Here is a 55,655-nt window from a genome sequence, read left to right on the forward strand (position 1 = left end):
AAGCCCATCCCCGCCGGTGACCCGGATTGCGGAGCCTATTCAGCTACTCGGATCTCAAGGTTGCCAAAGCGCGTGTCTCCGGCCAAAATCACCGCACGCCGCACAACGACACTGCCGTTGCGGGATTCGGCTTTTGCCGAGCCGGTCGCGTTTTTCATGGCATCGCTCTTGGTGCCGACCCGGGCCGAGTTCGTGGAGGCGATGATCGTCCCCGAATTGTCTGCAATGCTGACTTCTTGAAGCTCTCCGGCCTTTGCCATGTCCACCAAGATCCGCTGAAGCTTTTCCGGTGATTGCGAGAGGACTGATGGTTCCAGAGCTTCGCTCATGGCGTCGGTCATGCGCTCCAACTCCGAGAACTTGGCCTGCCGGACGCGCATGTTTGCCCCAAAGTCAACGGCGGCCAAAAGGGCCACCACCAGGACGGCCATGGCAACACCCCGCAACCGGGGGTCGAGGGGTTTGATCCCATCGCTGGTCTCGCTTGGCGCTGCACCGTCATCCGGCATAACTCTATTGTAGCGGAGTCTGGGCGAACCCCGCATTGGGCAGGCATTCCAGATCCCAGTTGGACCGTTCGCCCCTTCGAAGCCGGAGCGATCCCGCGAGCCCGATCATGGCGGCGTTGTCGGTGCAAAGCGGGGGTGGGGCCAAAAAAAGCCTAAATCCCCGCCGGGCACATTCCCTTTGTAGCCGTTCCCGCAGGGACTCATTAGCGCTGACCCCACCGACAAGGCTCAGGGCCCCGATCCCGGTGGCTTCGCAGGCGGCAATTGCTTTGTCGGCCAAGACGTCCACAACTGCTTGCTGTAGGCTGGCGGCGGCATCGGCGACGTTCAGCCGATCGCCTTCCGTTTGGACAAGGCGGAGCATGGCGGTTTTCAATCCGCTGAAGCTGAATGCAGCAGGGTCGTCTTTCAACGCCCGGGGCAAACGGTACCGGCCAGAGTCACCGGCTTTGGCCGCTTCCTGAATTGCCCTTCCGCCCGGATAGCCTAGTCCCAGGAGCCGTGCCCCTTTATCAAACGCCTCTCCGGCGGCGTCGTCCCTGGTTTCGCCGATGATCTGGAACTCGCCTGGAGCTCGGACCAAGACCAATTCCGTATGCCCGCCGCTTGCGATCAGCGAAATATGGGGGAAGGCAATCTTCAAATCCGGGTCGCCCAATGGGGACATCATGTGCCCCTCCAGGTGGTGAACCCCCAGCAAGGGGCAACCCAACCGGTGGGCCATCGCCTTTGCCGCGGAAACGCCCACGCTGAGCGCCCCGACCAGGCCGGGGCGGTTGGTGACGCAGACCGCCGTGAGAGGTGGCCTCCCTGCCGCTTCCATGGCCTCTTCATAAACGGGGATCAGGTTTTCGATGTGGGCCCTTGCCGCCGCTTCCGGCACCACCCCGCCCCACTTGATATGCATCTCGGTCTGGCTGGCTACGACGTTTGATAGGATCTGCCGGCCGTCCAGCACCGCAAACGAGGTTTCGTCGCAACTGGTTTCGATGGCGATCAAGGGCCCCGGCCAGAATTCCAGGCTCACCGATCCCATTCTTGCAATCCGTAAAGCCACATGATCACCGCATCCTCTTTGTTGTCAGGGTAATAGTTGCGGCGGCGGCCACAATCGGCGAATCCGAGCTTTTCATACAGCGCCTGTGCGGCTGCATTGCTGGCCCGCACTTCCAAAGTGGCGCAAGATGCCCCTTTCGCTTTGGCGGTGAGCAAGAGTTCCACGATGAGCTTTTCGGCGAATCCCTGCCTGCGGTGGGGTTCTGCCACCGCCACCGTGATGATGTGCGCTTCATCGACGATGATCCACTGGCCCGCGAACCCAACAACTTCAGACCCGAGTTCGCCGACGATAAAGACTCCCCGCTCGTGGGCGATTTCGTTGCGGAACGAGGATTCTGACCACGGGCAAGACTGCGAGGCCTTCTCGATTGCGACCACGGCCGCAATGTGCCGTTCCTCTAACGGTGAGATGCGCAGGTTTGCCACGGTTAGCCGCCGAGATAGGCTTCTTTGACTTTGGGGTTGGTCAGCAGAGCCTTGCCGGTGTCACTAAGGACGATGTTGCCGGTTTCTAGCACATACGCCCGATCGGCGACTTCCAGGGCCCGGACCGCGTTTTGCTCAACGAGCAGGATCGTGACCCCTTCTTGGTGCAGGTCTTTGACGACATTGAAAATCTCTTTGACCAGGTTAGGCGCCAGCCCCATGCTCGGTTCGTCAAGCAGCAACAGTCTCGGCCGGCACATTAGGGCCCGGCACATAGCCAGCATCTGCTGCTCCCCGCCCGAAAGCGTCCCGGCATTTTGTTTGAGCCGCTCGCGAACCCGAGGGAAGCGATCCAGGAATCGGTCCATATCTTTCTGAACCTCGGAATCCCGCCGCGTGAACGCCCCGAGCTGGAGGTTCTCATGGACGGTCATATTGGTAAAGATCCGCCGACCTTCGGGGCTTTGGCTGATCCCCATTTGCACGATCTTGTCCGGGCTCACGCCGCAAAGGTCAGTCCCTTCAAAATCAACCCGGCCCGAGCGTGCCCGGACCAATCCGGAAACCGTCCGGAGGAGCGTGCTCTTCCCGGCGCCGTTGGATCCGATGATCGAAACAACCTCGCCCTGGTTGACTTCCAAGGAAACATCGTTCAAGGCTTGGATGGCCCCGTAAAAGACGTTCAGGCCCTCGATCTTCAGCATTGGCTCTATTCTAGCCGATGGCCGGGTACCGCATTTGGAGCCCGTCGGACCCACCGGTTTCGCAACCAGTGCAACGCAATTGGGGCGATCTGGGGTAAGGGTTGGCAATGCTGGTGCAAATCGCTCCGGTTCTGGGGGTTTTTTTGGCGCAACTGGGAAGCGCAAACGCCGTACAAGCCAATCCGTGGAACTTCGTCTCGCTCCGTGCGGATGATTTCGCCGTTAGCGAAACGGCGACGGGAAGGGAATTCCGCGCCACGGTTCATGGCATGCCATTCATCGAGGCGGTGCCGAGTTGGATCGGGCGCGCTGAAGGCGGATCTTCGCTGGCGTTTTTTGTTCGGCCGGCAACTCCCGGAGCCCAGGAATTCTGTTTGGGGACGTGGGGACAGGGCGAAGCAGCAACTTGCTCCCGGTCGAGCGTCAACGACCAGGAGGACACATTCGGCAAAGTCAGCACCGATACATGGATCCTCAAGCAGCCCACCACGGATTTCGAAGTCCGCGTGGTTGCCACTAACGGGCCAAACGGACAATCGCCGCGATTCAGCCGCCTGAATTTCGTCCTCAGCGGATCCTCTGTGCCCCCAGCTGATTCTTTGACTCACCGGTGGGGCACCTTGCTGGATGTTCCTATGCGGGCGCAAATGAATTACGAAAAGGGGAACGTCCTTTGCAGCCCGACCTCGATTTCCATGATTTTGGCCTATTGGTCCAAGCGTATGGAAACGCCACAGATCGATGCCGATGTTCCAGAAGTCCAAGCCGGGGTGTTCGATCCGGGCTGGAACGGCACCGGAAACTGGCCGTTCAACGTAGCCTTTGCGGCTTCCCGTTTGGGGATGACCGGGTACGTCACCCGACTTCGGTCAATCGAGGACATCGAAGCATTCGTGGCCGAAGGGATCCCTGTGGCTTGTTCGGTCAGTTATGGCCACCTGAAAGGCAAAGGGAAGCAGGACAACGACGGTCACTTGGTCGTTGTTGTGGGTTTCCAAGATGACGGCACCCCCATTTTCAACGACCCGGGCCGCAACGTCGTCCGCATGACCTATCTCCGTGATGATTTCGCCCGTGCGTGGGCGGAAAGCAAAAACACGGTTTACATCGTCCATCCCAAAGGGTGGCCGACACCAAGCAATGGCCCTTGGCCGCAAAACTGACCCATGAAACCCTGGAAGATCGCTTTATTCATCTTGATTCCCCTCATCATCGTCGTGGCTTTTGGGGCCATGGCAGTGAGTGGCTCAAAACTCGCCCAAAAGAAGGTCTTGGACGACTTGGTCAAATCCAGTGTCCAAAAGGTGAGCCGCGGGGATGTCGCCATCAAAGTCGTTGAAACGGGGTCGCTTGAAGCGTTGTCCACCGTTGAGGTCAAAAGCCAGGTCGGTGGCCGCGTGGCCCGGCTGCTGGTCGATGAAGGAGACTATGTCGAAAAGGGGCAGCTCGTTGCCGTCATTGATCCCCAACAAACTGAATTGCAAGTCCAACAAAGCCGGGCCCAACTCGACGGCGCAAACAGCAGCGTCCGGCAAATCGATGTGCAAATTGCCCAACGCCGCGTGACCGCCAAGACCAACTTGGAGAAGGCCAAAATCCGGGTGAAGCAACTGGAATTGGAGCTAAATGCCCAGCCGACCCTCACCAATGCTTCTATCCGCTCCGCCCAAACCGCCCTCGAATCGGCGCAAAAATCTTACGACCTTTTGGTCAAAGTCACCCAGCCCAACCAACGGACAAGTTCGGAGACCGCTCGCCAAGATGCGCAAAACAATGTCAACCAGGCCCAGCTTGAAGCAGACCGCCAACAGGGTCTTTATGCCAAGGGGTATGTCAGCAAGCGCGAAGTCGAACAGGCCGACTTGAGCCTGGAACTGGCCAAAACAAAACTCCGGCAAGCCGGGGAGGCCCTGCAACGGTTGGACAATGAGCAACGTTTGGAACGGGAACGAGCCCAAAAGCAGATCGACCAGGCCCAAGCCGATTTGGACCGGGCCAAGGCCAACTCGTTCGTCGACCAGACAAAGAAGCAGGATTACCAAACAGCCGTCCAGAATTTGAGGGATGCCGAGGCGGCCCTGAAGGATGTCGATGCCCTCGTGGAGCAGCGCCGCGGATCCAAAGCGTCGGTCGCCCAAATCGAGAGCTCGCTCAACGAGAACCTGCGGCTACTTGGGGAAACCGAAGTCCGGGCCCCCATCTCCGGGGTTGTTACCAAGCGGTACGTCCAGATGGGCGAACTTGTCAACGCACTCAGCACATTTTCCGCCGGCTCGCCGATCGTCAAGATCGAAGACCGGTCAAAGATGATCGTCAAGCTTGAGATCAACGAAATCGACGTTGCCCGGCTATTGACCGATATGGAGGCCGAAATCACCGTTGATGCGCTCCCCGATAGCACTTTCACGGGACGTGTCACCAAGATCTCTCCGGCCCAAATCGAAAACGCCGCCGGAGTCGGAGGGGATCCAGTTGTCAAGTATGCGGTGGAAGTCACCTTGGACAGGGTGGAGCCGAAACTCAAAAGCGGCATGTCGGCCAAGTGCGACATCACCCCGAGCCAACGAAAGGATGTCTTGCGGCTCCCGTTGGCTTTTGTCGGGATGGAGAACGGGCAATCTTACGTCATGCTCTACGATCCAAAAGAAGTCCCCAAAGCCGACCCCAAAAAGCCTCTGGAAAAGCCACAGCTTAAGGGAATCAGGAAGGATATCGAAGTTGGCCTGAAGGACCAAGCTTTCATCGAGATCAGGGGTGGCCTCAAGGAAGGCGACCAGGTGGTGCGGCCGCCGTTCGGTGGCCCGGCCCGCAAAGGCATGATGCAATTTGGCCCCGGTGATGACGAAGAGAACAAAGAGGGTGAAAACAAAGATGGCCAATCCTCCAGTTCCTCCAGTTCGAAATCAGAAAGCGGCAAAGCCGGAAAGGAATAGGCATTGAACGTTTTCGAGTCATTCCGCATCGCTTGGGACATGCTCCGGTTGCACAAGCTTCGGGCATTCCTGACGATGCTCGGCGTGATCATCGGGGTCATGAGCGTCACCCTCATCTCGATGGTCTCCAACGGCTTCCAATACTACATCTCGTACGAATTCAAGAAGCTGGGAGCCGACACCATCATCATCTTTTACGATGGCGGGCGGGATCGGGTCGAACGGAACTCCCAGATCGAGGGGATGGGATATTCGGATCTTGAATTGCTAATGAACCAGGCGACAACCCTGGATATCGGCTCGGCCATTCTGCAAATCGGCCCAAAAAAGATCTCTTATAAAGACAAGTCTGTCTCCGACCCGGACATCTCCGGTGTTGACCAGAATTTTCCCGACTTGAACAAAATCGGGATCTTGACCGGTCGGCATATCGACCGGAAAGACCTGGAAACCAGGGCTAACGTCTGCGTGATTGGAACCGACATCCGAGATCGCCTTTTTGGGAAAGAGCCGGCGGAAGGCAAATTGATCACATTCCCCGGCATCACCTTGGAAGTAATTGGGGTGATGGACGTGGTGGAAATCATGGGCCAGAGCAACAAAAAGGACATCTTGGTGCCTCTGACGACCGCCCAAGACAAATGGATCGGTGGCGACAAGGTCACCTATTTGACGACAAGGCCAAAGGCTGGCGTTTCTGTCGATACTGCCATGGATGATGCTTGGCGGGTTTTGATGCAAAAATCCGGGAACAAGAGGGTCTACCGCATCGACAGCCGCGAGTCGATCATGAACATCTTCGGCAATATTCTGGGCGGTGCCGGTGCCGTCCTTGCCGGGATTGCCGCCCTGTCTCTGCTTGTCGGCGGGATCGGGATCATGAACATCATGCTCGTCTCAGTCACCGAACGAACGCGCGAAGTCGGTCTGCGCAAGGCTGTGGGGGCAACGCGGTCCAGCGTGATGACCCAGTTCTTGGTCGAATCCGTGCTTCTTTCGGTTGTCGGCGGGTTCATTGGAATGGGGATCGCCTTCCTATTCGGGCAAGGGATCACCGCCTTGACGTCCGCCACCAACTTTCCGAGCAAAGGTGGGTTGCAAATGATCTTCCCGTTGAGTTCTGCGCTCGTTTCGACAGGGATTTCTGCCGTGATCGGCGTGATCTTCGGCCTATATCCGGCCGCCCGGGCTTCCAGTCTCAGCCCGATCGAAGCTCTGCGAACCGAGTGACACGGCGCATCGCCAGCGAACACAAAAGCAAGCCCCACCATCGTCAAGATGGTGGGGCTTTCAATTATCGGGGTGACCGGCTCTTAACGGCTGCGAGCGATCTTGGAGATGAGCCGGAGCATTTCGAGGTAAAGCCAAACGATCGTCAGCATCACCGCAAACGCCCCGAACCACTCCATGTATTTGGGGGCCCGGGCTTCGACGCCCCGCTCAATCATGTCGAAGTCGGTAGCAAAATTGGCCGCCGCCAACACGATCATGAGGAGACTGAAACCGATGCCGATCGGCCCGGCCGAAAACACCGGCAGCGCCTCATAGATGCCGGGCATGACAAAACTGATGAGGAACGTGCCCAGATAGAACAGCATCGCGCCGGCTGTTGCCCCCCAGACAATCGTCCGGAAGGTGTCCGTGACCTTGATTACCCGGGTGACGTAAAGGGTCAACATCGTCCCGAACACGGCAAACGTGGCGGCCATCGCCATTGGAACGATGCCTTTGTATTGCGTGTCGGCGAACTGGATCGAATACAGCAGCGAGATGAACCCGAGCGCGTACCCTTCCAAAACGGAATAGGCGAGGCTGATCGGCATTGCCCATTCCCGTTTGAACATGCCGACAATTGCGGCCACGATTGCCAAAACGATGGCGGCCATGGCCAGAACCGGGTTCGGGAAGAGGTACCCGACAATCCCCATCGCAAAGACGATCGACAACAGCAGACCCGTCTTGGCGACGGTGCCGTTGACCGTCATGACGCCGGTTTGGGTTCCGGCTAGGGAACCAGAATAGGAACCGGAACCGACGAAATACTCTTCTTTCATCGCCGGGTTGTTTGTTTTGTACCAAGGCTTGCTCATGGTGTTCCGTCCAGCTTCAGTTTACTAGACATTTGGTTCAACGCACCGGAAGTGAAAAATGTCTCAATCCCGGGTCGTTTGGAGGGCATTTAAAACCGCCATTTTTTGTTCTGCGGTGAGGGGGATCATGGGCATCCGCACCGATTCGCAAGCAAACCCAGCCGAAGCCAGAGCCGCCTTGATCGGTGACGGGCTGGGGGCGGAGAAGACCGCCTTGATAAACGGGGTCAGCCGGTGGTGGATGGCCGACGCGCCAGCGGGGTCGCCCGGGAACCGTTCGATCATCTCCTTCAATTGGGATCCCACGCAGTGGGCGGCGACGCTGACAAGGCCGTGCCCGCCCAGGCTGAGGATGGGCAAAGTCAAGGCGTCGTCTCCGGAATAGACCCGGAACCCGCTTGGTGCGAGTCGGCAAACATCGCTGATTTGACCGAGGTTGCCGCTTGCCTCTTTGACCGCCACGATGTTGGGGATTTCCGCCAAACGCATTAGCGTTTCGGTCTCCAAATTCACCGCGCTCCGGGGTTGGATGTTGTAAAGCATCACCGGAAGGTCGGTTTCCCGCGCAATCGCTGAAAAATGCGCCTCCAATCCCGCTTGCGAGGGGCGATTGTAATAAGGGTTGACCAACATGATGCCGTGCGCACCGATCGCGTCGCAGAGCTTGGTCAAGTGGATGGAGTGGGCGGTGTCGTTTGTCCCGCAACCTGCGATGACGGCTGCCCGGTCGCCCACCGCTTCCAAAACCGCCTCTAGAAGTTGGATTTTTTCGTCGTCGGCCGTGGTCGGGGACTCCCCGGTCGTGCCGGAAACGACCAACCCGTCGTTTTTCTGGACATCGACTAGGTAACCGGCAATTCGTTTAGCCTCAACCAAGTCGATGCGCCCGTCGGGCCCAAAAGGGGTCACCATCGCTGTCAAGAGGCGGCCCCAATCGCGAGGTGCAAAGAATGCGCCCATTAGAACACCAGCATACCGGCGGCTGGACGTCCTACCCAGTTTTGTCCGATTTGGCCCATTCGGTGCCGGGGAGGCTGGCCATCCGTCTAAGCATTGCAAGCGAGGTAAAAACAGTGGCAATGACAAGGGGTTTGGTGTCGGCAGTGTGTGCAATGGCGGTGGCAACGGCAGGAACAACATCCGGCCCATTGGCAGCAGCCAACCCGACCATGACTTTAAAAGTGGCCGGGAAGGGCGATGTCGTGATCGAGCTTTACCAGGCTGAAGCCCCCAAAACCGTCGCCCACATCGTGCAACTGGCTAAGAGCGGGTTCTATGACGGTCAAAAGTTTTATGCCGTCCTCAAAGAGCCCAGGCCGTTCCTCGTCCGGTTCGGAGACCCGAACACAAAGTCAAAGCCGATGAACGACCCTTCGATTGGACAAGGGGGGAGCGGGGCCCGAATCGAATATGAGAAATCTGGCAAGTCCCACGTGAAAGGGGCGGTCGGCTTGGCCACGCGCGCCGATGACCCCAAGGCCGGCGACAGCCAGTTCTACATCATGCTCGACAACAAGCCGTTTTTGGACAATAGCTACACCGTGTTTGGCCAAGTGACGCGTGGGATGGAGATCGTCTCGTCCATCGAGGTCGGCGATCAGGTAACGTCGGTCTCGATTTCTGGTGACTGAGGCCGCGGCGACACAATCCGAATCCGCAGGCCGGGCGGCCATTTGGAGCTACGCCCGGCCGATTTTGTTGCGCATCCTCTATGGCTTGGTCAGCCTGGTTTTCATCACTCTCATTACTTTTGTTGCTGATGAGATCGCCCCGGGCGACGCGGCGACGATCCGCGCAGGGGATAAGGCGACGGCCGTACAGATCACCCAACTGCGGCACGAAATGGGCCTGGACAGGCCCTGGCCAATCCGTTATGTGGAGTTTTTGGGCAATGCCGCCCGGTTGGAATTCGGCAATTCCACCCAAGGCACCCAACAACCGATCAAAGACACGTTGGCCCGGGCTATGCCGATCACGCTTAAGATCGCAACCCTCTCCATTTGCGTCGCTTCCATCCTTGGCGTATTGTTGGGCATGCTGGCAGCCATCCGCGAAAACAAAGTGGCTGATCGCGTGGTGCTGAGCCTCAGCACGCTTGGCGTCACCATTCCCAATTACGTCTTATTGCCCCTTTTGGTGCTGATCACCTCGCCCAAATTCTTTGATTTGCTGCCGACGAGCTACCAGATCCCTGAAAAGCAGGTGGCACCCGAGATTTTTTATCTGCTGATCCCCATGCTGGTGCTGTCCCTGCGGCCCATGGCCACGTTGACCCGGTTGATGCGGGCAAGCATGGTGGACACACTCAAACAAGAGTTCGTCCGCTTGGCCGTCGCCAAGGGGGTTTCGAAGAGGAGGCTTTATTGGAAGCACTGCTTCCGCAATGCCTTGATCCCGGTTTTGACCACGATGGGGACCTCATTCGGGTACCTGCTCACCGGATCATTCGTCGTGGAAAGCGCTTACCTGATCCCAGGCATCGGGAAAACCGCCATCGAAGCCATCACCCAGCGTGACACCCCGATGATATTGGCTTCGACCCTTGTCACCGGGTTCTTGTTCATCGCGGTGAACCTCATTGTCGACATCTTCCTCCCCCTCATCGACCCACGAATCCGGGAGAGCCAAATATGAACAAATTCAAGGGGTTGAGCCCTCTTTTTTGGCTTGGCGTCACCTACCTGGTCTTCTTGGTCGTTTTGGCCGTGTTCGGCCCGACTTTCCGACACCAGTACGACGTTTCGTCGGCGCCGCCTTTCCTCAAGCCGAACAGCACCTATTGGTTGGGAACCGACGAAATCGGCCGGGACATTTTCGCCCGTCTCGCTTATGGTGCGCGGACGTCGCTAACTATCGGCATCGTTGTCCAAGCCATTGCGGTTGCGGTGGGGATCGTAGTGGGCATCGTTAGCGTTTATGCACCTAAGTGGATCAGCATCCCCGTCCAACGGTTCACGGATGGAATGTTCGCCTTTCCCGACCTCCTGCTGGCCATCATGATCGTGGGTGTCTTCCAAATGGGGGTTGGGCCGGTCATTATCGGCCTTGCCTTCACCGCTTGGCCCCCGATGGCCAGGTTGGTTAAAAACCAAGTCGCAACCCTCAAAGACCGGGAGTATGTCGTGGCAGCCAAGGCCATGGGGGCCAATACCCCCTATCTCGTTGTCAAACACATCCTGCCCCACCTTTGGGGGATCATCTTTGCGGTGATGATGGTGGATGTGGCGGCCACTATCCTGGCGGAAAGCACCCTCAGCTTTTTGGGAATTGGCATCCAGCCCCCGGAACCCAGCTGGGGCCAAATGATCCAGGTCGGCAACACCAACAAAAACTCCGAGCCCTTAATGCTCCTTTGGCCTTGCATCGCCTTGTCACTCACCATCTTCGCGTTGAATTTTGTCGGCGACGGGTTGCGAACCATCGTCGACCCCAAGAAGAACCAGGCGATCTGAAGGGTTGGGAATCAACCGCCAACCCTGGTCTGTGGGTTACCGGATCGTCTCCTCAAGCCATTTGCCGAGGGCTTCGTAAAGCGCCGGTGAAATGGGGCCCGCAATCCCGGGGTCGTTGGCGGATTTCAGTTCTTTGAGGTTGTGGCTGGCGTTGGGGATGATGAAGAGCGTCGCTTTCGGAAATGCCTTTGCCAATGGCTTGGCATCCAACTCCGCACTGATCTGAACATCCTTCTCGCCGTTTGCAATAAAGACCGGCTGGTCGAACATCTTGGCTTCGGCGATCGGGTCGATGGAGAAGTACCCGTGGAGGAGGACGGCCGAACTCGGGTTGAAGAGGGAAGCAAGCCGAGGGTCGATGCCGCTGGGAATGGATGTCCCCGTTTTAAGGGCGTCGATAGCCCGGTCGCAATCGTTGAGCAGGGTTGTCTTTTCCTTCCCATCTGGCAACTGGCCGATGTTCTTGTGCAGTTGCTCGGCCAAGATCACATCCATTTTCCGGCCAGGGGCACCCAGCAGAACCATCCCCTGAACTCCAAGCCGCTTGCCGAGGTCGGTGGCGAACAGCGCCCCCTCGCTGTGCCCGACAAGGTAGATGCGCTTTGGGTCAACCCCCTTTTGGGCGCGCAAGAACCCGACAGCCGATTCAATGTCCTTCAAGTGGTTTTCCAGCGAGAAGAACTCCGCAATTGCAGCCATGTCCTTTGGCCACTTTTCAGCATAGCGGTGCACCGGCCGTTTGTCGAACCTCAAAGTCGCATACCCTCGCCGGTTCAGATCGACGGAGAGATCCTTGAGCACATTGGTCATAAAGTTGGGGGGCTGGTTGCCGTCGCGGTCGGTAGGCCCGCTGCCCGGGAGCAACAAAAAGGCGGGAAGATCCCTTTCGGTTTTCGGGATCGAAAGCGTCCCATTGAGCGTCAGTCCTTGGCCAGGGAAGGACACCTCCGTTTCGGCGAAAGCAGATTGGTAGGTGAAAAGTGCCAACGCAACTAATTCGATCATCATCTAAATTATGACATCCCGAACACCGCTGCGGTTGCATGGACTGGCAGCAAATCGGCCGGACGGGCCCGGGGGATCAGCAATATTTTTGGGGAGCCGGTATAATAGGGGGACGTCGAATCTGGGCCGAGCCCAGAACGGGGGAACCGAAACCCACAGGGGGTGAAGGGCATAGGGATATGCCCAGGTCGTTCTTGAACCTAACCCGGCAGCTAACCTCGTAGGCGCAATCAAGAAAGTCATGAATAAACAAATCCGAACCCGCATGTTCGTCGTTCTGGAGGGCACTCCATGTCTTTTGTAAGCCAAATCATGCGCAAAGCCAGCATCGTCGAAAGGAGTGATTCTCCTGTCGATGAAAAGGTCGATCGGTTTAAAGAACTGGTTGACGAAGCCGGCACCATCCGTGACCGCATGGAGGCTTCTTTCACCCGGCTTTCGGCCAACGAGATGGAAACGCTGGGCCCGGGCCGCAGGAAAGAGATCGCACAACTGACGGAAACAATCCTGAAACTCAAAACCAAACGAACAGAAATGATCGGGGATTTGGGCAAGGAAACGATCCACTGACGCCGGCAATAGGGGGCAAAGGCAATGAGCGAGAACATGGAGAAGTTCCGCCACCTCGACGGGAGCTATGCGACTGTCGAAACGGAATTTATCAAAATCCAATTCCAACACGGGTCGCCCGACGAATCTGGCATCAACGGATGCCGGGTGGAGGATGTGATTGGCATCCTCCAGGAAAAGCTTCTCGATTTCCAAGGGCGGGAACTTGCTTGCGAGGAGAATGCCACTGCCCTTTACCACCTCGACCTAGCGAGGGAAGCCCTGCTCTTGCGCAGACGCCGCCGGGAAAACCAGGGGGTGGTCGGGTCGATGAACCGGCACCTCTCGCGAGACTGATTTTTGTCTGACCAGTGGAGTAAAGGATGGGCGTCCACATTGGGCGCCCGCCTTTCGATTGCATGGCTGTAAACTGCCGCCGGAATGATTTTGGTTTGCGGTGGAGCCGGGTTCATTGGTTCGCATATGGCCAAACGCCTGAGGCAAGAAGGCGTGGCGCATGTCGTTTTCGACAACCTGGAAAGGGGGAACCGACCGGCCGTTGCTGGTTCGCCGTTCGAGCAAGGCGATCTGAGAAACCCGAAAGACATTGAGAGAGTCTTTGCGACCTACCCGATCACGTTGGCGATGCACTTTGCGGCTTACATTGAAGTGGGGGAAAGCGTCCAGGATCCCGCAAAGTTCTGGGACAACAATGTTTCCGCCGTGTGGAACCTCTTGGATGCCTGCCGGAGGCATGGCGTCGCCCAGTTCGTGTTCAGCTCAACAGCGGCAGTTTATGGCGAGCCACAAGAGATCCCGATCCCCGAAGATCATCCCAAAAGCCCGACCAACCCCTATGGGGACACCAAACTCGCCGTCGAACGGATGCTCGCCGCCTATGGCAAGGCTTATGGCATTCGCAGCGTTTGCCTCAGGTATTTCAACGCCTGCGGAAGCGATCCCGATGGGGAATTGGGCGAAGACCACCGCCCCGAAACCCACTTGATCCCCAGGATCCTCCTGGCGGCCAGTGGAAAAGCGCCCGAAGTCGCCGTGTTCGGCACGGATTACGACACGTCTGACGGCACCTGTATCCGGGACTATGTGCATGTCTGCGACCTTGCCGATGCCCACCTGAAGGCCATCCGCTATCTGGATGCGGGCGGGGAATCTGCCCAATTCAACCTGGGTAGCGGTAATGGGTTCAGCGTGAAGCAGGTGATTGATGCCGTCCGGACGGTCACGGGTCGGGATTTCCCAGTCAAATACGGCGACCGCCGCGCCGGCGACCCGGCTCGGCTGGTGGCTGATTCGACCCGGGCGCGCGAAGTGCTGGGTTGGAATCCGCAATACGACGATGTCGAAACCTGTGTCCGTCATGCGTGGTTATGGATGCAGGCTCACCCCGATGGCTATCCGCGTTGACTCTCGGGGATAATAGCCGGACATGCCGGTCGTCGAGGTAGAGGGAATCGTCAAGGAGTACCCTGGCGTCACGGCTCTCGGCGGGGTCTCGCTCACATTCCAGCCGGGAGAGGTTCACGGCGTGATCGGAGAAAATGGGGCGGGAAAGTCGACTCTGATGAAAATCCTCGCCGGGGTTGAACCGCCGTCCTCCGGAACCCTCAGAGTCGGTGGGGCGCTGCACCAGTTCCGAGGCGTGCAGGCGGCAATGGCGGCGGGCATCGCCATGATCCACCAAGAACTCAACTTAGTCGATGACCTAAGCGTTGCCGAAAACATCTTCCTCGGCCGTGAAAGGGCCCTTGTGTCAAACCGGAAGCGCATGGAGTCGGAATCGGCCCACTGGCTGGCCGAAGTGGGCGCAGGTTTCGCTCCGTCGCATATGGTGAGGACTTTGAGCCTGGCTGAAAAGCAATTGGTTGAAATCGCTAAGGCCGTTTCAACCGGTGCCGAGGTGCTCATCATGGATGAACCCACCGCCGTGTTGAGCAAGAACGAGAAGGACTCCCTGTTTACTCTGGTCGCCCGACTCAAAGCGGAAGGGAAAACTGTAATCCTGATTTCGCATCTTTTGGGGGAGCTGATCGCCAACTGCGACCGGATCTCGGTGTTGCGGGATGGCGTGCACGTCGGTACCGTTAATGCAGACGGCATTAGCGAAATTGAGCTCGCCCAAATGATGGTCGGCCGTGAACTGGGGGACATGTTTCCGGTGGTTCCCGAACCCGGTAGCACGCCTGTGCTCCGCATCGCCGCGCACAGTTCTGGCGGGTCGGATCCAAAATCATCCTGGCCAATGGGTGAGATTGTCTTCCACTCCGGCGAAATCGTCGGGTTCGCGGGTTTGATTGGCAGTGGACGGACGGAATTGTTCGAGTCGATTCTTGGTTTGCGCCCGGCAGCCAACCTCGACACCGATTGGGAAGGCGAGCCCCAAGGGCGAGCGACCTTTGGAATTTGGAACCAGAGGGGTGCCGTTTATGTCAGCGAAGATCGCAAGGGTGCCGGGCTCCATCTGGACTTCTCTGTTGCCGACAACATCGCTTTGCCTTGGCTGAACCGATTGGGAAGGATCGCGACAGATCGCAGGCGGGCAGAGTTGCGCGCCGAACATTGGCGCGAGGCCTTGTCGGTCAAGATCTCCAGCGTTCAAGACCGGGTTGGCAGCCTGAGCGGCGGCAACCAACAAAAGGTGAGCTTGGCTAAATGGTTGGAAGGCGACCCCAAACTTATTGTTCTCGATGAACCGACGCGGGGAGTCGATGTGGGCAGCAAGGCGCAAATCTATGCGATCATCGCCCAACTGGCGGCGGAGGGGCGGGCCATTGCGGTGGTCAGTAGCGAAATGAATGAACTGATCGGGCTTTGCCACCGGATTGTCGTGATGCGCAACGGAGATCCCGTTGCCGTATTGGATCGGGGTGAATTTAGCGAGGAATCCATCATGCGTTATGCCGCGGGAGTGGGGGCATGAAAGCGACGTTGAAGAAAATCGACTTCCAGCGCGACGGCGTTTTGATCGCCTTTGTGCTTTTTGCCGTCTTCGCCGTGTTCCGGTGGGGAGATGTTTTCCAAAAGCCCGACACGTGGCGAAACCTGCTTTGCAGCAACGCTGACGTGGGGATTCTTGCGGTCGGCATGACCCTCGTCATCATCGGGGGCGGGATCGACCTCAGTGTGGGCAGCCTGCTTGCCCTGGCCGGAGTCCTCGGCATCCAGCAGATGGGGTCGGGGCCGGTCTGGGTAGGCGTTCTGTGGATGGTCGGCACGGCGGCAACGTTGGGGTTGGCTCAGGGGGTCGTGGTCACTTGGGGGAGGGTTGCGCCGTTTGTGGCGACTTTGGTCGGGTTGCTCGTTTTCCGCTCCTCGGCATTGACCTTGTCCAAAGGCGGGACGGTGGTCTCCCAAAACCCGGCTTTGGCCGATTTGACATCGAAAGGATTTCCAATTCCAGGGTTGGCGACATTTTCTGGCAAGCCGCTTATGGTGTTCTGGTCTGGGGTTTTGTTTGTGGCGGTGGCCTTGGTGGCCGGGTTTTTGTTGAATCAGACTCCATACGGCCGCCGACTGGTTGCCGTCGGTAGCAACGAGAGGGCGGCAAAATATTCCGCCGTCAACGTGGGTGCAATTCGGGTTTGGAGCTTTGTCCTGATGGGGGTCTGTGCCGGATTGGCGGCTTGGGTATATGCCTCTAAGTTGAATTCGGTGCCCAGTCAAAATGCCGGAAACTTGTATGAGTTGGAGTCCATCGCAGCCGTGGTGATCGGGGGGACGAGCCTGCGAGGCGGTCAGGGGCGCATCTGGGGGACCGTCGTGGGAGTTTTGATTTTGGGGATGATCGGAAACATTCTGATTGCGGCAGAAGTTGACACCTACCTCCAGGGGATCGTCAAAGGCGCGATCATCCTTTTCGCCGTGTTGATTGCCCGGGGCAAGAAAACAGATTGACCCGCATTTTTAGCCTCGTATCGGGCAAAATGCCGATTATGAAAGGCTGGATGTGGTCTGGAATGGCGGCGGCTGCCGCGCTGATGCTCACCGGGTGTGCCAACAACGCCCCCGGTACCGATGATTCGAGCTTGCCGGCTAAAGAGGGAACCTCTAACTCCGGCGGAGCGGCACCGGCCAAAAAGTTTAAGATCGCCGTCAGCATCCCCACCGCCGACCACGGTTGGACTGCCGGGGTTGTGGACTGGGCAAACAAAACTGCCAAGGAGATCTCTGCCGATGCGGATGTCCAGGTTTTTGCCAGCGAATCCGCGGCTGACCAAGCGGCCAAGCTCGACACGATTGCAACCCAAGGGTTTGACGGGTTGGTCATTTTGAGCTTTGACCCCGCCGCCGTTACGCCATCGGTAAAAAAGAACCGTGATTCCTTCAAGTATGTGGTCAGCGTCGACCGGGGTCTGACAGAACCCATCGCTGATGTCTGGATGCGGGGCGACAACGTCAAGTTCGGGACGGAAGCGGGCAACTTTATGGCCGAAAAGCTGGCCGGGAAAGGGAACATCTTGGTGTTGCGCGGGATCAGCGGGCCTGTCGATAACGACCGCGTCAAAGGTTTCCAAGACGTGATGGCCAAGTTCCCCGGCATCAAAGTGTTGGATATGCAGCCAGCGGATTGGGATCAGGCCAAAGCAAACAAGACCGTCCAAGCAATGCTGATCAAACATAAGAACGTCGATGCCATTTGGGCCGCCGACGACGATATGGCCCTCGGTGCCGAAGCAGCTCTGAAGGAAGCGGGCATGGACAAGGTTTGGATTGTCGGAGGGGGCGGCAGCCACGTCGTGGTGAAACGGGTCATGGATGGCGACCCGGTGTTCCCGGCCACGGTCACCTATTCGCCAATGATGATCGCCTTGAGCATCAAACGGTGCCTTGAAGACCTGAAAGCCGGAAAGACCTCGTCGGGCACGCAAGTGGACGAGGTTCTGCCGGTCGATTTGGTCAAGCCAGACAACGCCAAAGACCACTATTTCCCCGATTCCGTGTATTGAGAATCCATTGGATCGGAAAGAAAACACCCGGCAAACTGCCGGGTGTTTTCTAATTCGTCCAAGCAGCTTTATTGCGCAGCTTGTTTGCTGAGTTTTATGATCAGCGCTAGTTTTTCGGTCGTCAACGGGTCTGCCGAGTCGTTAGGAAAACCTTGGTACCTCACCACGTGGTCGGCAGAGATGACTAGGGTATGCGGGATGCCTTTGACACCGATGGCCTTGCTCATCGTCTTTGCCGGATCCGAAGTGACGATGTAGTCGGCAGCATGTTCCTTGAGAAACGGTGTGAGGGTGGAATCCGGCTCGTCACTGACTCCCACAATGACTAGGTCGCTGCCGAATTTTTTTGCCCATTCGTTGAGCTTGGGTGAAAACGCCCGGCACGGGCCGCACCACGTCGCCCAAAAATCGACGAGGACGACTTTGCCTTTGAGTTCGGGGACCGTGCCTTGCACGACTTGGCCAAACGCGAACTCCGGTGCCTTTTTGCCCCGCAAGTCAACGGCGGCATACAGGTTCTTTTGAACGGTCGTCGATGGATAAGTTTCCTGGGTTAATCCCAAGGCCAGGGCAACCGAAACGGCGGCGGTCAACATGGCCTTATTGTAATCCGGGAGTGCGATGGCCCGATCATTTTTCGGGGAAATTTGGCGACGTCATGATCAAATACGCCTGCCCATGGTGGTAACCCGGGTGGAACCCAAGCCGGGCATAGGCTCCCTCGCCCGAGATCATCGGTCCTAGTGCGGACTTGATCTCCTTACTCCTCAATTCATGGCCCGTGGCGTAGAGCCTTTGGATCCATGTATCGGCGACCTCGAGGGCTCTGGCAACCAATTCCGGCGTGATTTCGTTGGCCTCAAATGGGAATGGCAGGTCGTTGACTGCACCATCGGTCGCTGCCGCTTTGAGCCGGTTCTCAAAACTGTCTAGCGGTCCATCCAACAGCTGGCTGGCAAACGAGACTTCTACCCCCGCGACATGGATCGCCATTTCGCCGATGGTGAGGGCGTTGGGGTGCAACCGGTAGTTGAGCTGTCCCTCCGAAAGGCCAGTCACGGCATCGGTGAACCGCCCTCGGCTGAGGGCCCTTGTCGCAGCAAAATCTTCCATTGTCTGCCCTATCATATCCGGCGGGGTAGCCTGATTGGGTGGATTGCCGGCTGGCCGTGATGACCTACAACATCCGTTACGGGCTGGCCGATGACGGGACAGATTCCTGGCCGTTCCGGAAGGATGCGTTAATCCAGGTCATCCGGAACAACGCCCCAGACATCCTGGGTGTGCAAGAAGCTTTGCTATTTCAAATCAATGAAATCGCTAGAGCCTTGCCCGGGTATTGCTGGTACGGAGTGGGCCGCGAGGATGGGGGCGCGAAAGGGGAACACTGCCCCATTTTTTCCCGCTACCCCATGTCGAATACCCGGACAATTTGGATCAGCGATGATCCAGACGCGCCAGGCTCGCTTGGTCCTGGGGCCGACCTTCCCCGCATCATCACGGTGGCAACGGTCGATTGCCAGGGAACAAAGATCACGTTGGCGAACACCCATTTGGACCACCAGTCAGAAAGGGCAAGGGAAATCGGGGCGAAAATGCTGGCCGATTGCCAACCCGACATCGCCATGGGGGATTTCAATTGCCTGAGAGCCCATTCGCCTGTCCAACAGTTGGTGGCTACAGGGTTCGACTGTGTCAATCCGGCGGGGCAGGGCCAGGGGACGTTCAACGGATTCGATCCCCTTGGAAACGGCGGCGAGATTGACTTCATTTTCCATAACCACGGATTTGTTGCCACGTCGGCAAAAATCGACCGCACCCTGCGCCCAGATGGCCGGACTCCAAGCGACCACTACCCGGTTGTTGCAGAGCTTTGCTTCACGGGTTGACCACGCACCGGAATCCGGTATGAAAGAGGCCGGTGTCCGGGGTCGTTTTCATCCGGGCTCCCGGCCGGTAGCCCAGACAGTAATTGTCGCTGCACAGGAACGATCCTCCGCGCGTGACCCGGCTCGGTTCCGGGGATATTGGCTTTTCTGTGTTAACCGGGTTCCGACCGGGTGACCGGGCGTAATAGGTCTCGTCGTACCAATCCAAACACCACTCCCAGACGTTGCCACTCATATCCGAAAGACCATAGCCGTTTGGTGGGAACGACCCGACCGGTGCAGTGCCCAGGAACCCATCCCTTTTGAGGTTTTTGGCCGGAAATTCACCCTGCCAGATGTTCGCCATCTCTTTTCCATCCGGGTTTTGGATGTCCCCCCAGGCAAACTCTCGTCCTTCGAGTCCGCCGCGTTCCGCGTATTCGAATTGCGCTTCCGTCGGCAAAGTGCCGCCGGCCCACTGGCAGTAGGCAAGGGCGTCCTCATAGCTGACATTGACGACCGGGTGGTTTGCCAATCCACCGATATCTGAATTTGGCCCGGTCGGATGGCGCCAATCCGCCCCGGGGCGGTAGTGCCACTTGCGCCCAGAAAAAACAAGTGCCCCCGGCACAAGGAGTTCCGGGTTGGCATCCGGGAAATCTTCGGGTCGCGGGGCCTTTTCAGCCGTCGTGACATAGCCGGTTGCTTGTATGAACTTTGCGAACTGGGAGTTGGTGACTTCCGTCTTCGAGATCCAGAACCCGTCGAGCGAAACAACGTGCACCGGCTGGGAATCGGCAAGGCCATCTGTCTTGCCCATGTGGAATGAACCGCCGGGGATCCAGACGAATCCCGCCGGGGCTTTGTGGGGTTCCTGGGTCACCAACGATGGAATTGAATCAGTGACGGGATGCGGTGTGGCGGGAGGCGCCGAACAACCGGCAAGCACGAAGGCAAGAAGCCAAAGCCTTTTCACGACTCGGAGCCATCCTCGGATTTGACGAAGGTGATCCGCCGCATGAGGATGGGGATTGCTGGAAAGAGCAACCCAGAAGAAGCGAACATGGACACCCGGAAGCCCGCAAGCTGGGCAATGCCGCCCAAAAGGGGGCCGCAAATGATTTCGCCAAAGCTGTGGGCTTGCCCCGCAAAACTTAGCACGGTGGCCCGCACTTTCGATTCGGCCCGGCGGTTGAGCCAAGCCGTGAGCAGGGGATCCAAAGCCCGGCGGGATATCCTGACCGCAAAAAAGGCGGCGACGGCGAGTGGAAGAACCGGGGCCGTGCCAAAGATGAGCATTCCGACCGCGATGGCCATGACCAATGTGAGAATGACTCCGAGGAGTTTCAGCTGCGGCAACTCCACCTTGGCCTTGTTCACGTAAGCGAGGACGGCAAACGTGCCAAGCATCACCCCGGCTTGGAGCAAGGCCCAAATGCCGTGTGGGCTGCCAAAAATCTGTGGCAAGACGAACGAGTCCTTGAATCTCTTTTGCCACAAGCGATCCATTGCCTCGGAACTGAACCCGACAAAAAACGTCGTCAGCACCACGGCAACCAGGGCGGCCCGCCCGCGGATGAGCGCAAACCTTTCGCGCAAGGTCGCAACCAAGTCGCCAAGGTTGTGGCTATGGTTTGGTGCGCGGTGGAATCCCTCTTCGGTTGCTTTGAAATGGTAAGCCAGGCCAAGGGTTAGGAAGGCGACCGCTCCGCCCACCACCGCCGCCCGCAACGAGATGAACGTCAGGCCAAAGGCCACCCAAACACCGATGAACCGGCCGACAAGGCCCCACTGGTTGCCGGAGATGAAGGCCTGGTCGGCACTCACTTCCGGTTGGACGGCAGCGAGCTCGTCAGCAATCCAGGCCTCGCGAGCCCCCGAAAGAAACGTTTCGCTGACCCCCCACACCATCGCCCCGAGGGCCAAAAGCCAGAATTGCGTGGCCAAACCGGTGATCAAGAATGCCGCACCCGCCCACAGGTAGCTGAGGGTCACGCTCAGCTTGCGCGAATAGACATCGGCGACAACCCCAGTGGGAACCTCACAGAGGAAAATCGTGACTTCAAAAACCGTCCCGAGGATGACGAGTTGGAAATTGTTCAGGTGGGCATATTCGATGAAGTAGATCGCCATGTAGGTGCCGATCATGCTGTTGATCAGGCCTTCGGAAAAGAGCAGGGAACAATAGAATCGCAGCGGTTTGATTTGAGGATGTTACTTGTCGGTATTCGGAACATGCCCAGAAGAGCGAATCTTTTTTGGTTAACGGAATCGAGTCGGACAAAACCTCACACCGTTTGAAGGAAAGAGGGTGGCCACCGGTGACAGTCTGAAAGCAATCCGCCTCGGATTGGGGCCGTGGGTGTCCATGCTGCCAGACAAGCTATCGCGTGAACCGGGTCGCAAGGAGACGGTTGAATTCGCCAGTCTTCGATTTTGGCAAAAGCTCGGCATGCGAGTCGGCAAATCCGACAACGGCTGTGATGTCCAGACCCCAGCGGTCTACCCGGACGTAGGCCGTCATGATTTCTGAAGGCGTTGATATGGTCGTGCTGCCGATCGGTACCGCCCCTTGTTCAGGGTCGACGACCACCCCGGCAACGTTCGTATTCGGCTTGACTCGCCCAAATCCTTTCCCGACCGATGAGAAGAGGTCGAGGTTCTTGCAATAGGGGAGGAGGGCTGCTTCCCAGGCGGCGTCGCCCGCGGCCAAGGGGTAGCGGTTGTCATAATCGGTTTGGTAGATCAAAAGCGCGGTTGCGACCTGCTTCACGCGGCTCATTGCCTGCGCAGGGAGCCTTTTGTTTCCGTCATTGGGAATGTTTATCGGCAAAAGCACGAGGATGATGACGGCAATGGCCGGGATTGCCGTCAGGGCAGCCATCCAATCCAGGGTTCTCAACGTTGCAGGTTGACGGGGTTCCAATTCTGGATCCTATTGATTGATGATACACAGAGACGATTAAGAACTAGTTAGTTTAAGCCACCGATGCCGAAGACGCGGCATCTGCGTCAAGTCCGATTTGGCCAACAAACTCAACATCGGCATTAGCAGCGACCTCGTTGTAGGCCATGACGGGGATTTGAACCCCATTGCGGTCGAGGTGCTTCCGCAAGGGTAGGCGGACTTGGGTGCTGCAGATCAGCACCGGTTGGATGCCATTGGCGTGGGCCTGGTCGAGGGCTCCGCGGACGTCTTCGGTCAATTGCCGGGCGAGTTCGGGCTCCAGGGCCAAGCTTGCTCCCGCCGCGGTGTGTTGGATCGCCTCGGTCACGGCATGCTCCAGCGGGGGCTCCAAAGTCAGGCAATGGAGGGCACCGCGTTCGTCGGCAAATTGCCGGGTGATTGTTCGTGCGATGGCGCTGCGCACCAGCTCGCCCATTTGCTCCATATCTTTGATCCTCCCGGCGAAATCGGCCATAGTCTCCAAGATCGTCACCATGTCCCGGATGGGCACGCGTTCGCGCAGCAAGTGCTGCAAGACCTTTTGAACATCGCCGGTTCCGAGTCCGGCTGGCTCTAGTTCGTTGACCACCGTTTCGTTGATGGACTTTGTGTTCTCGACGAGTTTTGAAGCTTCTTGTCGGCTCAAGAGTTCGGCGGCGTGTGATTTGATGACTTCCGTCAAGTGGGTTGTCATCATGGCGGCGGGTTCGACCACCGTGTATCCGTTCCGTTCGGCCATTTCGCGCTGGCCCGGTTCGATCCAAAGTGCGGGCAGTTGGAAAACCGGTTCGGTCGTCGGGGTTCCGGCAACTTGCTGGAGCACGGTGCCGCTATCGATGGCCAAGTATTCGTTGGGGAACGCGGTGGCGTGAGCCACCGATTCTCCTCTAATTTTGATGACGTAGTCGTTGGGCTTGAGCACGGCGTTGTCGCGAATGCGGACGCTCGGCATGACATAGCCCAATTCGGTCGCGATTTGTCGGCGGGTGGCACCGACCCGGTCGCTCAAATCCCCACCTGACCGCACGTCGGCGAGCTTGGTCAGCCCATATCCGATTTCGATTTCAATCGGGTCGACGTTAACCAGGGCCATCACCTGTTCGGGCCCGGTCGCCGGCGGTGCTTGAGTTTCTGGAGCCGCAGCAACGGGTTCTGGCTCACCGGAAAGCATGCGCTTGAAACTGGGGTTCTTATCGGCCAAACGGCTGAGGGCGAACAACAGGCCGCCCATGCCGAGGAAGATGATCGTCGGAAAACCCGGCACAAAGGCGAACAGGCTCATCGCCCCGCCGGCTGTCGCCAAAACCCGCGGTTGGTTCAGCAACTGCCCGAACATGGAATTGGCCATCCCGGATTCTTGCCCGTTGCGGGTGACCAGCAAACCGGCCGAAGTGGAGATGAGCAGAGCGGGGATCTGGCTGACCATGCCTTCGCCGACGCTAAGCATGGCATAGCTGCCAAGGATGGCCATCACATCCCCTTCGCCGCGCATGAAGCCCATGATGAACCCGCCGATGATGTTGACGATGATGATGAGCAGGCTGGCGATGGCGTCGCCCTTTACAAACTTGCTCGCCCCATCCATGGCCCCATAAAAGTCGGCCTCGGCCTTCACCGATTTGCGCCGTTCACGGGCTTGGGATTCGTCGATCAACCCGCTGGCCAAATCGGCGTCGATCGCCATTTGTTTACCGGGCATCGCATCCAGGGTGAATCGGGCGACAACCTCCGAAACCCGGGTCGAACCTTGGGTGATGACCACGAATTGGACGATCATCAGAATGATGAAGCTGATGAACCCAACGACGAAGTTTCCGCCCAAGACGAATTCACCGAAGGTTTCGATGACATGCCCGGCGGAACCGGTACCCAGGATCAGTTTGGTCGCCGCAATACTCAACGAAACCCGCAACAGGGTCGTGACGACTAGCAGGGAGGGGAAGACACTGAAGTGGAGCGGTTCTTTGACATTGACCGCGGTGAGCATAATGACGACGCTCGCCGCCATTGCAACCACCAATCCGGTGTCCAGAATGAAATCCGGCAATGGCAGGATGAGCATCCCGACAACAAGGATCATGCCGAGCCCCAATATCAGGTCTGTGTTCTTAAACAGTCGGCCCAGCTTGTCCATGTCCCAATAGGCGCACTTGGGCGCCATTGGTGAGTATCGGCAGAATTGCGAGGCTGTTTAGGGCGATACCCAACCGGAAAACACACAATCCGCTCCGTCCGGTCGGGTAATTTCATCCGGTCACAATCGGACTTCGGGTAGATGGCGGGAGTTTGGACGGGGCTGGTATGGAGGGTGGATCATTGGATGGAAAACAAGTTCTTGGGCATATCGTTTTTTTTGAAGTAGCCGATGGCATGCAGTTCGGCCCGGAGCGGCACGCCCAGACTCTGGCGTTTCTGCGGCGGACAGGGGAATCGCATGTTGGGGAAGGCGTGTATTCTGCCGTCTACCCCTCCGGCCTGGCCATCGTTTTGTCAAACGATCCACTCCGTGCCCTCCAAATCGCCGAGTCGGTAATGGAAACCCCCGCGGGGGCTGACTTGAGGTGTGGTTTGCACTCTGGGCCGGTGACGGTTTCGGAAGGGGCGATGCCCCACGGGATCGGGTTGACCGGGGCCGAACAAACGTGCGACAAAGCAGCCCGTGGCCGGATCTGGCTGACTTCGGTTTTCGTCGACCTCGTGCGCCAACTTGATGGGACGCGCCAATTTGTTGAAATGCCGGAAAGCCTAGCTGGAGGCCAAAGACTCTTGTGTCTTGGTATTCCGGGAGAGCCGCCCGCGACCCTGCCCCAAACAGAACCCGTACAAATCCAGGCACCTGCCTCTCCCCGGGAGCCAGCGGGTTCGTCGGGCTCGCCGCCGCCGGGCACTGATCTGATCGTTCATCTTTGGAATGCCCATCCGGAAATCCGGTCGTTTGTGTTTTGCGCGCTTGGCGGTGTGGGAGCCCAGGTTTTGGTCCACTCGAAAGAGTATGCGGGCGATTTCGACGTATTCTGGTTCCCGGGATTGGTGTTTGGGGCCGTCTGGGCGGCAATCACGTTCCGGAATTTTTCCAAGGTCGCGGCATTCGCGGCCCTCTCGGGTCTCCTCCACTATGTCGTCGCTACCATCACTTACCGGAATTTCAACATATTTCATCCCAATAATGGGATCTTCTTGTTCTGCGCATTTGCCGGGGGTTTCTCGCTTGCCGTCATTGCCCATCTGTTCTGCCAAGTTCGGATCAGATGGTGGGTTTGCGGCGCAATCGGGCTCATCGGCACCATTGTGCCGTTTGTGGCGACCATCAAGCCCTTTGAAGATTTTTTTTATCCGCTGTGGCAGGCGGCCGTTGGCACGGCATTGACTCTCTGGATCAGCACAAAATCGCAAGTCGTCGAACTTGATCAATTCACCGAGCGCCTGACAAGTTTCTTGACTGGGCCAGCGGTTCAGGTGATGGGGTTCATCGGCACGATTGCGGGACTCTACGCACTGTTCACTTGAGCGTCAAGAGAGTAGTTCGCGCAAGTCAGTGATCGTCAAATCCGGCGGAACTGCCGATTCGGGCAAGGCGTCCGGGCGGCCAGATGCGCTCGATGGCGGCACATCCGATGGGCGGCGGATCCACGCCGTCTTCCACCCAAAGGCCTGGGCGGGTTTGATGTCGTGCCCATAGCTGTTACCCACAAAGAGGAGCTGTTCCGGGGGGAGGCCGACCGATTCTTCGGCCATGCGGAAAATCCGCTCGTCCGGCTTGCCGATTCGGTGCTCACCCTCAATGAAAATATGGTCGAAGAAGGACGTGATCTGCAGTTTTTCAAGCTCTAAGCGCTGGATGTCGGCGGGTCCGTTGGTGATGATCCCCAGGGGGTAATCCTGCTTTAGGGCCTGCAAGACTTCAAGGGCTTCGGGGAACAGCTCGAGGGCGGCTTGGCGTTCGACATGGTAGGTGAAACTCAAACGGTAGGCGAGTTCGTCATCGAAGATATCGAGCCGGTCAAGTGTGCGGCGCATCAGCTCCACCCGGGTGATCTCCCCACTATCGCAATACTTTTCGTACCAATGGGTTTTGCCGATTGTCTCGACAAATGAGCGGAAGGCGATCGACCATTCTTGCATCAGCCGTTCTGGGTCGTGTCCGTGCTCGGGATGGTCGGCAAAGGCTTTCCGCAAGGCCGATTTGGCCGCGTCCCAATACCCGCATAGGGTGTCGTCGAGGTCGAAGAAGACGGCTTTGACATCGGCGAACTGGGGGACGAGCATTGAGGGCCAAAGTATGGCAGGTTTGCCGGGGGTAGGGGACGCGGGGTCGAATTCAGTAGACTCCACGGCATGTCCACCCGGATCGAGAAAGACAGCCTCGGCGATGTGCAAGTTCCCGCCGACGCCTATTGGGGCAGCCAAGCCGAACGGAGTCGCCACCTGTTTCAGATTAGCGGCCTGACCGAGCATCCCAAGATGATCGATGCCTACATCTTGCTGAAAAAGGCGTGCGCGGTCGCCAACGGCGAGCTCGGGTTGCTCGACCAATCGCAAGCCGGAGCCATCGCCCAAGCGGCCGATGAAATCCTTGGCGGCAAGCTCCGCGACCAGTTCCCGGTCGACGTCTTCCATATGGGTGCCGGGACAAGTTTCAACATGAACTGCAACGAGGTTTTGGCCAACCGGGCCGAAGAGATACTCGGCGGAAACAAAGGCGAATACAAACTCGTGGGCAGCAACGACCACGTCAACTACGGGCAAAGCACCAACGACACCTTTCCAACCGCTATGCGCATCATGGCGCGCCTCATGATGGAACCGCTCTTTGAACAGGTCGACCGCTTGGAAGCTGCCCTCGCGGCCAAGGGAGTCGAATTCGACGGGATCTTGAAATCGGGCCGAACCCACCTGCAAGATGCCGTCCCCATCCGGTTGGGTCAAGAGTTCGCCGCCTATGCCGCCAGCATCAAGCGGGCGCGGGGGTGGCTGGAAAAAGCAGCTTGGGAGTTGGAGGAGCTCGGTATCGGCGGTTCGGCCGCCGGGACGGGGCTCAACACCCACCCGGAATACCGGTTCCGAGTTGTGGAGTTGCTCAACGGCTATACCGGTCTTCCGTTCCGAGCCGCCGGCGACCTGCGAGAGGCGATGCAGAGCCAACTGTGCATGGCGGCCCTTGCTTCGGGTTTGAGGATCTTTTGCTTGGAACTCACCCGGATCACCAATGACCTGCGCCTGCTTTGCAGTGGCCCGCTCACCGGGCTGGCCGAAATCACCCTGCCTCCGGTGCAACCGGGAAGTTCGATCATGCCGGGCAAAGTCAACCCGAGCATGGCCGAGAATATGAATTTGGTGCTCTTCCAAGTGCTGGGGCAATGCCAGTCGCTGGATTATTGTGTGCAAGCGGGTCAGCTTGAGCTAAACGTGATGATGCCCGGGATGGCCTTTAGCGCCCAGTTCAGTTTGCAGATCCTTGCCAACGCCATCGACACTTATGTCGACAACTGCATCGTGGGGATCACCGCCAACGCCGACCGCTGCCGGCACTATGCCGAAACAAGCCCGAGTTTGGCGACCGCCCTCAACGCCTTTGTCGGTTACAAGGTGGCGGCGGATGTGGTCAAAAAATCTTTGGCAAGCGGGAAGCCGATCCCGCAAGTTGTCAGGGAAGAAGGGCTGTTGGACGAGGAGACCTTGACCAAAGCTTTGGATCCCGCCTTGCTGACGGAGCCGGGCATCCCTGGTCATTGAGCCGGTTTTGAAGGATCTGCGGCTCTAACCTGGGAAAATTACGGGGGCCGGGGCTTCTGCGGAGGGGGCGGATTCCGATAAACTAGAGGCGTTCTCCGGGTGTTTTTCCGCCCGGGAGGTGTTTCGCATGAGGAAAAACCAGTTGACCCTCGTTGGAGGGGCGTTGCTTTTGTTGCCCGTTGCCGCCCAAGCCATCACGATGCGTAGCGATTACACGGATGCTCAGGCCATCGCTTATGGCGCCGAATCACAATTCCAGTCGGTTGGGCAGTGCTCCGGGGCGAGCGGGGTTCTCATTGCCCCCAATTGGGTGCTGACGGCTTACCATGTGGCTGGCGGATTCTCCGGCAATCCAAGCGGCGCAACCTTCACAATCGGCGGTAATACGTACAACGGAGCCCAAGTGGTCAATCTCGCCCCCGCTGGTATGAGTGCGATCGACGCCATTGTGAACGGGCTCGACCTCACCCTGATCCGCCTGAGCACCCCGGTGGTTGGGATCACGCCAGCCCAACTTTACATGGGCAACAGCGAGCGGGGGAACCTGCTCTCGGCCGTCGGATTTGGGCTGGGAGGGAACGGCAACACCGGCCAGGTGCCGGGGACCGGCGGAATCAAGCGGGCCATGCGCAACAAGATCGACGAATATTTTGTCGCGACCGGCAACCCGGGGGAAATCGACATTTCGCCGGATCGCACCGGGCTTTTTGCCAGCGACTTCGATAGCAACTTGCCGGGCAACAACTCGTTGGGCACCCAGGATTGGGTCGATTACGAAGGCAACTTGGCCTCGGGCGATTCTGGCGGCGGTGTTTTCATCGAAGAAAACGGCCAGTTTTGGCTCGCCGGGGTCAATTCAGCGATCGGTGGCGGTGCTGGTTATGGCGACGTCAGTTTCTTCACGAGTGCCGGCTTCAGCCGGCAATGGATCCAGGACACGACCGGCGTACCTGAACCGGGCACGATGGCGCTGATTGGAATCGCCGCCGTTGCCGCCCTAAGAAAGCGGAACCGTAAATAGGAGTTAAAAAACAGCGAAGTAGCCCGCCTCTCACGATAAGGGAGAGGCGGGCTACTTTTGTTTTAGACGGTCGCCCTGGTTTTGGCGATGACGCTTTCCAAGAAAGCTTCGTTGGTCGGGGTGCGCTTGAGGAGCTTAATCAGGCTCTCGGTTGCGTCCACTGTGTCTTTAGCATTGGCGAGCATCCGGTGCAGGTGGTAGACCGCCTGCAGGGCCTCTTCGCCGGCAAAGAGTTTTTCCTCATGCCGGGTGCTGGATCGGCGCACATCGATGGCTGGCCAGATACGGCGTTCGGCAAGATCCCGGTCAAGGACGAGTTCCATGTTCCCGGTGCCCTTGAATTCCTCAAAGATCGCATCATCCATTTTTGACCCGGTGTCCACCAAGGCGGTGGCGATGATGGTGAGGGAACCGCCTTCTTCGATATTCCGGGCCGCACCAAAGAACCGCCGGGGGCGGTAGAGAGCGGCCGGGTCCAAACCGCCGGAGAGGGTCCGACCCGAGGGGTTGATGGTCAGGTTGCTTGCGCGGCTCAAACGGGTGATAGAGTCGAGCAGGATCACGACGTCCCGGCCCGATTCGACCATGCGCTTGGCTTGTTCCAAGCAGAGGTCGGTGACCCGCATGTGGTTTTCTGCGGGCTCATCAAAGGTCGAGCTAATCACCTGGCCCCGTACGAACCGGCGCATGTCGGTTACTTCTTCCGGCCGCTCGTCGACGAGTAAGACCATCAAGGCCACTTCAGGATCGTTTTCGGCAACAGCTTGGGCGATAGCTTTAACGATTGTCGTTTTCCCGGCTTTGGGCGGCGCGACGATCAAGCCCCGCTGACCTTTACCGATTGGGGCGATCAGGTCGACGATCCGGCCGATGATCCGATCCGGAACCGTTTCCATTTTCAGCTGCTCGTCGGGGAAGAGTGGCGTCAGGCTTTCAAAATCCCGCCGGACTTGGTTTTCTGGCGATTGCGTGGCGTTCCCGTTGATGCTTTCAACCCGGAGAACACCTTGGTATTTGTCGCCCTCTTTCGGCGGGCGGACTTGGGCGAAGACAAGGTCGCCCGCTTTGAGGCCGTTCTTTTTGACCTGGTTTTGGCCGACATAGACGTCTTCATTGGAAGGCTGGTAGGAGGGTTGCCGCAAAAAGCCCCACCCTTCGTTTAGGATCTCCAAGATCCCGCGCTTGTAGATGGCACCATGCTCGGCGTTCGTGACGATCATCAGCTCTTCGATCACCTTGGAACGGCTTTGATCGATGGAGATCTTGTGCTTTTTGGCAAGCTTGGCCAACTCGGTGGGCGTAAGCTGGTCAAAGTGGTTGTAATCGATTGCCGGCAGGTTCTCGAGGTCGGCGCTGTCGATGTCGCGGGGACGGTCGGAGCGGCTGCGCCGGCGCATTCGTGACCCGCTGTCGGATTTCCGCGGTCGGAAGGTGTGACTCATAGGGAGTTGGGTTTGCCCCGGTACACAAAGGGGCTAGGTCGTTCCTTTAGGGGATTGAGGTACCAGACGTTCGACACGGTTAAACCGGTTCGCTGGTGGGGATGACTGCGGCCACGTAGGGCAGGTTTCGAAACCTCTCGCCGTCGTCTAATCCATATCCTACCACAAACCGGTTCTCGATCTCGAAACCGATATATTCCACTGGGACATTGTGTTCCCGGGCGTCGGGCTTGCTCAAAAGGGCCGCAACACGCAACGAAGCCGGCTGGCGCGTGCCAAGCAGCTCGCGGAGGTAGGTGAGCGTCAATCCGGAATCGACGATGTCTTCCACCAAGACCACATGCATCCCCTTGATGTCGAAGTCGTGATCCTTCTTGATCCGGACTGATCCTGTGCTTTCCCTTCCTCCCGCCCAACTGCTGACTTGGATGAAGTCGAATAGGACATCCCCCTCCATGTTTTTGGCCAAGTCGGCGAGGAACGGGAAGGCCCCCTTGAGGACACAAAGCAAAAGGATCGGGGAGTCTCCGATGTCCCGGCGGATGTCTTGGGCGATCTGCGCCACCCGGGCCTGGATCCTATCCGCCGGGATCAAGGTCTCCAAATTCTCACCGAAGCTCATAACCGCTGGCTCATTGTAACCGTCGAGGTTGACGTCTCGTGGATCGTCAAGGCCAGTGTGCCTGCTGCACCGCGCGCCTTGAGGCCGCCGGCGATCTCCCCAAGCATCCACCGGCACAACTCTTCGGTTGTCGGGGGGAATGGGACGCTGACGACTTTGAGGCCGAGCGAGCAGAGCATTCCCGTCAAGGGTTCATCGGAATCTTGGAGCATGGTTGCATGGTCCAAAGAATCGATGATGGGGCGGACGGCTTCGGTGACCTCGGCAAAATCCAAGACCATCCCATTTTCGCCGGCGTGGCCGGTCAAGGCGACAACAGCCCGGTAAGAATGGCCATGGAGGTTGCGGCAGTGCCCGGCGTGAGCAGCCAGCCGATGGCCCATTTCCCAGCGGTACTCCTTGGTGATCGTGATGGGCGTTTGAGTCTCCATCGGGCCCGATTGTGGCCGATCACATCAACGGGCCTTGGGCAAGTCCACGGAGCGACTTGGCATCCATCGCCGGATCGATCGAAGCATACAGGGCCAAGACTAAATCCGCCTTGACGGCGATTGCCGGGAAAGTGTCGTACAAACGCCAGAACTCCGGGTCGCCACAGAATATGGCTTCGGCAAACAGGTTGAAATCCTCCTCCAAACTGGATGTCGAATATTCGGCCAGGAACCCCTGTCGGTTGTACCGCGCCTCGTACCGGGTACTGGACTTGCCTTCGCGGAGGGATTGGGCTCCGTCACCGGAATATTTGAAACCGGTAGGCAGGGCCGATTCCCATTCTCCTTGCCTAAACCGGGTGGCGTAATTCCTCAACAAGATGCTGCTGAACTCGTGGTGGAAGGCCCGCCGCAGGAAGCGATCGGCCAAGACGCGGTCATGCCAGCCGGGGAGCGAAAGGTAGAGACTGTCTAGCGAATTCGTCCCTCCATATTGCAAACCATAGAATCGAAGCCCTTGGCCGATGAAGACTCCCTTGAGGTTCTTTTCGACGACGGCGGTTGGATAGCGTCGGAGCTCTTCTCGGATGGCGGTGACGCAAGCGCCTTCCTCAAAGACTGGGAGAGGTTCGGCAACCGGATCGATTTCAAGGGTTTGCCACTCCCGGGGGAAAATCGACTGATCCGTCCGGAAGCTCAGCAACACATGGGGCGACTCGAGTTGAAAGTCTTTGGTTGGGGCAAACAACGCCAAGAGCAGCGCGGCAACACAGACCATGTCTGCCCACAATTTACCAAGCTGCCCGTCTGGAATGCACCCGTTTTGTTGCGGTGGCTATTCCCATTCGATGGTTGCCGGAGGCTTTGAAGTTAGGTCGTAGAGAACCCGATTGACTCCGTCCACCTCATTGACGATCCGGTTTGCCACATGCTCCAAAAAGTCGAACGCAAACGGAAAAGCCTGGGCCGTCATCGCGTCCTCGCTGGTCACGGCCCGCAAGACGATCGGCTGTTCATAGGTTCTCTCGTCCCCCATCACACCCACGCTGCGCACATCCAAGAGGGCGGCGTACGATTGCCAGATTCCTTTGTTAAGCCCGGCTTTACGCAATTCCTCGCGGAAGATCCAGTCGGCTTCCTGGGTGATCCGAACCCTCTCCGGTGTGACTTCGCCTAGGATCCGCACCCCCAAACCCGGACCCGGGAACGGCTCTCGGTCGACCACTTCGTCAGGAAGTCCCAGGGCGCGGCCCACTTCACGGACTTCATCCTTGAACAGCCACCGCAACGGCTCGATGACTTTCAGGCGCATCCAATCTGGCAATCCTCCGACGTTGTGATGGGTCTTGATCTTGCTGGCGGTTGGCGAGCCTGATTCGATCACGTCGGGATAGAGCGTCCCCTGCGCCAAAAAGTCATGGCTTTGCAGTTCCTCCCGGTTTCGTTCGAAACAGACAACGAAGTTTTCGCCGATCACCTTCCTCTTTGCCTCCGGGTCGGTGACCCCCTTGAGGGCGGAGAAGAACTGGTCGTGGGCTTCGATGACCACCAAGTGGGGATGGAACGTTTCGGTGAACGTTTGGCGGACCTGTTCGGCCTCCCCTTTTCGCAACAGGCCGTGATCTACAAAGACACAAGTCGTCTGATCCCCCACGCTTTCGCTCAACAGGGCGGCAACAACGCTGCTGTCCACCCCACCGCTCACAGCGCAAAGGACTTTTCCGTTGCCGACCGACTCTCGAATCTGGGCGGTTGCATCGGCGATGAAATTCTGTGCCGACCAATCCCCCTTGAGCCCGGCGTAGTCGAACAGGAAGCTTTGGAGGAGTTTGCGGCCATCGGGTGTATGAGTAACTTCGGGATGGAATTGGACTCCGAATTTGAGATCCTTCAGATTCTCCATTGCGGCAATTGGACATGACTCCGTCTTTGCCGTCACGATGAAGCCGGGGGGAACGGCCGTGACCTTGTCCCCGTGGCTCATCCACACTGTGTCGATTTGGATCCTGGCGGCCAGACTCCCCGGACTGCGCGGGCCCAGCGACCGGCGCCCATATTCCCGCTCAGTCGATTTTTCAACCGCCCCACCAAGGTTTTTGGCCATCAATTGGTGCCCGTAACAGATTCCCAAGGTGGGAATGCCTTCCAGAACCGAGAAATCGATGGTTGGCGCGCCCTCGGCAAGTGTGGACTTGGGCCCACCCGAAAGAATCACCGCCACCGGCTTCCGATCTTGGATGTGGCTGGCGGCAGATTGCCACGGCACCATCTCACTGTAGCAGCCGAGCTCGCGCACTCGCCGCACGATGAGCTGCGTGTACTGCCCGCCGAAATCGACAACGGTGACGAGTTGGTGCTCCATGAGAAGGTTGGAGTATGCCTGATCGCGGGATCACCCAGGCAAGAATCCGGGTTTTTGGCCCCGTCCTAAACGGTGGCCCAGGATTTGAATCACCGCTCCTTAACAGAACGGAGTCGCATGAAAACGCTGGGCAAAAACAAAGGACTGTTGACGGTTGTCTGTGTTGGGCTTCTGGTTGGGGCGGCCGTCTCCGCCCAAGCCAGCGGGTTCCAATCCGGGGCAGAAGCCCCTTCCAGCACGATTGCGATCATCCCCTTGTTGGCGGCCGTGTCGTTTGCCGTCGCCCGTAAGCGGGCCTGAAACAGATTTCATCCCTCTCTCAACTCCCTCGGCAAAAAAAGGATTGCCCGGCCCCCGGTTCCCCGGTGGGCCGGCTTTCTGGCTTGTTAGGGGTGAAGAATCTGATCGTAGGCGGCTTCGACCCGAGCGACCATGTGGTCAACGGTGAAATTTTCGGTGTACCGTTGTTTGGCATTCTGCCCCAACCGGGTCGCCAAGGCTGGATCTTTGAAAAGGCTATTTATGGCCCGTGCAAAGTCGGCAGGGTCGGGGTTTTCGGGATTTTCCGAGTGGATGAGCAAGGCCGATTCGTTGTCTTCGAAGATCTCGGTCAGTCCCCCGTAGGCGTTCGCCACGATCGGTTTGCCCAAAGACATGGCTTCGGTGGCCGTGTAGCCAAAAGCCTCCCGCCAAACGCTAGGGATGCAGACGACATCCACCGATGCCATGGCATCGGCCACATCATCGATATGACCGTGGAAAGTGGTGCGGTCCGCAACGCCGACCGATTTTGCCAAGAGTTCCAGCTCGCCCCGGAACGGGCCTTGACCAAACAGGTGCAAATGTGTTCCCGGAAGATCCTTGAGAGCGCGGATCGCCACATCCTGCCCTTTGACCCAAACCAACCGGCCAAAAACGCCGATGCTCGGACCGGCCAACGCCAGGTTCCCGGTCGGCACCAGCGGCGGTGAGCCGTTGTAAGCCACATGGACTTTCCTGTCGGGTATGCCGTCTTGGACGAGATGCGATTTCACCGCCTGGGAAATGGCGACATAACCGTCGTAGAGCTTTTCATAAAGCCGTACCCGCGAGGGTTTGAACTGGGCCGTCACGTGGCGGGTCATGACACTCTTGACTCCCGCTGTCTTTGCCGCCCAGGCCGGTGCGATGTAATCGGGGGAAAAGTGGGTGACCAACAAATCTGGCTGTTTCGCGCGGATGGTGCGCAGGTAGGCCGCAAAGGCCAAAGGGTCATATTTGTGCCAGATCCGAACGGGAACCTGGCCGACCGTCAACCGTTTGGAGAGGGGCGAGCCTTTTGGAGCAGCAACTGTGACCCGGTGGCCCCGCCCCGCCATAGCCGTTGTTAAATAAACGACATACCGTTCAATACCCCCCCAATCCTTCGGCATAGAACTCCCGGCATGGAGTTGGGCTGGCATCGCCCTGATTTTACGCCAACCGGTCCCGCTCGGCCATCACGATCCGTTCGAGTTCGTCGGCGCTGTCGAGCATCTGCCGGACAAGCTCGAATTGCGTGCGACAACGGTCTAGGTTTTGGTTTTTGCGGTGGGTACGGAAATAGGTGTCCCCATTGAGGAAATCGGTGAGGAAACGGATCCCGACCGTCATCGTGATTACGGCGCCGGAATAGGGCATGGCATCCCATTCGGCGGGGTGGATTGAAGGGCCGGTGCTTTCTGCAAACCCTCGGATGATCGCCGCAAAGTGGTCTTTGTTGAAGATGACCTTGGAAAGGTCGGTTTCATCCTCGGCCGCCGCGTTGCAGGCCGTCCGGATCAAGTCGCCGATGTCGAACAAGATGGTGCCCGGCATGACCGTGTCCAAATCGATGACCGCTTTGCCGACTTTGCCATCGCCGCAAAAGAGGACGTTGTTGACTTTTGTGTCGTTATGGACGATTCGGACTGCTTCCGGGTAGTTTTCCACCACATGCATCAACCGGCTGCCGAGTTCCCGGTGCCGGTTGACAAAATCGATCTCGGCAGCCGCGGTTTCCAGCCGTCCTGCAACTGGGTTTGCCAGGGCGGAATCCAACTGGCGGAGCCGGAACTCCGTGTTGTGGAAGTCGGGGATCGTGATGTGGAACCCATCGGTCGGCAGGTCAGAAATCTCGTTCAAAAACGAGCCGAATGCCAGTGCAGCCTGGTAAGCGACTTCGGGATTAGGGACGATGTCGTAACTGGACGTGTCCTCGATATACCGGTAGCATCGCCAAAACTCGCCGTCTTCGTCTTTAAAGTAGTAGGAGCCGTCGGCATTTGCAACCAGTTCTAAGCAGTCAGCCGCCGTCCCCCTTTTGGCATGGATGTGGTCGAGCACCGCCTTGATGTTGTCCATCATCCGCGGCGGATCAGGGAAGACCGATTTGTTGATGTGTTGATAGATGTACCGCCCGATTTCGCCGTCCTTTTGGACGACAGACATGTAGGTCTGGTTGATGTGGCCACGCTCGATGGTCTCTTGACCGATCAGTTCGCTCCCCAAGACGAAGTGGGTGGTGATGGGACTCGCAAGGGCCATGGTTTTCCTTTCTATTGTGGCTCACTTACCACAGAGGATGCGGAATTTTGCCAGATCGACAAAATTCTGCCAGCCGCTGCTGGACCGACGGTAAGTCTTGCGCAAATGTCATGCCGAACCATTCGGAGGCGGACAACCGGGCGGGGACTTTCCATCCAGCCCGTGAGATGCGGTCGTTGAGAAAGTCGGGGATGGTGACTTCTTGGCCGGTCGGCGCTTGATCGACAAACTGGGCCAGGTCTTCGGCAACCGTAGACGAGAACGTGAAGAAGTTCATTGATACCGGGCAATCTAACCCCACTTGGACCGGCTGTCCGTTGCAAACCCCCTGGGCTCCGCCGGCATGTGCCTCAAGTCCGTGAGTTTCACGGATGGACGTGAGGAATCCGGATTCGATGGTGCAAACCGCGCGCGAAACCCCGCCATGAGGCGATAATGTTTGGCCCAGAAGATATGGGACGGCCGCAGCAACAGGGTCGCCGGTTATGAGCTCCTTGGCCACCCGAAATGTCTTCTCGCCATAGTAATCGTCCCCATTGATGATTGCAAACTGCCCTCTGGGACTTTGGCGGAGGGCGCAGAGCAAGGCGTCAGCCGTGCCCCTGGGTTTCCCCCCCAGAGTCTCCTGGATGGCTATGCGCACGGGTACCGGGAGTCCTTGTACCGAATTCTTCGCTTGCTCAACGATCTCTGACCGTGTGACCAGGGTCAGTGACTCAACGCCATGGTCGAGGCCGTGACGGAGAGAGAAGTGGAAGAGGCATTCGCCGCCCGGGCCGACGGGAAAGAACTGCTTAGGCCCTCCGAAACGTGTGCCGAGCCCCGCCGCTAAAACGATCAGGTTCACAGCAGTTCAACCTGCGGGCTCGGGCCGGACCAAGGTCGGGCCTTGGGGCACCGGCAGCTTGCCCGTCTCTTGGGTCATCCACCGCTTGGAAGATGGATCGACCAAAAAGGCCAGCCCAACGGCGATGCAATAGACATTGCCGACGATATTCGACAACTGAAGGGCGTGGTTGTCGTCGGTGAACGAGCGGACAAAGAACGACAAAGTCACCATCATGATGAACTTGCCGAGGAGCCGCAATTCTGGGTTCTTTGAAGTAAACAGTTTGTAGCCGCGGTAGCCGCTGACCAAGTAGAAAACGACGTAGATGAAGAGGCCGAGGATCCCGTATTGCATGAGGCTCGCCATCCAAAAACTGTCAACCGCCGGAGCCTGCTTTTGCCCGAACCCGATCAACTGCGACTTTGACCAGTATTCGATGGAGAACTCGATGTAATCCAAGCGACCGGCCAACGGGTCATCAGACTGGAAGGTGCGCTCCTCGATGTTCTTGATCGCCGGGAGGTTGCGGATCGCCCCCGCCAAAACAACGCTTCCGCCGGCAAGGGAAGCCAGCCACAACATGCCTTGAACTGCGAACTTTTTGGGGTCGTGGACGAGTTCAAGGAGGAAGAGAAACGCCAAGATCCCGAGTGTCGAGAAGAGGGAAGACCGCCCTTGCGTGACCAGGAGGGTGTAGAAACCAGTTCCGATCGCGAAGGCCTTGTACCACTTGTTCAAGTTCGGTTCGATGATCGCGGCCAATACGGTGATCGACCCATAAAGGGCCGCGGCGTTGGGGTGGAACCAGTCGGTGAAAAGGGCACGTCCGGGAGTCAGGATGGTCACCCCCCGCGCTGCATAAAGAACGTTGTTGATGACGCAGGTGAGCAACGCGCCAGTCAGCAATCCGCGGATGAGCACGCGGACCGGGCTCACATTCGACTCATAAAGACACCTGGGGATGATCATCAACACGACGATCAACTTGATGAGGATGACCCCGATGAACCCGAACAGGTAGATGAGGGCAACCGTCCGCGGTTGGCTCACCGCAAGCCCCGGCACCCCGATGAGCACAAGCCCAAGCGACAGGTAGTGGAACGCCTTCAACTTCGCCTTGGGCTTGACCTGCACTTCGGCATACATCGCCAGTACCCCGGTGAGGAGCCAAATCGCCAGGAAGACGAATTCGAAGTCGATGTTTTTGAGAACGGCCCCCATATAGGCAAGGGGCATCAGCACGAACAGGACGAAAAGGGCGAGCCGCACCGGCTTGTCGGCGTTCTTGACTTGTTTGAACCGTCCCGCAATATACGGGGCGGGGAGCAGGGAACGCTGAGCCATGGTGCTTATTCGGCAAGCGACATTATACCGCTGGGAGCCGAGCCGCATGCCCCCGTTCAAGTATCGGGACGGCCGCCGCGCGCAAGAGGGTTCCCCGGGGTCAGTTTGGGGATTCTGAACCCGGGGCCGGGGCCACAACCCCGACTGTCGTGTCATCGGTTAGATCGGGGTTGGCAAACTTGCCCAACGTCGTATCGAGTTCCTGGGTTTCAACCGGTTCGACGGCAATGTCCCCGGTGAGCGTCTCATGCCCTGGGCCGGGCACCGCAACCTCATCCATCTTGGGTTTTGAAGCGGAGCTTTGCGGAACTTGCGTGGCCTGGGCGCTGCGGCCATCTCCATTTGGTCCGCAACCGGCCATCGGGATCAGGGCCAACCCCGCGGCACCGGCCAGGGCGACCCGCTTGACCCAACCAGACTTGGTGCGGAAAGAGCCATCTTGTGCGCGGGTGATGCGGATGCACGCTTTCTGGCCCGGCTTGCACAAGATTGATGCCGCTTCTTCCGCGGTCATTTCGGAAATGTTGTGTACGGATTTTTGGCATTGGCCGCAGAACCGGCTTTGCTCGTCGCCGGTCATGGCGTCCCAATTGGCCGGGCAAGGCTTTTTGATTTCGATGTCCACAGAAAGTTGGTGTCTTCTTTGCCGCGCACGGTTCAAATTTGTTTGACTGCTTTCTTTTAAATGAGTTGCAATTGAAGATTGCAACCTCTATAGTGGGAACAGGACTGGACGGGTGTCCTTTCCTGAGGAAAGAAATGAGGGAATTCAAACGACGCGGCATTTCGTCCGCAATAGCCATTGTCTGCCTGGGCAGTTCTGCGTGGGGGGCAACCGGTGACCACTGGATTGTTTCTGGTTGGCCCCAAGTGGATGGGACATGGCTTTTTGATTACACTGAAGGGGCCGCCTCGGCAACCAATCCCCGAGTTCTGAACTTTTCCGGGAATACGGCCAGTATCATGGTTTCCGGACTCGACTTCGATAACCAAGGGCGGCTGTTTGCCATGGGGAGCTCGGGCTTTTACGAGGTTAACCCGGCCAATGGCGACCTCACCCTAAGAGGGGCGTTTGGTGTCGGCATCGAAGGATCAGCTGGATATGACCCGGTCAACAACCGGTTCCTGGTTTCCGACGCATTCACGGCGATCGAGGCGGTGGATCTTGTGAACTTCACCCACACCCCCATCGCATCCATCAGCGGGATCGATGATGTCTCGGGCATCGCCGTGGATGGTTCGGGCCGGATTTGGTTCTGCGCCGCCAACACAAACACCACCGGGATTTGCGACTTGTATGAATTGCAAGGCTCGACCCCAGTGAACTATGGATCGATGGGGGTTTCGGCTGCGGGGGCGGTCTGCGACCTTGATTTTGATTCGGCCGGGAACCTGACTCTGGTCTCTGGGAACAATCTTTACAAGGTTTCCACGACATTCGGTTCTCCCACAGCGACTTTGGTCAGCCCCTTCACAAACTCCCAGGCCATCTATAGCGGGATCGCCCTGGCCCCGGTTCCCGAACCAGGGATGATGCTCCTTGCCGCCGCACCATTGGGCTTGCTGGCAAGAAGGCGCAAAGCGCGGCATTCCTGACCGGGTACTTTGGCTGACCCTGGGGTGGCCACCGCCTTGACCGGTCCAACCACCCCGGGACGGCCATAATCAAACCAGGAACCTATGACCATCGCCGAACTACGGGAGATTTTGCCGGACCTGGACGTGATCTCCTTCCGCAATGTCGACGGGACGATCATTCCTGCGCATTTCCACCTCACCGAAGTTGGTTTGGTGACCAAACATTTCATCGACTGTGGCGGGGTGGAGCGCACTGAATCGGTTGCCAATTTCCAACTGTGGGTCGCCGACGATGACGAACACCGCCTGACACCAACCAAATTCCAGAAGATCTTAGGCCTCTCCCAAAAGGTCTTGGGCGAGAGCCAAAACCTCAGCATCGAGGTGGAATACCAACAGGAAACGATTGGGAAGTTCGGGTTGGGGTTCGAAGAAGGGGTCTTTGTCCTGATCCCCAAGCAAACGGCGTGCCTGGCCCCGGACCGGTGCGGGCTGACCCCCTTGCGGCTGGCAAACAGCGAATGCTGCACCCCCGGCAGCGGTTGTTGCTGAACTCAAGACACGAGATAGTTCTGGAGCCACTTACCGGACTTGAACCGGTGACCTGCTGTTTACGAAACAGCTGCTCTACCACTGAGCTAAAGTGGCCCGCTTGCGAGGGACGATTATGCCAGATTTTCGGCGGCGAGTGCTAAGCCCTGCAGGGCCGTCCGAAACCGTCCCGCCCACGGTTCAACCAGGCCCCGCTGACCGTATAATCTAGGTATGGCAGACACGTTCCCGATCCGGCGGGTAGACCACGTCCGGCATTACGTGAACAATGCGCGGCAGTCCGCATTCTTCTATCAGCACACATTCGGTTTCAGCATCACGGGGTACCGGGGGTTGGAGACCGGGAGCAAGGATCAAGTCGATTACCTGCTGGAACAGGCCAACATCCGGCTGGTTTTCAGCGCCCCCATGCGGCCGGGGCACCCCATGGCCGAGAAAATCGCCTTCCACGGGGACTTCGTCCAAGACATCGCCTTTGAAGTGGATGATGTCGATTGGGCTTACAAAGCGGCTATCGACCGGGGAGCCCAAAGTGCCATGGAACCGACTTGGCTCGAAGACGACAACGGCAGAGTCCGCCAAGCTGCCATCCACACCTACGGCGATACGGTCCACAGCCTGGTTAACCGCGACGGTTACAAGGGCGATTTTCTGCCAGGCTTTGCCGAACGAAACGAACCCGGTGACCCCATCGGCCTAATCGACGTCGACCACTGCGTCGGCAATGTCGAACTCGGGAAAATGAACACCTGGGTCAAGTGGTACGAAGACGTTCTCGGTTTTGCCAACCTCATCAGCTTCGATGACAACGACATCTCCACTGAATACACGTCGTTGATGTCTAAAGTCATGGCTAGCGGCAACGGTCGGGTCAAGTTCCCGATCAACGAACCTGCCCCGGGCAAAAAAAAGAGCCAGATCGACGAGTATCTGGAGTTCTTCGGCGGGCCGGGCGTTCAACATGTCGCGCTGCTCACAGACGACATCGTGCATACCGTCAGTCGGCTTCGCGCTCGGGGTGTGCCGTTCCTCAGCGTGCCGCGGTCGTATTATGATGTCCTAGAAGATCGGGTTGGCCAGATCGACGAAGACATCGATGTGCTCGCCGACCTCGGCATCTTGGTCGACCGGGATGACGAGGGTTACTTGCTGCAAATTTTTACAAAGCCGATCACCGACCGCCCGACTTTGTTCTACGAAATCATCCACCGCAAAGGGGCCAAAAGCTTCGGCAAAGGCAACTTCAAAGCGTTGTTTGAGTCCATCGAACGCGAACAGGCCCTCCGCGGAACCCTCTAGTCTGCCGGTGCCCCTCCTTGGTGGGCCAAGGAGGGGCGGTCTGCGGCGGCCATAATCGCTCTGATGCCCCTCTCCCCGCTTGCCAAAGATGCTTTTGACACCATCGAGAGCCTGCTTGCAGCGACCGGGGCCGAGAGTGCCAAATGCGAACGCCGGGCCAGTTCCATGGAAGTCACCTACCCGGGCGGGCTGGATGTGCGGGTGTTTGACGAAGGGGACGAACTCATGGTGAGTTGCGAACGGTGGCACACCCACTGCGATGAACCCGAAGAGGCGGCTTGGTGTGTCCGCTGGTTGCTGACCCCGTTCAGCCGCATCGTGCACGAACTCAAAGGCGGCATCCTGGCGGCCGTGTGGGTTGAACGCTATGGTGCAGAGGGGTGGGAGGCGTTCGAGCCGGTCTACTTCCTCAACCCTGAGTATCCGCCCGATTGGGAACTCGAACCTGGCCAGCGGTGGTTCCGGCGGGAACATTGCCAAGCGGTGGTGCCGTTTGCAGTAGATTTGGGGGCGGCTTTGCCGGGAGCCGAGTTGCAGGATGGAGTGCCGACGGGTTGGCATGCCGAGCCCACAACCGTCGAAACACCCGGAAGCCAGGGGCTTTTGCTGTTCGACGCCGACTGAATCAGGGGGCCAAGCGCAAGATCACGCACGAATACGGCCCAAGGGCGAAAGTTCCCCGATAGCCGAGGCCATGCATTGGGATCGCCTGAGCATCCACCGGAGCAGTGAAGGTGTTGAGGTAATCGCTGCCGTAGCCGCTCCAGTCGCTGTTGAAGACTGGCTCCCACCGGCCCGCGCGGGGAAGCCCAACCGTGTAGGCAGGGAACTGGGTGTTGCTGAAATTCACCAAAACCACCACGTCGTCGCCTGGCCCCCCTTGATCCCAGCGGTGATAGGCGACGACCTTTGCTCCGTCGTTCACGTGGTAAAGGTTCAGGTTCGGCCCGCAGAGCCCCCGCGTCGTACCCGCGTTGTTTTGGCGCAGGGCGATAAGGTCTTTGTACAGCTGGCGAACCCCAGCAAAGGTCGTCATTTTCGACCAATCTAGCGGATCGGTATCTTGGAAATAGCCGTCTTCCAAAAACTCTTGGCCCTGGAAGAGCATAGGAATCCCGGGCACGGTCATCATCACGGCGGCCCCCAGGGTCGAGCGTTTGCGCGCCCAGTACGAGCCCGGGTTGCCAGGATCGATTTCTTGCGGGACGCGCGACCGGCCATTGGCAACTTCGTCGTGGGATTCGGTATAGACAACCCGCTGGAGCCAGTTGCCGTTATAGCCGTCGGTGATTGAACTCGTTAGGTCGTTGATGTTTCGGCCGTTGTCGTTGACGGCGGTCATTACCCGGCGCATCGGGTGGACAAAATTTGGAGTCCACTGGCTGTCGAAGCCGGCCCCCCCAGCCCCTGTAGCTTTGGTGATCCACGAATTGCCTTGCAAATCCTCGGCGATGTTGATCTTCCACGGTTGGCGAGAGTCGACCTCGTCATTGATCCATTGCATCAGGCTCCATCCATCGGGGTTGTCGCCCCAATCGGTAGTCCGCATGGTCAGGGTGCTGTCCCAACGGAACCCATCGGCCCGGAATTGTTCCAACCACATCAAGGCATTGTCACGGATGTATTGGCGCACAAACCCCCGCCCAAAATCTGGACGTGGCCCCCACGGAGTATTAGCCCGGGCATCGTTGTAAAAAAACAATCCGCCATAGTTGCCGACCGACCAGCCGTCGTATCGCCAGAGGTCGAGATCATTGGGCCCGTAGTGGTTGTGGACGACGTCCAGCAAAACCGCGATCCCCCGGGCATGAGCGGCGTCGATGAAGGCCTTGAGGCCCTCGGGGCCGCCATAGGCACTTTCAACCGCAAAGGGGTTGCTGCCGTTGTATCCCCAACTGAAATCACCTGGGAATTCATTGACTGGTAGGAGCTCAACCGCATTGACCCCTAGGTCGCGGAGTTCGTCCAGCCTTTGGATGGCCGTATAGAACGTGCCAGGGCCCCCGCCAGGCAAATCGTTGAACGTGCCGATGTGCATTTCATAGATCACGAGCTTGTTCCAATCGGGCATCGTGAACTGGCTTTGCCAGGCAAAGGCGTTTTGATCGTAGATGACGCTGTTCCCGACGGAACTCGTGAGTTTTGGGCCGTAGGGGTCGGTGCGCCAGAGGGTTTGCGCCCCATTGCGAATCACATATTTGTACTGCTGCCCGTTTGTTGCTCCACGGTAAAAGATGCTGTGGTATCCGGCGCTTTCTTCGGGCATTTGGGCAGAAGTGCCATCCCAGCCATTGAACTGGCCGGCGATCGCCACCGAATCGGCAAAGGGCGCATAAGTCCGGAAACTCGTACCCACCGGGGTGACGACGTTCCCCATGCCGGGAACATGGCTCGGAACGGTTTTGCGCCGGATGGTGAAGGAGACAACCTGTTTGTTGAACGTGTAGAACGAAATGTAGATCCGGCCGTTTTGGAGGGGGGGCTGGGTTGTGTTGGACCGGATGAACGGCGTGGCTTGATTGCTGCCATCCACTTGGCGAAACGTGTCGTACTGCGTAAAGGTCGGCTCAGAACCCATTCGGGTGTACAGGCCGCAGACGTTGCGGTTCGAGCCAAATTCAATGGAGACCTCCCCGTGGTAACCCTGCAGATCCAGGGCAAAGGTTTTCCAACCGGCAACGAACACCGATTGAGCCCAGGGGCCGTTGCCGGTGAGCAAGGTCGCATTTTGTGCGCTGGCAGCGATAGCCGCTGCGGCAAGGAGTGCCGACAACCCGGCGCGGAAGCGAACCATTTTGACCATTGAATTAGAGAATACGTATTCTCCGCATCCAATATATCACATGGCACGCCTTGGCGCAAATTGAATTTCTCAATGGATACCGGTCAGTGGTTGCGCTTGGGCATCAACGTGGGGATCACCCAGTCCGTAGCCACCACATGGTCCACGGCTGATTGCGGGTCGAGGAGGAACTGCGATGGGTCGATGCGGGCATTAGTCGGAGCGGAGTAGGAAGGCTCGGATCCCACGGCATCGGTGCCGGCATAGAAGGCTAGGCGGATTTGGGTCTGCAAGGTGCCAGAAACAATTTTGGGATGGAACTCAAAGTTCTGTCCTTCTGGCAGGTTCACCCGGTGGTACGAATTGCCGCACGTGATCCACAGGTGGTATTGGATGGGCTGCCACTTCTTGCCGTTTTTTGCTTCCAGCCACATGAGGAGGTTGCCATCGGCGGCCCGAATCCACAAGTTGGGATTGTCTCGGTTGGCGAGAGTCACGGTTGTCACCCCATCGACCTGAGCGACTGTTGCGGTCGTATTGGGGGTCTTGGCGGTGTTCGGTTGCGGAAGGTTGACTGATTCGGCAAATCCACCGGGCGAGACTTGGTCGCGGATCGGCGACTTCGCCGGGTAGCTCGCACGCGATATATAGGTGGGGGCCGGGGCAAGCAGTGGGATGAAGGCCAAAACCATGATGGTCAGACGTTTGGCTGCTCCTTCAGTTTTTCTCTGGCCTGATGGCAAACCGGTCTTGAAATACTTGGAGCTTCCGCAATTTCTCCATATCCGGGTCGTCCATTGCGAAATCGCGGACTGGGAACCCCTTGAGGTCGGCATTTTCCAGAGCTTTCATCGCCTGTTCAAATTCGCCCTGGCGGGCAAAAGTGCAGGCGATGTTGTAGTAGCTGATTGGAATCCTGTAACCCAGGGAAATGGCCCGGTAAAAAGAATCTCGGCCATAGACGTATTCGCCTTGGTAGTGCTGGGCCAGCCCCAAATAAAACCAAGCTTCGCCGTCGTCCGGGTTTTTGGCCAGAATCTCTCGGTTCGACTTTTCGCAACTCGCCCAATCTTCATCGGCAAAAGCAAGGTGCCCGGTGACCTTGGTGGCCATTTGGTCGTTCTTCTTGACTTGTTGATTGGTGGAAAAGGCAACACACACCCCGGCAAACAGGATGGAAGCCAATGCCACGAACCAGCCGACCTTGAGCACCATAGTCAATCTCCTTCTACCCCAGTTGGACGGGGGACAGTTCCCGATTGCGTCCCGGAAGATGGTGGATCGTCTGGTGCGCAGTCCTTGAGCCGGTCGGCCAACCGGCATATTTGAGGGATCTCCCGCTGGTAGACTTAGCCCTGCACGTCTCAACGGAGCGGCGGGCAACCCACCAAACCAGAGGTTGATATTCGTGGCGAAGGCCAAATTGGAAAAAACTGAAAGCCCGGCGAAGCTCGAAGAGTATTACCGCCAGATGCTCCTGATCCGCCGGTTCGAAGAGAAGTGCAACGTGGCGTACCGGCTCGGAAAAATCGGCGGTTACATGCACACCTATGTCGGGATGGAGGCCACCGCAGTGGGAATCCACCATGCCATCAGACCCGGCTATGACACCATGATCACGGCCTACCGTGACCACCCGCAGCCTCTGCTTTTGGGCAGCGACCCGGTCAAGGTCATGAGCGAAATCATGGGCCGCTCCGGGGGTCTGAGTCGCGGCAAAGGGGGGTCGATGCACATCTACGACATCGAACGGAACTTTTACGGCGGATGGGGAATCGTCGGCGGACACATCCCCCTTGGCGGCGGATTGGCGTTTGCTGCCAAATACCGCGGAGAAGACCGGGTCACGATCTGCTTGTTGGGCGATGGCGCGGCCAACCAGGGCGTGGTGTTTGAAACGATGAACATGGCCGGGCTGTGGGATCTGCCGATTATCTTCTGCATTGAAAACAACGAATTCGCCATGGGCACGCGGCTTGAATACCACGCAGCCGATACCCAACTTTACAAGCGCGGCGAACCGTTCGGCATCAAGAGCGAACGGATTGACGGAATGGATGTCCTGACGTTCCAAAGAGATATGCAAAGGATTGTCGATTGGGTCCGGAAGGAGCAAAAGCCGGCCTGGGTCGAAATCATGAACTACCGGTTCCTCGGCCACGGGGCTGCCGACAACGACCGGCAACTCTATCGGACCAAGGAAGAAGAGGAGGAAGCCTTCAAACGCGACCCCATCCTCAAGCTCGAAGCCGTGTTGCTTGAGCGAAACATCATGAACCGAGAGAAAATGGAAGCCATCGACGAAGAAATCACGGATTACGTCGATTCGATCTACGAGCAAGCCGATGCCTCCCCGTTCCCGGATGCTTCGGAAGTCTACGACAACGTTTACACTGACATGGAACCGGAGAAGGGGCACTAAGATGGCGGCGACCGAAGTCAAAGTTGCGACGATGTCCTATCGAGACGCGATCAGCAAAGTGCTTGCCGAGGAAATCGAGCGGGACGAAGACGTCTTTTTGATCGGTGAAGACATCGGGCGGTACCAAGGAACTTTCCGGGTCACGCAGGGCATGTGGGAAAAATATGGCTCAAAGCGCGTGTTGGATACCCCCATTACTGAATGCGGCTTTACCGGGATCGCCATCGGGGCGGCCATGGCCGGCCTCCGGCCCGTGGTTGAGATGATGACAATGTCGTTCTCCATCCTCGCCATGGATCAGATCATCAACCACGCCGCAAAAATCCATTACATGACGGGTGGACAAGCCAAATGCCCGCTCGTCATCCGGGGGCCGGGTGGGGCCGCCAAACAGCTTTCGGCGCAACACACGCACTGTGTGGAAGGGTGGTATGCCCATGCCCCAGGGCTCAAGGTGGTGGCTCCGGCCACCGCCGTCGATGCCTATGGGATGCTCCGAACCGCCATCCGCGATGACAACCCGGTTATTTTCACCGAGAACCCGGGCCTCTACGGAATCCAGGGCGAAGTCCCTGAAGACCCTGAGTTCATGATTCCGTTTGGCAAAGCGAACATCCTTAAAGAAGGCACGGACGTCAGCCTCATCGGCTACTCCCGCATGACCCAGGTCAACCTGGCCGCCGCGGAAGAGTTGGCCAAGGATGGCATCAATGCCGAAGTCGTCGATGTCAGGTCGCTCAGCCCGCTCGATATGACCACGATCAACGCCAGCGTCGCCAAAACGCACCGCGCCGTTGTGGTCTACGAAGACTGGAAGTTCGGCGGGTTCGGAGGGGAAATCGCCTCACGGATCATGGAAGACAGCTTCGATGATTTGGATGCCCCGGTCGTCCGGGTTGGCGGGCTGAACGTGCCCACACCCTATGCGCGGAATCTGGAACTCGAATGCATTCCTGATACGGCCGACGTCGTCGCCGCCGTCCGGAAAATCAACTGATCCACGTGGTAGGAATACTGGGTTTTTCCGGTATTCCTACCGCATTGCAACATCGTTTCCGCAACAGTTCCAATATTTTGGGATACTCTCGTTAGCGTTGCCTCCGGATTGCGGGGGCGCCATCTTAGGAGAGCCTGCTTCAGCTTTGCCGCGCAGGTATCCGAATCAGGAAAGTCTGCATGAAAACCCACATCTCGCTCGTCGCGTTGGCGGCGGTCGCCTTGCCGGCGGCTTCGCAAGCCCTAAGCTTCAATTTCACGACTTCCGGCACCGTTCCGCAAAACGTGCAGGATGCCTTTGCCCAAGCCGGTCAACGGTGGTCGTCTCGGTTCAGCGACAACTTCACGGTCAATGTCACGATCGGTTGGGCCGCCCTCGGTGCCGGGATTCTCGGCCAAGCCGGTTCTTCGACCACGACGATGAGCTATTCGTCGTTCACCACAGCCTTGAATGCCGATAAGACTTCGGGCTTGGACAACACCGCCGTCGCCAACCTCCCCGGCAACCTGACGTTCTTGACCAACAGCACGTCTTCCAACGGTGGGGCGATCTACCTTGACAACAACGGGAGCGCCAACAACCTCAACGTCCGTATGAACACGGCCAACGCCAAGGCGCTTGGTTTCAGCACATCCGGTTCGGATGCTTCGATCACTTTCAGCAGCAACTTCAGCTGGGACTTCGACCCGAGCAATGGCATCACGGCCGGCCAATATGACCTCGTTGGCGTGGCAACCCACGAAATCGGCCACGCACTGGGCTTTACCAGCGGGGTGGATTCCCTGGCTGGGACATCCGGCCAAAGCGAAGACAACTTCCGGCTGCGGCCAACCGACATCTTCCGGTTCTCCAACCGGGCCGGCTTCGGGATCCAGCGCGACTTCGTCACCGACCAAGCCAACAAGTATTTCTCGGTCGATGGCGGGGTGACGGTCGGGCCGCTCTTCTCGAACGGTGGCGGGGCCGGCAATGACTACCAAGCCAGCCACTGGAAAGACAACCTGGGAATCGGGATCATGGATCCGACTGCAGCCCCGGGCGAGCTCATGGCCATTTCACAGAATGACATCGATATGTTCGATGCCATCGGCTACGATGTTGTGCCGGAGCCGTTCACTATGGTCGGACTCGGGCTTGCTGCCCTGGCTGTTGCCCGCCGCAAGCGCAACAGCTAATCCACCCCTTGCACACTTCCGGGCCGCCCTGTCAGACAGGGCGGCCCGATTGGTTTGCATAGTTCCGCTTGACCATGGCCGTGAGCGCCGTCATCCCCATGGATAGATAAAATGGGCGGAGGGCGGCATCACACGTCAAATCGACCATATAGTAGTCGTTGAGCTTGAGCAACAGAAGGCGGACAAGCTCTTTCCCGATCCCCTGTTGCCGGTAACCCGGCAATACCTCTAATAGTGGAATGCTGGCGCACAAAACACCATCGGTGAGGGCGGTCACAAAGCCGACGACCTGATCGCCATCCTTTGCGACCACGACCTCGCTTGAACCCTTGAGGATCCGCAGGTGGGTCTCGGGGCTCGGCGGCTCGGGCCAACCTTCGAAGAATCCGTCCAGGTGTTCGGGCCGGATGCCGTCGAGTTTGTCCGTGTATGTGACCATTGGTTGCATTGTGAACGGACCTGGACTTTCCCGGGACACTTCAATTTTCAAGACAAAATGAAATTTGATGAAGATCCGCCTCGGCCACTCGCCCGACTCCGATGATGCTTTTATGTTTTGGGGGCTTGCTTGCGGGCAAGTGCAGAGCGATTTTGAATTCGAACACATCCTCCGTGACATTCAAACCCTAAACGACTGGGCCAGGGAAGGGAAGCTCGAGAGCAGCGCCGTCAGCGTGCACGCTTTTGCCTATGTAGCGGACAAATACGCCCTCCTCCGGCATGGAGGTTCGTTTGGCGACGGTTATGGGCCCATGCTGGTCTCACAAAACCACATCCCGCTCGACGAGCTGAAGGGCAAGACCATTGCCGTGCCTGGCGTGTTGACCTCCGCATTTCTCCAGCTGAACCTATGGTTCGAAGAGCAATTCGGTGCTGGCGTCAAACCGGTCTACGAAGTTGTGCCGTTTGACGAAATCATCCCCGCCATCCAATCCGGCCGGTACGAGGTTGGACTAATCATTCACGAAGGGCAACTGACCTATGAAAAAGATGGGCTCGTCGAACTGGCGAACATGGGCAAATGGTGGGGGGGCAAGACAGGGCTGCCGTTGCCACTGGGTGTCAACGTCGTCCGAAAAGACCTTGGCGAAGAAGCCTGCATCGAAGTGAGCCGGTGCATGCGCGAATCGATTGAAGCCAGCCTGGGCAACCGCGAAAAGGCTTTGGAATACGCTTTGCAGTTTGCCCGAGGGATGGATCACGACACGAGCGATGAATTCGTCGGCATGTATGTTAACGAACGCACCCGCGACATGGGAGAAGAGGGCGTTCGGGCGATCCGCTTGCTGTTGAGCGAGGGTGCCCGGATTGGACTCGTCCCGGCAGTGGAAGTCGCGGTGATCGACTAAATTTCACAGCAACCAGGGAACAGGTCGCGCGTCAAAACCCGTAGGGGATTCCACAAGGGTCATGACTACCGTTTTGTTCGCATTGGCTGCCTTCCGACCGGACGGGCTTGATACGAAGATCGACCGGCTTTCTGTGGTGGCAAGGCCGCTTTCCGAAGTGGCAAGCCAACTATCGGCGGCAAGTGGCGAGCTGATTCTAGTCAGCGGGGCACTTGCCAATGAGCCGATCTTTATCTCGCTCAACGGCCGTTCTGTCCAGGAGGCGATGGATCAGATCGCCAAGGCGACCTATGGCGAATGGTCGCACAAAAACGATGCTTGGACCCTTACTCAAGGCAACGGCGCTGCCGAGGCTTCCTCAAAGCAAAGGTTGAAACGGTTGGCTAGTTTGAAGGCCGGCATCGACAAAAAGCGGGCTGAGCTCCAGTCTGCGGACTGGGGCCCGGATTCTGCGAAGCGGGTTGTCGGTGAAATTGATGCGGCGCGAGCGCGGTTCAAAGACAGCTTCCAAGTGCGAGAGGGTGAGAGGCCCTACGTGACAATTGGCGGGGCCGCAATCCATGGCCCGGTGCAAATCGTCCTGGCCGAAGCCCTTACGGCTGTGACACCGGAACTCTTGGATAGCATCCCCGACGGGCGGAGGTTTGTTTGGAGCACTCAGCCCAACCGGTTGCAAAAACCCTTGAATGCGAACCTCGGCAATGCCATTTCTCAGTTTGCGCAGGCGACGGCAGGCATCTTCGACGAAGCGGCCAAGTCGGGGAAGCAAGATTATGGGGCCGATTGGAACGGATCCTTGGCCTATCCCAAACAGCGGGTGGTCTCCGTATCCAAAGTCAACCTTGCCATTCAAAACGTCCACGGAACCTATTCGGCAAAGGTTCAACTGGTTGGAGCCAATGGCGAAGATCTTGGGTCTGAGTCCGCGACCTTCACAGTCGCCGCAGAGGAACCCGGAAGGGAAGAACCGCAGGAATCCAAACCGATCCCTCTGAACCCAGCAAGTCGAGAATTCGTCGCGTTTCAAGGCACGTCTTCCGGTCCGCAGAACTCCATGTCGTGGGCTATGCATTCCGGGGGCGGGTTAGTCCGGCTCGATTCAGGCCAAGTCCCGACGGCGATCCGGCCGAGTGCGGCCCTCAAGCCCTTTTTGGAACAACCCGCCCAAAATGATTTCCTCGGGCTCGCCATCCCAGAGATTTTGGCGGCCGAATTAGATGTGAAGGACTATGTGGCTATCTTGCCGGATGAGGCGTGGTCAAAGATCATCGCGGAATCGACGGATGGCAAGATCGACCAGGCTGCGGTCGAAAAGGCCCTTGGTAGCGAAGTCGAACGGATTGATGGCGGGGATATCGGCATCTGGCGTCCGCTAGACCCCTTGTCCGCCCAGTCCAAGAGAGTGAGCCGAGCCCAAATGCAAATGTTGACCGGCCGTGTCCGGGCGGCTGGTTTTGGGCATATCAAGGATTTGGCAGGGTACGTCGCCAATCGTGGCTTGACCGTGGGGCCGCTCGATCCCGACGCCACCCTTTTCCGGGTCTCCATGCCCTACGAATACCGAACCCTCACCTCGGGAACGGCCTTTGACGCTGATTTGTCGGTGATTTTGGCAGGGGGGCCAGACTACGCCAAGGGCGAATTCCCGGCCGAGTCGCCTTGGCTCTACTCCAAAATGTCGGTCCCGCAACGAGCGGCGTTTGAGCGCCTGGTGCTCACAAGGCCCGACCCGTTTGCCTCCATGGGTGCCGGATCGATTTCGATCGGTGTTTCGACATCGCCACCGGGCCCAGACTTGGCGGCAGACAACGAACCAACAGAGCGGTTCCAAAATGGGTTTCCTGCCGATGCCGGCATCAATTTCAAGGTCTTCATTGCCAATGGTGTTCTGGCCCGGATGAAAGGTGACCCTATGGGCCGACTCATGTCGGGTGAGCAGCTCGGCGCTCTCACTGGATTCATCGAGGGTTCAGGGGGGGCGAACGGAGATCTCAGGATCACAGAATTCGAAGAGTATTTGCTTGCCAACGTCCGGAACTTCGAAGGCGAAGTTTCAGGTGGGTTCGGGTTCGATATGACCGACGGTGCGGTCATCCCTGGCGCAAGGGCGATGCCCTATAGCCAACTGCCAGCCGATCTGCTAAAGCAAGGGGAAGCCATGCGAGAATCAGTCCGGGAGGCCATGAAAAACATCGGGCCGATGCGCCGGGGGGGCGACCCGCCCCCATCGCGATGACCAAAAACTATCCGGTGCGCCGGTAATCCAATTGCCAATCGGTCTTCCAACCCGCGGCATCCTTGTGCTCCCAAATCCACACAAACGACTGCGCCGTGATCTTGGTAAAGCGCATCCGTTGCTCCTTCTTCGGGTGAGTTTGGGTGAGAATGACTTCGCTACCAACCTTTCCACCTTCAAACGTGAGATAGGCCCCCGAGTCGTCAACCCAAGTTTGATGCCATTTCGATTCCTTTGGGTCGAAGACACTCCAGCTTTCGCCGTTGAACCCACCGGTATGGAAATCCTCATGGACGACCTTCCCCCCTTTGATTTTGGAGACTGTGTTGTGGGCGGCGTCCTTGGCGAGTTGCATTTTTCCATCCTTGTCCGGTTGGTGCGAATCGGCAACCCAGCTCCCGATCCAAAAGTCCATCGATTTGGCGTCGGTATCGGGTGTTTGCCAAGTCAGGGCAACTGCAAGTGAAATAGTGATTGGAGCCACGTCCTCCGGTACCGCCGGGGATCCAAGGCTAGTTCCCACCCGTTTGCGCTGGCGGATTTGGGCTTTTGATCTTTCCCTCGTCTGAGGGTTGCGCGACTGGATCGTTGCCAGACGGATTGGATTCCGGAGTGTCACCTGGAAAGGCGGTGGTTTGGATGGTGTCACCCGAGGGCTGGTCTGTGCCCGCATGGAGCCAACCTTGGCTGCTGGCTTCTTTGGTGATCACCGAACGGACATAGAGGTGCACTTTTTCCCCGACAGCACTTGAAAGGCCCTGTTCGACATCGGCGACCTCTTCAGGCGAGAACGAGACCGGCGTCCGGACAACCGCAAAGGCCGAATACCCGTCATTTCCCTGTTTGACGTTGAGGTCGGCAAGTGCCGAGCCAGGTCGTTTAACTTGAACCAGGACGGCCAAGGTCTGGCGGATTTTGGTGTTCCTTTCGTCCTTTTGCAATGTGCCCTGGAAGGTGACCGTCAAAAATCCACCGATCAATACGACCAGGACAAGTGAAAGCCAGTTTCTCCGGAGAAGCCCGACATACCCTTTCTCCGCAGCCCGGATCGGAGAATGGACACCGAATATCCAGAACACCGCGCTGGCCGCCGCTTGGATGGTCACCAAGTTGGTCACAAAAAGGAGGAGAGCCCCGAGGCCCAACTGGATGTTTTCCCACCCTCCACGGGCGATCAGCAATCCGGCGGTCGTGAGCGGCGGCACCAAGGCCGTTGCAATGGCGACCCCGACAACACCAGAACGAAGTTTTGGTGACACGACGGCATAGGCACCAGCCGCCCCGCCCGCCAAGGCGATGACAAGGTCGAAGATGTTGGGGATCGTCCGGGCGAGCATCTCGCTACCGGCCGGGATGTTTGCATGCATTTTGCCGATGAACAGCGATACGGTGAACACGGCCCCCGCGCCAACTGCCTCGGCGAACCCCGCACGTTTGAGAAGGGACAGGTTGCTGTCGTTCAAGGCCAGGGCCAACCCATTGATCGGCCCCAGGAGAGTGGCGATGATCATGGCCCCGATGACGACTGCCGTGGAGTTTTGGAGCAACCCGTATCCGGCCACGACCGTCGCCAGAAGGTTCATGGCAAGGTATTCCGGCGAGAAGTTGGCAGAGTCAGAAACAAGTTTCCGGATTTCGGACTTCCGTTCTGCGCTTGCCGCCATGGATGGCCATAACGGCCAACTTGGTGATTGGCCTTCATTCGATTCCTGATCCGTGGTCACTGCCCTTACCTTACTTGACAACCCCGTTTGGCAAGAATGTGAGTGGGTACCGCCCCTGATTAGGTAAAAGTTGAAGCATGAACCGCCTCCTGACGAGGTTCGTCCCCGAATTGGCCATTCTGTTGGCCGTTTCCCTGGCAGTGCCGTGTGCGGCCCAGCCATACCGGGTTGAAGATCCACGTCTCGCGCAACTCCAATGGCGATCGATCGGGCCATGGCGTGGTGGACGGTCATCGGCAGTGACCGGAGTCAACGACAACCCGAAGACGTTTTTCATGGGCACGACCGGTGGCGGGATCTGGCGAACCACCGATGAAGGCGAGACCTGGATCCCGGTTTCCGATGGCTTTTTGAAGACGCAAACCGTGGGATCGCTTGCCGCAGCCCCAAGCAACGGCAAAGTCATTTTTGCCGGGATGGGCGAAGCAGCAATCCGGGGGAATATCACGCCGGGAGATGGGGTTTACAAGTCGGTGGACGGGGGTGAAACTTGGAAGCACATGGGTTTGGCCGAAACGCAGACCATCGGCCGCATCCGCGTCCACCCAACTAATCCCGATATCGTTTGGGCTGCGGCTTTAGGTCCGGTTTTTGGGCCGAGCAAAGACCGGGGGGTTTACAAAAGCACCGATGGGGGCAAGACCTGGCGCAAGACGTTGTTTGTCAGTGATGTCGCCGGAGCCGTGGAGATCGCTTTGGATCCCAAG

The 55,655-nt window shown here is 58.1% G+C and carries 58 protein-coding genes and 1 tRNA gene (2 of these 59 cut by a window edge); 28 read left to right on the forward strand and 31 right to left on the reverse strand.

Annotation, left to right across the window (positions count from 1 at the left end):
* A protein-coding gene (locus JNM28_06760; GenBank protein ID MBL8068132.1) for a tyrosine-type recombinase/integrase crosses the window boundary here: on the forward strand, positions 1 to 20 show its end. 706 nt of this gene lie to the left of the window's left edge; only the last 20 of its 726 coding nucleotides appear in the window; the start codon falls outside the window, past its left edge; it ends in the stop codon at positions 18 to 20.
* A 15-nt stretch (positions 21 to 35) separates the two neighbouring features.
* Here JNM28_06760 and JNM28_06765 read toward each other — a convergent pair whose 3' ends face one another.
* The 4 genes from JNM28_06765 to JNM28_06780 are packed head-to-tail and all read right to left on the reverse strand — an operon-like array spanning position 36 to position 2,698.
* On the reverse strand, positions 36 to 509 hold the full coding sequence (locus JNM28_06765) for a hypothetical protein (GenBank protein ID MBL8068133.1): 474 nt from the start codon (positions 507 to 509) through the stop codon (positions 36 to 38).
* 4 nt (positions 510 to 513) lie between these two features.
* A complete protein-coding gene (gene tsaD, locus JNM28_06770) occupies positions 514 to 1,545 on the reverse strand; it encodes a tRNA (adenosine(37)-N6)-threonylcarbamoyltransferase complex transferase subunit TsaD (GenBank protein MBL8068134.1) in 1,032 nt (343 codons plus the stop codon).
* The gene (rimI, locus tag JNM28_06775) at positions 1,533 to 1,946 is read right to left on the reverse strand and encodes a ribosomal protein S18-alanine N-acetyltransferase (GenBank protein MBL8068135.1); all 414 of its coding nucleotides are present in this window, start codon (positions 1,944 to 1,946) and stop codon (positions 1,533 to 1,535) included. The genes tsaD and rimI overlap by 13 nt, the downstream gene beginning before the upstream one ends.
* A 50-nt stretch (positions 1,947 to 1,996) precedes the next feature.
* Positions 1,997 to 2,698 carry an ABC transporter ATP-binding protein gene (locus tag JNM28_06780; protein ID MBL8068136.1) on the reverse strand — a complete coding sequence of 234 codons (702 nt, stop codon included), beginning with the start codon at positions 2,696 to 2,698 and terminating at the stop codon, positions 1,997 to 1,999.
* Between the two features lie 107 nt (positions 2,699 to 2,805).
* Between JNM28_06780 and JNM28_06785 the strand changes: the two genes are divergently transcribed.
* Genes JNM28_06785 through JNM28_06795 form a run of 3 tightly spaced genes read left to right on the forward strand, consistent with a single transcriptional unit; the run spans position 2,806 to position 6,861 of the window.
* Positions 2,806 to 3,861, forward strand: a complete 1,056-nt coding sequence (locus JNM28_06785) for a peptidase C39 family protein (protein ID MBL8068137.1) — start codon at positions 2,806 to 2,808, stop codon at positions 3,859 to 3,861.
* Between the two features lie 3 nt (positions 3,862 to 3,864).
* Positions 3,865 to 5,631, forward strand: coding sequence for an efflux RND transporter periplasmic adaptor subunit (locus tag JNM28_06790; protein ID MBL8068138.1), 1,767 nt, complete (start codon positions 3,865 to 3,867; stop codon positions 5,629 to 5,631).
* Between the two features lie 3 nt (positions 5,632 to 5,634).
* A complete protein-coding gene (locus tag JNM28_06795) occupies positions 5,635 to 6,861 on the forward strand; it encodes an ABC transporter permease (protein ID MBL8068139.1) in 1,227 nt (408 codons plus the stop codon).
* 83 nt (positions 6,862 to 6,944) lie between these two features.
* Here JNM28_06795 and JNM28_06800 read toward each other — a convergent pair whose 3' ends face one another.
* Together JNM28_06800 and dapA are read right to left on the reverse strand one after the other, a co-directional pair.
* Positions 6,945 to 7,721, reverse strand: a complete 777-nt coding sequence (locus JNM28_06800; protein MBL8068140.1) for a Bax inhibitor-1/YccA family protein — start codon at positions 7,719 to 7,721, stop codon at positions 6,945 to 6,947.
* Positions 7,722 to 7,784: 63 nt separating this feature from the next.
* Positions 7,785 to 8,681, reverse strand: coding sequence for a 4-hydroxy-tetrahydrodipicolinate synthase (dapA, locus tag JNM28_06805; GenBank protein MBL8068141.1), 897 nt, complete (start codon positions 8,679 to 8,681; stop codon positions 7,785 to 7,787).
* A gap of 188 nt (positions 8,682 to 8,869) precedes the next feature.
* On the opposite strand from dapA, the gene JNM28_06810 reads away from it, so the two are divergent.
* The 3 genes from JNM28_06810 to JNM28_06820 are packed head-to-tail and all read left to right on the forward strand — an operon-like array spanning position 8,870 to position 11,173.
* Positions 8,870 to 9,352, forward strand: a complete 483-nt coding sequence (locus JNM28_06810) for a peptidylprolyl isomerase (GenBank protein MBL8068142.1) — start codon at positions 8,870 to 8,872, stop codon at positions 9,350 to 9,352.
* Positions 9,345 to 10,355 (forward strand): ABC transporter permease, encoded by a 1,011-nt coding sequence (locus JNM28_06815; GenBank protein MBL8068143.1) that lies wholly within the window; start codon positions 9,345 to 9,347, stop codon positions 10,353 to 10,355. The genes JNM28_06810 and JNM28_06815 overlap by 8 nt, the downstream gene beginning before the upstream one ends.
* The gene (locus tag JNM28_06820; GenBank protein ID MBL8068144.1) at positions 10,352 to 11,173 is read left to right on the forward strand and encodes an ABC transporter permease; all 822 of its coding nucleotides are present in this window, start codon (positions 10,352 to 10,354) and stop codon (positions 11,171 to 11,173) included. The genes JNM28_06815 and JNM28_06820 overlap by 4 nt, the downstream gene beginning before the upstream one ends.
* 36 nt (positions 11,174 to 11,209) lie before the next feature.
* Here JNM28_06820 and JNM28_06825 read toward each other — a convergent pair whose 3' ends face one another.
* Positions 11,210 to 12,178 (reverse strand): alpha/beta fold hydrolase, encoded by a 969-nt coding sequence (locus JNM28_06825; GenBank protein MBL8068145.1) that lies wholly within the window; start codon positions 12,176 to 12,178, stop codon positions 11,210 to 11,212.
* Positions 12,179 to 12,469: 291 nt separating this feature from the next.
* Here JNM28_06825 and JNM28_06830 point away from each other — a divergent pair, with 291 nt between their 5' ends.
* The 6 genes from JNM28_06830 to JNM28_06855 all read left to right on the forward strand — a co-directional run bounded on the left by JNM28_06830 (position 12,470) and on the right by JNM28_06855 (position 17,691).
* Positions 12,470 to 12,748, forward strand: a complete 279-nt coding sequence (locus JNM28_06830; GenBank protein MBL8068146.1) for a hypothetical protein — start codon at positions 12,470 to 12,472, stop codon at positions 12,746 to 12,748.
* A gap of 24 nt (positions 12,749 to 12,772) precedes the next feature.
* The gene (locus JNM28_06835; GenBank protein MBL8068147.1) at positions 12,773 to 13,084 is read left to right on the forward strand and encodes a hypothetical protein; all 312 of its coding nucleotides are present in this window, start codon (positions 12,773 to 12,775) and stop codon (positions 13,082 to 13,084) included.
* Between the two features lie 84 nt (positions 13,085 to 13,168).
* On the forward strand, positions 13,169 to 14,152 hold the full coding sequence (gene galE / locus JNM28_06840; protein ID MBL8068148.1) for a UDP-glucose 4-epimerase GalE: 984 nt from the start codon (positions 13,169 to 13,171) through the stop codon (positions 14,150 to 14,152).
* A gap of 22 nt (positions 14,153 to 14,174) precedes the next feature.
* On the forward strand, positions 14,175 to 15,665 hold the full coding sequence (locus JNM28_06845) for a sugar ABC transporter ATP-binding protein (protein ID MBL8068149.1): 1,491 nt from the start codon (positions 14,175 to 14,177) through the stop codon (positions 15,663 to 15,665).
* On the forward strand, positions 15,662 to 16,639 hold the full coding sequence (locus tag JNM28_06850; protein MBL8068150.1) for an ABC transporter permease: 978 nt from the start codon (positions 15,662 to 15,664) through the stop codon (positions 16,637 to 16,639). The genes JNM28_06845 and JNM28_06850 overlap by 4 nt, the downstream gene beginning before the upstream one ends.
* Positions 16,640 to 16,677: 38 nt before the next feature.
* A complete protein-coding gene (locus JNM28_06855; GenBank protein MBL8068151.1) occupies positions 16,678 to 17,691 on the forward strand; it encodes a substrate-binding domain-containing protein in 1,014 nt (337 codons plus the stop codon).
* Positions 17,692 to 17,759: 68 nt separating this feature from the next.
* Here JNM28_06855 and JNM28_06860 read toward each other — a convergent pair whose 3' ends face one another.
* Both JNM28_06860 and JNM28_06865 read right to left on the reverse strand, forming a co-directional pair.
* Positions 17,760 to 18,287: a TlpA family protein disulfide reductase gene (locus JNM28_06860; protein ID MBL8068152.1), complete on the reverse strand. Its 528-nt coding sequence runs from the start codon at positions 18,285 to 18,287 to the stop codon at positions 17,760 to 17,762.
* Positions 18,288 to 18,321: 34 nt separating this feature from the next.
* Positions 18,322 to 18,804 (reverse strand): DUF664 domain-containing protein, encoded by a 483-nt coding sequence (locus tag JNM28_06865; protein ID MBL8068153.1) that lies wholly within the window; start codon positions 18,802 to 18,804, stop codon positions 18,322 to 18,324.
* Positions 18,805 to 18,842: 38 nt separating this feature from the next.
* Between JNM28_06865 and JNM28_06870 the strand changes: the two genes are divergently transcribed.
* Positions 18,843 to 19,580, forward strand: a complete 738-nt coding sequence (locus JNM28_06870; protein MBL8068154.1) for an endonuclease/exonuclease/phosphatase family protein — start codon at positions 18,843 to 18,845, stop codon at positions 19,578 to 19,580.
* On the opposite strand, the gene JNM28_06875 is transcribed toward JNM28_06870, so the two are convergent.
* The 4 genes from JNM28_06875 to flhA form a co-directional block, all read right to left on the reverse strand.
* A complete protein-coding gene (locus JNM28_06875; GenBank protein MBL8068155.1) occupies positions 19,570 to 20,379 on the reverse strand; it encodes a formylglycine-generating enzyme family protein in 810 nt (269 codons plus the stop codon). The two genes, JNM28_06870 and JNM28_06875, sit on opposite strands and share 11 nt — an antisense overlap.
* A gap of 152 nt (positions 20,380 to 20,531) precedes the next feature.
* Positions 20,532 to 21,707 carry a hypothetical protein gene (locus JNM28_06880; GenBank protein ID MBL8068156.1) on the reverse strand — a complete coding sequence of 392 codons (1,176 nt, stop codon included), beginning with the start codon at positions 21,705 to 21,707 and terminating at the stop codon, positions 20,532 to 20,534.
* A 235-nt stretch (positions 21,708 to 21,942) separates the two neighbouring features.
* Positions 21,943 to 22,443 carry a hypothetical protein gene (locus JNM28_06885; protein ID MBL8068157.1) on the reverse strand — a complete coding sequence of 167 codons (501 nt, stop codon included), beginning with the start codon at positions 22,441 to 22,443 and terminating at the stop codon, positions 21,943 to 21,945.
* 94 nt (positions 22,444 to 22,537) lie between these two features.
* Positions 22,538 to 24,667, reverse strand: coding sequence for a flagellar biosynthesis protein FlhA (gene flhA, locus JNM28_06890; protein MBL8068158.1), 2,130 nt, complete (start codon positions 24,665 to 24,667; stop codon positions 22,538 to 22,540).
* A 209-nt stretch (positions 24,668 to 24,876) separates the two neighbouring features.
* On the opposite strand from flhA, the gene JNM28_06895 reads away from it, so the two are divergent.
* Positions 24,877 to 26,013 (forward strand): hypothetical protein, encoded by a 1,137-nt coding sequence (locus tag JNM28_06895; GenBank protein ID MBL8068159.1) that lies wholly within the window; start codon positions 24,877 to 24,879, stop codon positions 26,011 to 26,013.
* Positions 26,014 to 26,016: 3 nt separating this feature from the next.
* Here the strand turns inward: JNM28_06895 and JNM28_06900 are convergent, their stop codons facing one another.
* A complete protein-coding gene (locus JNM28_06900) occupies positions 26,017 to 26,772 on the reverse strand; it encodes an HAD family hydrolase (protein ID MBL8068160.1) in 756 nt (251 codons plus the stop codon).
* 69 nt (positions 26,773 to 26,841) lie between these two features.
* On the opposite strand from JNM28_06900, the gene JNM28_06905 reads away from it, so the two are divergent.
* A complete protein-coding gene (locus JNM28_06905; GenBank protein ID MBL8068161.1) occupies positions 26,842 to 28,239 on the forward strand; it encodes an aspartate ammonia-lyase in 1,398 nt (465 codons plus the stop codon).
* 127 nt (positions 28,240 to 28,366) lie between these two features.
* Entirely contained in the window at positions 28,367 to 29,260 is an 894-nt protein-coding gene (locus tag JNM28_06910) for a trypsin-like peptidase domain-containing protein (protein ID MBL8068162.1), read from the forward strand.
* A gap of 62 nt (positions 29,261 to 29,322) precedes the next feature.
* Here JNM28_06910 and rho read toward each other — a convergent pair whose 3' ends face one another.
* The 5 genes from rho to guaA form a co-directional block, all read right to left on the reverse strand.
* Positions 29,323 to 30,657, reverse strand: a complete 1,335-nt coding sequence (gene rho / locus JNM28_06915; GenBank protein MBL8068163.1) for a transcription termination factor Rho — start codon at positions 30,655 to 30,657, stop codon at positions 29,323 to 29,325.
* Between the two features lie 124 nt (positions 30,658 to 30,781).
* Positions 30,782 to 31,324 (reverse strand): hypoxanthine phosphoribosyltransferase, encoded by a 543-nt coding sequence (gene hpt, locus JNM28_06920; protein ID MBL8068164.1) that lies wholly within the window; start codon positions 31,322 to 31,324, stop codon positions 30,782 to 30,784.
* Positions 31,321 to 31,755, reverse strand: coding sequence for a 6-carboxytetrahydropterin synthase (locus JNM28_06925; protein MBL8068165.1), 435 nt, complete (start codon positions 31,753 to 31,755; stop codon positions 31,321 to 31,323). Before JNM28_06925 ends, hpt begins: the two co-directional genes overlap by 4 nt.
* Before the next feature lie 19 nt (positions 31,756 to 31,774).
* The gene (locus tag JNM28_06930; GenBank protein MBL8068166.1) at positions 31,775 to 32,533 is read right to left on the reverse strand and encodes a hypothetical protein; all 759 of its coding nucleotides are present in this window, start codon (positions 32,531 to 32,533) and stop codon (positions 31,775 to 31,777) included.
* A 57-nt stretch (positions 32,534 to 32,590) separates the two neighbouring features.
* Entirely contained in the window at positions 32,591 to 34,117 is a 1,527-nt protein-coding gene (gene guaA / locus JNM28_06935; protein ID MBL8068167.1) for a glutamine-hydrolyzing GMP synthase, read from the reverse strand.
* Between the two features lie 117 nt (positions 34,118 to 34,234).
* Between guaA and JNM28_06940 the strand changes: the two genes are divergently transcribed.
* Positions 34,235 to 34,417 carry a hypothetical protein gene (locus tag JNM28_06940; GenBank protein MBL8068168.1) on the forward strand — a complete coding sequence of 61 codons (183 nt, stop codon included), beginning with the start codon at positions 34,235 to 34,237 and terminating at the stop codon, positions 34,415 to 34,417.
* An 86-nt stretch (positions 34,418 to 34,503) separates the two neighbouring features.
* Here the strand turns inward: JNM28_06940 and JNM28_06945 are convergent, their stop codons facing one another.
* From JNM28_06945 to JNM28_06965, 5 genes are all read right to left on the reverse strand, one after another.
* Positions 34,504 to 35,559 (reverse strand): glycosyltransferase family 4 protein, encoded by a 1,056-nt coding sequence (locus tag JNM28_06945; protein ID MBL8068169.1) that lies wholly within the window; start codon positions 35,557 to 35,559, stop codon positions 34,504 to 34,506.
* A gap of 10 nt (positions 35,560 to 35,569) precedes the next feature.
* Entirely contained in the window at positions 35,570 to 36,661 is a 1,092-nt protein-coding gene (locus tag JNM28_06950; GenBank protein ID MBL8068170.1) for an aminoglycoside phosphotransferase family protein, read from the reverse strand.
* Between the two features lie 25 nt (positions 36,662 to 36,686).
* Entirely contained in the window at positions 36,687 to 37,508 is an 822-nt protein-coding gene (locus tag JNM28_06955) for an NTP transferase domain-containing protein (protein ID MBL8068171.1), read from the reverse strand.
* A 6-nt stretch (positions 37,509 to 37,514) separates the two neighbouring features.
* Positions 37,515 to 38,834, reverse strand: coding sequence for a hypothetical protein (locus JNM28_06960; GenBank protein MBL8068172.1), 1,320 nt, complete (start codon positions 38,832 to 38,834; stop codon positions 37,515 to 37,517).
* Positions 38,835 to 38,934: 100 nt separating this feature from the next.
* A complete protein-coding gene (locus JNM28_06965; GenBank protein MBL8068173.1) occupies positions 38,935 to 39,459 on the reverse strand; it encodes a hypothetical protein in 525 nt (174 codons plus the stop codon).
* 134 nt (positions 39,460 to 39,593) lie between these two features.
* Between JNM28_06965 and JNM28_06970 the strand changes: the two genes are divergently transcribed.
* The gene (locus JNM28_06970; GenBank protein MBL8068174.1) at positions 39,594 to 40,430 is read left to right on the forward strand and encodes a hypothetical protein; all 837 of its coding nucleotides are present in this window, start codon (positions 39,594 to 39,596) and stop codon (positions 40,428 to 40,430) included.
* An 84-nt stretch (positions 40,431 to 40,514) separates the two neighbouring features.
* A complete protein-coding gene (locus JNM28_06975; GenBank protein ID MBL8068175.1) occupies positions 40,515 to 40,964 on the forward strand; it encodes a hypothetical protein in 450 nt (149 codons plus the stop codon).
* A gap of 21 nt (positions 40,965 to 40,985) precedes the next feature.
* Here JNM28_06975 and JNM28_06980 read toward each other — a convergent pair.
* Positions 40,986 to 41,060: transfer RNA gene (locus tag JNM28_06980), tRNA-Thr, on the reverse strand.
* Positions 41,061 to 41,177: 117 nt separating this feature from the next.
* Between JNM28_06980 and hppD the strand changes: the two genes are divergently transcribed.
* Positions 41,178 to 42,263, forward strand: coding sequence for a 4-hydroxyphenylpyruvate dioxygenase (hppD, locus tag JNM28_06985; protein ID MBL8068176.1), 1,086 nt, complete (start codon positions 41,178 to 41,180; stop codon positions 42,261 to 42,263).
* 63 nt (positions 42,264 to 42,326) lie between these two features.
* The gene (locus JNM28_06990) at positions 42,327 to 42,887 is read left to right on the forward strand and encodes a hypothetical protein (protein ID MBL8068177.1); all 561 of its coding nucleotides are present in this window, start codon (positions 42,327 to 42,329) and stop codon (positions 42,885 to 42,887) included.
* A 1-nt stretch (position 42,888) separates the two neighbouring features.
* Here the strand turns inward: JNM28_06990 and JNM28_06995 are convergent, their stop codons facing one another.
* The 3 genes from JNM28_06995 to JNM28_07005 form a co-directional block, all read right to left on the reverse strand.
* Complete coding sequence (locus JNM28_06995; GenBank protein MBL8068178.1) at positions 42,889 to 44,640, reverse strand: alpha amylase C-terminal domain-containing protein; 1,752 nt, start codon at positions 44,638 to 44,640, stop codon at positions 42,889 to 42,891.
* A gap of 509 nt (positions 44,641 to 45,149) precedes the next feature.
* A complete protein-coding gene (locus JNM28_07000) occupies positions 45,150 to 45,737 on the reverse strand; it encodes a hypothetical protein (GenBank protein MBL8068179.1) in 588 nt (195 codons plus the stop codon).
* Between the two features lie 25 nt (positions 45,738 to 45,762).
* On the reverse strand, positions 45,763 to 46,260 hold the full coding sequence (locus JNM28_07005) for a hypothetical protein (protein ID MBL8068180.1): 498 nt from the start codon (positions 46,258 to 46,260) through the stop codon (positions 45,763 to 45,765).
* 193 nt (positions 46,261 to 46,453) lie between these two features.
* On the opposite strand from JNM28_07005, the gene pdhA reads away from it, so the two are divergent.
* From pdhA to JNM28_07020, 3 genes are all read left to right on the forward strand, one after another.
* Positions 46,454 to 47,467, forward strand: a complete 1,014-nt coding sequence (gene pdhA / locus JNM28_07010) for a pyruvate dehydrogenase (acetyl-transferring) E1 component subunit alpha (protein MBL8068181.1) — start codon at positions 46,454 to 46,456, stop codon at positions 47,465 to 47,467.
* A 1-nt stretch (position 47,468) separates the two neighbouring features.
* The gene (locus tag JNM28_07015; GenBank protein MBL8068182.1) at positions 47,469 to 48,464 is read left to right on the forward strand and encodes a pyruvate dehydrogenase complex E1 component subunit beta; all 996 of its coding nucleotides are present in this window, start codon (positions 47,469 to 47,471) and stop codon (positions 48,462 to 48,464) included.
* Between the two features lie 179 nt (positions 48,465 to 48,643).
* The gene (locus JNM28_07020; GenBank protein ID MBL8068183.1) at positions 48,644 to 49,639 is read left to right on the forward strand and encodes an NF038122 family metalloprotease; all 996 of its coding nucleotides are present in this window, start codon (positions 48,644 to 48,646) and stop codon (positions 49,637 to 49,639) included.
* A 31-nt stretch (positions 49,640 to 49,670) separates the two neighbouring features.
* On the opposite strand, the gene JNM28_07025 is transcribed toward JNM28_07020, so the two are convergent.
* The gene (locus JNM28_07025; protein MBL8068184.1) at positions 49,671 to 50,078 is read right to left on the reverse strand and encodes a GNAT family N-acetyltransferase; all 408 of its coding nucleotides are present in this window, start codon (positions 50,076 to 50,078) and stop codon (positions 49,671 to 49,673) included.
* A gap of 67 nt (positions 50,079 to 50,145) precedes the next feature.
* Here JNM28_07025 and JNM28_07030 point away from each other — a divergent pair, with 67 nt between their 5' ends.
* Together JNM28_07030 and JNM28_07035 are read left to right on the forward strand one after the other, a co-directional pair.
* Positions 50,146 to 50,988, forward strand: coding sequence for an ABC transporter substrate-binding protein (locus JNM28_07030; GenBank protein ID MBL8068185.1), 843 nt, complete (start codon positions 50,146 to 50,148; stop codon positions 50,986 to 50,988).
* A gap of 61 nt (positions 50,989 to 51,049) precedes the next feature.
* Positions 51,050 to 53,224, forward strand: a complete 2,175-nt coding sequence (locus tag JNM28_07035) for a hypothetical protein (GenBank protein ID MBL8068186.1) — start codon at positions 51,050 to 51,052, stop codon at positions 53,222 to 53,224.
* A gap of 7 nt (positions 53,225 to 53,231) precedes the next feature.
* Here the strand turns inward: JNM28_07035 and JNM28_07040 are convergent, their stop codons facing one another.
* Both JNM28_07040 and JNM28_07045 read right to left on the reverse strand, forming a co-directional pair.
* Entirely contained in the window at positions 53,232 to 53,708 is a 477-nt protein-coding gene (locus tag JNM28_07040) for a hypothetical protein (GenBank protein MBL8068187.1), read from the reverse strand.
* Between the two features lie 28 nt (positions 53,709 to 53,736).
* On the reverse strand, positions 53,737 to 54,888 hold the full coding sequence (locus JNM28_07045) for a DUF389 domain-containing protein (protein MBL8068188.1): 1,152 nt from the start codon (positions 54,886 to 54,888) through the stop codon (positions 53,737 to 53,739).
* Positions 54,889 to 55,025: 137 nt separating this feature from the next.
* Here JNM28_07045 and JNM28_07050 point away from each other — a divergent pair, with 137 nt between their 5' ends.
* Positions 55,026 to 55,655 carry the 5' end (the start) of a glycosyl hydrolase gene (locus JNM28_07050; protein ID MBL8068189.1) on the forward strand. The gene runs 2,520 nt beyond the window's last position, so 630 of the gene's 3,150 nt are visible here — the first part of the coding sequence; the start codon lies at positions 55,026 to 55,028; its stop codon lies off the right edge, out of view.

The sequence above is a fragment of the Armatimonadota bacterium genome, assembly GCA_016789105.1.
Classification (GTDB): domain Bacteria; phylum Armatimonadota; class Fimbriimonadia; order Fimbriimonadales; family Fimbriimonadaceae; genus UphvI-Ar2.

Coding starts and splice junctions, on each gene's coding strand:
- JNM28_06765 (MBL8068133.1), bottom strand. CDS start 509: ATGCCGGATGACGGTGCAGCGCCAAGCGAGACCAGCGATGGGATCAAA.
- tsaD (MBL8068134.1), bottom strand. CDS start 1,545: ATGGGATCGGTGAGCCTGGAATTCTGGCCGGGGCCCTTGATCGCCATC.
- JNM28_06780 (MBL8068136.1), bottom strand. CDS start 2,698: ATGCTGAAGATCGAGGGCCTGAACGTCTTTTACGGGGCCATCCAAGCC.
- JNM28_06785 (MBL8068137.1), top strand. CDS start 2,806: ATGCTGGTGCAAATCGCTCCGGTTCTGGGGGTTTTTTTGGCGCAACTG.
- JNM28_06790 (MBL8068138.1), top strand. CDS start 3,865: ATGAAACCCTGGAAGATCGCTTTATTCATCTTGATTCCCCTCATCATC.
- JNM28_06800 (MBL8068140.1), bottom strand. CDS start 7,721: ATGAGCAAGCCTTGGTACAAAACAAACAACCCGGCGATGAAAGAAGAG.
- dapA (MBL8068141.1), bottom strand. CDS start 8,681: ATGGGCGCATTCTTTGCACCTCGCGATTGGGGCCGCCTCTTGACAGCG.
- JNM28_06820 (MBL8068144.1), top strand. CDS start 10,352: ATGAACAAATTCAAGGGGTTGAGCCCTCTTTTTTGGCTTGGCGTCACC.
- JNM28_06825 (MBL8068145.1), bottom strand. CDS start 12,178: ATGATCGAATTAGTTGCGTTGGCACTTTTCACCTACCAATCTGCTTTC.
- JNM28_06830 (MBL8068146.1), top strand. CDS start 12,470: ATGTCTTTTGTAAGCCAAATCATGCGCAAAGCCAGCATCGTCGAAAGG.
- JNM28_06835 (MBL8068147.1), top strand. CDS start 12,773: ATGAGCGAGAACATGGAGAAGTTCCGCCACCTCGACGGGAGCTATGCG.
- galE (MBL8068148.1), top strand. CDS start 13,169: ATGATTTTGGTTTGCGGTGGAGCCGGGTTCATTGGTTCGCATATGGCC.
- JNM28_06845 (MBL8068149.1), top strand. CDS start 14,175: ATGCCGGTCGTCGAGGTAGAGGGAATCGTCAAGGAGTACCCTGGCGTC.
- JNM28_06850 (MBL8068150.1), top strand. CDS start 15,662: ATGAAAGCGACGTTGAAGAAAATCGACTTCCAGCGCGACGGCGTTTTG.
- JNM28_06855 (MBL8068151.1), top strand. CDS start 16,678: ATGAAAGGCTGGATGTGGTCTGGAATGGCGGCGGCTGCCGCGCTGATG.
- JNM28_06860 (MBL8068152.1), bottom strand. CDS start 18,287: ATGTTGACCGCCGCCGTTTCGGTTGCCCTGGCCTTGGGATTAACCCAG.
- JNM28_06865 (MBL8068153.1), bottom strand. CDS start 18,804: ATGGAAGATTTTGCTGCGACAAGGGCCCTCAGCCGAGGGCGGTTCACC.
- JNM28_06875 (MBL8068155.1), bottom strand. CDS start 20,379: ATGGGCAAGACAGATGGCCTTGCCGATTCCCAGCCGGTGCACGTTGTT.
- JNM28_06880 (MBL8068156.1), bottom strand. CDS start 21,707: ATGATCGGCACCTACATGGCGATCTACTTCATCGAATATGCCCACCTG.
- JNM28_06885 (MBL8068157.1), bottom strand. CDS start 22,443: ATGGCTGCCCTGACGGCAATCCCGGCCATTGCCGTCATCATCCTCGTG.
- flhA (MBL8068158.1), bottom strand. CDS start 24,667: ATGGCGCCCAAGTGCGCCTATTGGGACATGGACAAGCTGGGCCGACTG.
- JNM28_06895 (MBL8068159.1), top strand. CDS start 24,877: ATGCAGTTCGGCCCGGAGCGGCACGCCCAGACTCTGGCGTTTCTGCGG.
- JNM28_06900 (MBL8068160.1), bottom strand. CDS start 26,772: ATGCTCGTCCCCCAGTTCGCCGATGTCAAAGCCGTCTTCTTCGACCTC.
- JNM28_06905 (MBL8068161.1), top strand. CDS start 26,842: ATGTCCACCCGGATCGAGAAAGACAGCCTCGGCGATGTGCAAGTTCCC.
- JNM28_06910 (MBL8068162.1), top strand. CDS start 28,367: ATGAGGAAAAACCAGTTGACCCTCGTTGGAGGGGCGTTGCTTTTGTTG.
- rho (MBL8068163.1), bottom strand. CDS start 30,657: ATGCGCCGGCGCAGCCGCTCCGACCGTCCCCGCGACATCGACAGCGCC.
- hpt (MBL8068164.1), bottom strand. CDS start 31,324: ATGAGCTTCGGTGAGAATTTGGAGACCTTGATCCCGGCGGATAGGATC.
- JNM28_06925 (MBL8068165.1), bottom strand. CDS start 31,755: ATGGAGACTCAAACGCCCATCACGATCACCAAGGAGTACCGCTGGGAA.
- JNM28_06930 (MBL8068166.1), bottom strand. CDS start 32,533: ATGGTCTGTGTTGCCGCGCTGCTCTTGGCGTTGTTTGCCCCAACCAAA.
- guaA (MBL8068167.1), bottom strand. CDS start 34,117: ATGGAGCACCAACTCGTCACCGTTGTCGATTTCGGCGGGCAGTACACG.
- JNM28_06940 (MBL8068168.1), top strand. CDS start 34,235: ATGAAAACGCTGGGCAAAAACAAAGGACTGTTGACGGTTGTCTGTGTT.
- JNM28_06945 (MBL8068169.1), bottom strand. CDS start 35,559: ATGCCAGCCCAACTCCATGCCGGGAGTTCTATGCCGAAGGATTGGGGG.
- JNM28_06950 (MBL8068170.1), bottom strand. CDS start 36,661: ATGGCCCTTGCGAGTCCCATCACCACCCACTTCGTCTTGGGGAGCGAA.
- JNM28_06960 (MBL8068172.1), bottom strand. CDS start 38,834: ATGGCTCAGCGTTCCCTGCTCCCCGCCCCGTATATTGCGGGACGGTTC.
- JNM28_06970 (MBL8068174.1), top strand. CDS start 39,594: ATGAGGGAATTCAAACGACGCGGCATTTCGTCCGCAATAGCCATTGTC.
- JNM28_06975 (MBL8068175.1), top strand. CDS start 40,515: ATGACCATCGCCGAACTACGGGAGATTTTGCCGGACCTGGACGTGATC.
- hppD (MBL8068176.1), top strand. CDS start 41,178: ATGGCAGACACGTTCCCGATCCGGCGGGTAGACCACGTCCGGCATTAC.
- JNM28_06990 (MBL8068177.1), top strand. CDS start 42,327: ATGCCCCTCTCCCCGCTTGCCAAAGATGCTTTTGACACCATCGAGAGC.
- JNM28_06995 (MBL8068178.1), bottom strand. CDS start 44,640: ATGGGGAACGTCGTCACCCCGGTGGGTACGAGTTTCCGGACTTATGCG.
- JNM28_07000 (MBL8068179.1), bottom strand. CDS start 45,737: ATGGTTTTGGCCTTCATCCCACTGCTTGCCCCGGCCCCCACCTATATA.
- JNM28_07005 (MBL8068180.1), bottom strand. CDS start 46,260: ATGGTGCTCAAGGTCGGCTGGTTCGTGGCATTGGCTTCCATCCTGTTT.
- JNM28_07015 (MBL8068182.1), top strand. CDS start 47,469: ATGGCGGCGACCGAAGTCAAAGTTGCGACGATGTCCTATCGAGACGCG.
- JNM28_07020 (MBL8068183.1), top strand. CDS start 48,644: ATGAAAACCCACATCTCGCTCGTCGCGTTGGCGGCGGTCGCCTTGCCG.
- JNM28_07025 (MBL8068184.1), bottom strand. CDS start 50,078: ATGGTCACATACACGGACAAACTCGACGGCATCCGGCCCGAACACCTG.
- JNM28_07030 (MBL8068185.1), top strand. CDS start 50,146: ATGAAGATCCGCCTCGGCCACTCGCCCGACTCCGATGATGCTTTTATG.
- JNM28_07035 (MBL8068186.1), top strand. CDS start 51,050: ATGACTACCGTTTTGTTCGCATTGGCTGCCTTCCGACCGGACGGGCTT.
- JNM28_07045 (MBL8068188.1), bottom strand. CDS start 54,888: ATGGCGGCAAGCGCAGAACGGAAGTCCGAAATCCGGAAACTTGTTTCT.